This is a genomic window from Embleya sp. NPDC127516, assembly GCF_044765325.1.
Classification (GTDB): Bacteria; Actinomycetota; Actinomycetes; order Streptomycetales; family Streptomycetaceae; genus Embleya.
The window spans coordinates 1-57671 of record NZ_JBIWJT010000042.1 but is presented as its reverse complement, the minus strand read 5'-3'; the positions used below and the strand labels follow the sequence as shown (position 1 = coordinate 57671).

Below are 57671 nucleotides of genomic sequence, written 5' to 3'. Positions count from 1 at the left end.
TCCAGCGGATCGCCCGACACCACCGGGCCGCGCCCGCCCGCGTCGAACCGGTACCCGGGATACCCGCCGAAGAGTTCGTCGGCCCCCTCGCCGGTCAGGATCGCCTTGACGCCGTGTTCTCGCGCGAGCGCCGACAGGACCAGCGAGCAGGTGTTGTAGGTCTCCTTCACCGGGCACTCGGCATGGCGCACCATGCGCTGGAGTTCGGCGAGGGTGTCCTGCTCCGTGAAGACCGCCTCGTGGTGCACGGACCCCACCTTGGTCGCCATCAGGCGCTGATACCCGGACTCGTCGATGGCCGCGTCGGGGAAGGTAATGGAGAAGGAGTGGGCGGGGGGTCCCGATTGCGACGCCAGCGCGCCGATCAGTGAGGAGTCGAGACCGCCGCTGAGATAGAAACCGACCTCGACGTCGGCTCGCATCCGGAGCCGAACGGCCCGGGTGAGCAGTTCACGCAGGTGTTCCGGATAGAACTCGTCGGGCCGGTGCGCGACGTCGTCGCGGGGGTAGTCCAGGGCCCAGTAGCACCGGTCGGTGACGACACCGTCCCGCACGATCAGGTAGTGGCCGTTGCGCACGCTCTCGATGCCGCGGAACATGGTGCGCGGACTCACCAGCCCGGGGAAGGTGAGGACCTGGTCCAGACCGGTGAGGTCCACGTCGCGCGGTACGCCGGGGTGTTCCAGGATCGACTTGATCTCCGATCCGAAGACGAAGTGCCCGCCGGTGTCCGTGTAGTACAGAGGAGCGATCCCGGCGTGGTCGCGCGCGAGGAAGAGCTGTCGCCTGCGCCGGTCGTGGATCGCGAACGCGAACTGGCCGTTGAGTCGCGCCAACAGCTCGGGCCCCTCGTCCTCGTAGAGGTGCAGGATCACCTCGACGTCGCAGGACGACCCGAATCGGTGGCCCCGGGCGAGCAACAGGGCGCGCAGCTCGACGTGGTTGAAGATCTCGCCGTTGCACACCATCGTGACGCTGCCGTCCTCGTTGGACATCGGCTGCCCGCCGCCGGCGAGGTCGACCAGACTCAGCCGGCGGCAGGCCAGCGCCACGCCGTCCCGGATCAGGGTGCCCGCCGCGTCCGGTCCGCGGTGCGTCAACGTATCGCTCATCCGCTCCAGTACCTCGGCCGTCGTCGGTCGAGCGTTGTGCAGGACCATGGACCCGGTGATGCCGCACATGTCAGCTCCGCTCCTTGATCGCCGGCGACAGGGGCATCGTCGATCGCAACGCCCGGGCGAGGACCGGTCCGATCACGCGCAGCGCCGCGGGGCGCATCATCCGCAGGTGCTCGCTGTCCACCGGCACCACCGCGATGTCCCCGCCGATGCAGGACCGCCACCGTTGCCCGGCCTGCGTTCCTCGGCCGCCGGGCGCGGCCTCGAAGAGCAGCAGCGAGCCGTCGAAGAACTCCGGGACGATCCCCGGATCCTGCAGGAGGCGGATGTTGTTGTCGGTGGCCCGCAGCAGCGCGGCCACCGACTCTTCGTCCAGGGCCGCCATCGCCTCCCCGCCGTCGAAGGCCACCAGCCGGACGTCGGAGGGCTCTTCGGTTTCGCGATCGGTATGGGCGCCCGCCGGCCAGGCGTCGATGGCGGCGAGCAGAGCGACCGCATGCCCCGACGCGCGCAGTCGGACCGCGACGGCATGGGCCGCGGCTCCGCCGAAGGACCAACCGGCAAGCAGATACGGCCCGTTCGGTTGGATGTCGACGATCCGCGAGCAGTAGTCCCCGACGAGCTCGGGGAAACTGCCGGCCAGGGCGGTGGAGCCGTCGAGGCCGCGCGCCTGGAGGGCGTACACCGGGTGTCGGGCCGGAATGTACGGCAGCAGGCCCGCGTAACTCCAGCCCAGGCCACTCCCCGGATGGATGCACCACAGCGGCCGACCCGTTCCGCCGCGTAGGCGGATCAGCGGGCCGAGCAGATCCGCCGTCGCGGGATGGTCCCGGAGCAGCTGCGCCACGGTGGGTCGCACGAACAACTGCTTCAGGGTCAGTTCCAGCCCCAGGGCCTCCTTGGCCCGGGTGAGCAACCGCGGCATGAGCAGCGAGTGCCCGCCCAACTCGAAGAATCCGTCGTCGATGCCGACCGTGTCGACGCCGATCACCTCGGCGAACACCTGGCACAGCGACGCCTCCGCGGGGGTACGCGGCGCCCGCCGGTCACCGACCGGTGCGTCGGTCTCCGGCAGCGGAAGAGCGGCGCGGTCGAGCTTGCCGTGTGGCGTGACCGGCAGTTGGGCAAGGACCACGACGGCCGAGGGGACCATCGGCGCGGGCAGTGCGTCGGCGAGGGCCGCCCGGACGGCTGCCGGGCTCACGCTCGCGACCGGACCGGTCGGTACGACATACCCGATCAGGCGTCTGTCGTCGGAAGAACGCTCGTGGACCACGACCGCGCACCGGGAGATCCCGGGCAGGGCCAGCAGCGCGGCCTCCACTTCGCCCGGCTCGATGCGGTGGCCGCGCAATTTGATCTGGTGGTCCGCCCGCCCGACGTAGTCGAGTTCGCCGTCGGAGCGCAGGCGGGCCAGATCACCGGTGCGATACATCCGGGTACCGGCCCGGCCGAACGGATCCGCCACGAATCGCTCGGCCGTCAGCGCGAACCGGCCCAGATAGCCTCGCGCGAGGGCCGGACCCGCCACGTACAGTTCGCCCGCGACGCCGCTGGGCACCGGGCGCAGCCGCTCGTCCAGGACGTACATGCTCAGGCCGTCGTGGGGGCGGCCGATGGGAACCGGTCCGGGCGGTGTGGGCTCGCCCGGGTCAAGCCGGAACCGGGCACAGTCCACGGTCGCCTCGGTGGGGCCGTAGAGGTTGTGGACCACGACGTCCGGGTGTTGCTCCCGCCACCTGGCCAGCGACTCCCCGCGCAACGCCTCACCGCCGATCAGCAGGCATCGGGTCGGCGACGGATCCACCGGCATCGCCGCCATCAGGTCGAGATGGCTCGGCGTGACGTCCAAGAGGGAAGGGCGGCGCGGGCCGGTGCGGGGCCCGGCCAACTCGTCCAACCGCACGTGCCCGCCGCTCACCAGCGGGGTGTACAGGGCAGCCACCGTCAGGTCGAAGGACAGCGAGGTATGGACCAGGCTCGACCCGGCCGCGCTCGGATACGCCGCCCGTGCCTGTTCCACATAGGCGGCCAGGGAACGGTGTTCCACCACCACGCCCTTGGGGCGGCCGGTGGAACCGGAGGTGTAGATCACATAGGCGGCGTTCGCCTCGTGCGGCACACCGGCCCGCGCACTGCGGGTCGGTCCCGCTTCGGGCGGCACATCCGCCGCCTCGTGCTGCCAGGCGGCGATGTCCAGAACGGGGACGGTGCCCGCACCGGCCGGGCCGGCCGCGCTCCCCGTGGTGATGAGCAGCGTGGGTGCCGAGTCCGTGAGCATGAAGGCGATCCGGGCGGCCGGGTAAACCGGGTCCACCGGCAGGTACGCGGCGCCGGCCTTGAGCACGCCGAGCATGGCGACGACCGCGTCGATGGAGCGCGGCAGCAGCAGCGCCACGATGTCCTCGGCGCCGATACCCCGGCCGGTGAGCCATCGGGCCAGCCGGTCGGCCCGCGCGTTCAGTGCCCGGTAGGTCGTCCGTGCCTGCCCGGCAATCAGTGCCGTCGCCTCCGGAGTACGCGCCACCTGCGCCTCGAAGAGCCCGGGGAGCAACTGCTCCCGGGTTCGAGCCGGGGCCGGGCGGCACGCGCCGAGCAGGGCGCCGCGCTCACCGGGCCGGAGAATCTCCACGTCGCCGATGCAGCGGTCCGGGTCCGCAGCCATGGCCGCGAGCACCGACTCCAGCCGTTCGACCATGCGTTCGGCGGTGATCGAGTCGAACAGATCGCGGGCGAACTCCAGGCCGCCTTCCAGGCCGTCGGGGCTGCCGTCGTGGGTTAGTCGCTCCCGGAGGTGGAGTGACAGGTCGACTTTCGAGTCCGGGTTGTCGATCGGTTCCTCGGTGGCCGGCAGGCCCGGGAGGTACGGGAGGTTCGTGGTGCGGTCCTCCAGGACGAGCATGACCTGGAACAGCGGGTTCCACGCCGCCGAACGGGAGGGGGCGAGCACGTCGACGAGCCGTTCGAACGGCACGTCCTGACGTGCGTACGCCGCCAGGTCCGTCTCCCGTACGCGGGCCAGGAGTTGCCGGAACGACGGATTGCCGCCGGTGTCGGTGCGCAGCACCAGGGTGTTGACGCACATCCCCACCAGTTCGTCCATCGCCTCGTCGGACCGGCCGGCGACGGCCGAGCCGATGGGGATGTCGGTGCCGGCGCCCAGCCGGGTCAACAGGGCGGCGAGCCCTGCCTGCAACACCATGAAGAGACTGACCCGCTCCTGTCTGGCCAGCTCGATCAGGGCCAGGTGTGTTCGCGGTGCGATCAGCATCGGGATCGTCTCGCCGCGATGGGAGGCCGCAGCCGGCCGAGGCCGGTCCACGGGCAGCGAGAGATATTCCGGGATCCCGGCCAAGGCGGCGCGCCAGTAGGCCAGTTGCTCGCTGATCAGACTGTTCGGATCAGCCTCGTCGCCGAGCAGTTCACGCTGCCACAGGGTGTAGTCGATGTACTGGACCGGCAGCGGATCCCAGCCCGGCGCCCGCCCCGCGCACCGCGCCCCGTAGGCGGTCGCCAGGTCGCGCAGGAGTGGTTCTCGCGACCAGCCGTCCGCCGCTATGTGGTGCAGGAGGATCAGCAGGACGTGCTCGTCCGGTCCGAGCGAGAGCAGGGTGAACCGCACGGGCGCTTCGGTGGTGAGGTCGAAGACGTGTGCTCCCGCGGCTCGAAGGACCGCGGGCAGTTCCGGCGGCCGAATTCGTTCGACCGCCAGGACGGGCCAGGCCGCGGGGTCCTCCAGGACCACTTGGCGGGGGGCGCCGTCGGACTCGGGAAAGACCGTGCGCAGGCTTTCGTGTCTGGCCAGGACATCGGTGAACGCGGCCCGCAGCGCCGCCACGTCCGGCTCCCCGACGAGTCGGTACACCAACGGGATGCGGTAGCCCGTCCCGTCGTCCAGCTTGTTGAGGAACCAGATCCGGTGTTGCGCGTACGACAGCGGAATCATCAGCGGTACCCCAGGTGGGTGCGGTCCGAGTGGATCACGAGCCCTCGCTCCGTTCTTCGGCCGCGGGCCCCGGGCGGGGCATCCGCCGCAACGCCGGCCGGCGCGAACGTTTCGTGCCCTTGATCCGGGCGGCCAGCGCCGCCGGCGTCGGCGCCTCGAACACCGCGCCCACCTCGACGTCGATGCCCAGCACGGTCCTGATCCGGCTCGTCAGTCGGGTGGCAAGGAGCGAATGACCGCCGAAGTCGAAGAAGGAGTCGTCCGGTCCGACCCGCTCCAGGCGCAGTACGTCCGCGAACAGCGCACACAGGGCCTCCTCTTCCGGCGTAGCCGGTGCCCGGGTCGAGGCGAACTGCGCGAAGTCCGGGACGGGCAGCGCCCGGCGATGGACCTTGCCGCTCACGGTCAGGGGCAGGTCGGCCAGGATCAGCACCGCGGTGGGCACCAGGAAGTCCGGCACCGACTCGGCCACGAAGCCGCGCAGCGCGACCGGGTCCGGACGGGTGTTCGCGGCGGGCACGACGTAGGCGACCAGCCGCTTCTCTCCCGCCTGGTCCTCGCGCACGACGACCGCGACCCGGTCGACGTCCGGGTGCCGGCCGAGCACCGCTTCCACCTCTCCGGGCTCGATCCGAAACCCGCGCACCTTGACCTGATCGTCGACGCGGCCCACATAGTCCAGCCGACCGTCGCCGGACCAGCGCACCAGGTCGCCGGTGCGGTACATGCGCTCGCCGGGGCCGTCGAAGGGGTTCGGCACGAACCGGTCGGCGGTCAGGCCGGGACGATTCCAGTACCCGCGGGCCAGGGCCGCGCCGGCGATGTACAACTCGCCGGTCACCCCCGGCGGAACCGGCCGCAGGGTCGGATCCAGCACGTACATCCGGGTGTTCCAGATCGGCGTTCCCAACGGCGCGGTCGAGGACTCCCAGTGCGTCAGGTCCGCCGGCAGCGAGAAGGCGGTCACCAGATGCGTCTCGGTGGGGCCGTAGAGATTGTGCAGCCGCACCTTCGGCCGCGCGGACAGGAACTCTCGGACCCCGGGGGTCAGGCGCAGCACCTCGCCGCCCTGTCCGATGTCGCGCAGTGCCGGCAGCGCCAACCCCTGGGCCAGGGCCGCCTCGCACACCGCCTCCACCATCACGTTCGGCGCGCAGAACTGCTCCACCTCGTGCTTGTCCAGCCATCTGGTGAACGCCGCCGGGTCGCGCCGGACCTCGTCGTCGGGGACGACCAGGTGCCTGCCGGAGGTGAGGGTCTCGATGATCTCCCAGGCCGAGACGTCGAAGCTGATCGCCGCGAACTGCGCCACCGGGCCGCCGATGCCCGTCCGCCCCCGCCGGACCCACCGGGCGTGCGCCTGCACCAGGTTCACCATCGCACCCGTACCCATGGTGACGCCCTTGGGCCTGCCGGTCGAGCCGGACGTGTGGATCACATACGCCGGGTGCAGCGCCGACAACGGCCCGGTCCGTTCGTCGTCGCGCAGGTCGTCGGCCGGCTCGGCGGCCGCCGCGGCGCCGGTCCGCGGCTCGTCCAGGAGCAGGCGCGGGACGCCGGGCGGCAGTTCCGCACTCGTGCGCACGGTGGTCAGCAGCAGGTCCGGCCGGACGTCGTCGAGGAGGAAGGCGATCCGCTCGGGCGGATACCGCGGATCCAGCGGCAGGTACGCCGCACCCGCCTTGAGCACCGCCCACACCGCCGCCACCAGGTCGAGCGAGCGTGGCACGGCCAGGGCGACCACGGATTCGGGCCCCACCCCGGCGGCCACCAGCAGCCTCGCCAGCCGGTTCACCCGGGCGTTGAACTCGCGGTATGTCATGCTCCCGTCGGGCGCGGTGACCGCTGTGCGCTCGGGGCCCTGTTCGACCCGGGACTCGAACAGGGCCGGCAGCGTGGTCGCGACGACCGGGTGATCCGTGTCGTTCCAGTCCCGCACCACCCGCTCGCGCTCGCCGGGCGCCCACAGTTCGAACGCGCCGATCCGGCGGGTGGGCTCGCTCACCACCTGTGCGAGCAGGCACCGCAGCCGGTCCGCGATGGACAACGCCGTACTCCGGTCGAACAGGTCGGTGCCGAAGAGCAGGGCGCCGCTCAGTCCGGTGGGGCCCTGCGACCCGGCGGACTCGTCGTCGAACTCCACCACCAGGTCGAACGGGGACATGCCGGTCCACACCGACTCGGGGTGCACCTCGATGCCGGGCAGCACCAGTTCGCCCGCGCGAGTGTTACGCAGCACGAGCGCTACCTGGAACAGGGGATGCCGGGCCAGGGAACGCTCCACCGCCAGGTCGCCGACCAGCAGTTCGAAGGGGACGTCCTGGTGGGCGTAGGCGTCCAGGCAGGTTTCCCGCACCCGGGCGAGCAACTCGGTGAAGGTCGGATCTCCCGACAGGTCCGTACGCACCACGAGGGTGTTGGTGAAGAACCCCACCAGATCCTCCAGCGCGTCGTCCAGACGTCCGGCCACCGGCGCACCGATGGGGACGTCGTCGCCGGCTCCGAGCTTGGACAGCAGCACGGCCAGCACGGCCTGGAGCACCATGAACGTGCTCGCGTCGTGTGCCCGGGCGAGGTTCACCAGCCCCAGGTGCACGTAGGCCGGGATCTCCAGCGGAACCGAGTCGCCCGCGTAGGAGGGCAGGGCGGGCCTGGGCCGGTCGGACGGGAGGCTGATCTCCTGCGGCAGGTCGGCCAGGGCCCGCCGCCAGTAGGCCAGTTGTTTGGCGTGGACACTGTCCGGATCCGCCGCCGAGCCGAGGCGGTTGCGCTGCCACAGGGTGTAGTCGGCGTACTGGACCGGGAGCGGCGCCCAGCCGGGGTCCCGTCCGGCGGCGCGTTCGGTGTATGCCCGGCTCAGATCGGCCAACAGCGGACGCAACGACCACGCGTCGCCGGCGATGTGGTGCATCACCAGCAGCAGGACGTGTTCACTGGGCGACAGGGCGACCAACCGCGCGCGCAGCGGGATCTCCGACTCCAGGTCGAACGCCCGCCGGGTGGCCCGGGCCAGGTCCTGTGCCAGGTCGGCCGGGTCGATCGGCACCACGGGCAAGTCGAGGTCAACCGAGTCGGCGCAGAGCACGTGCTGATACGGGTGGCCGTCGTCGGCCGGGAACACGGTGCGCAGTACCTCGTGCCGGCCCACCAGGTCGCGCAGCGCGGCGCGCAGGGCGGCGGCGTCCAAGGCACCGAGCAGACGCAGCCCCATGCCCTCGTTGTACGTGGCGACCGGCCCCTGGAATTGTCGAAGGAACCACAGTCGGGACTGGGCGAACGACAGCGGGATCCGGTCGGGCCGCACCGCCGGGACCAGTGCGGGCCGGGCCGGGCCGGTCGTGCCGAGCCGGGCGGCCAATGCCGCGACGGTCGGTGCCTCGTACACGGTCCGAATGCCCGTCTCCCGGCCGAGCACGGTCCGGATCCGGGTGAGCAGGCGCGTCGCGGACAGGGAGTGGCCGCCCAGCGCGAAGAAGCTGTCGTCGACGCCGACCGAGGTCAGGCCCAACACCTCGGCGAAGATCGCGCACAGCGCCTTCTCCGCGGGTGTGCCGGGCTCGCGTCCGCCGCTCGGGGCCTGGCGGGAAGGTGCGGGCAGGGCGCGCTCGTCCACCTTCCCCGCGGTGGTCAACGGCAGCGCGTCCAGCACGACGAAGGCGGCGGGCACCATGTAGTCGGGCAGGAAGCCGGCCACCTGCGCACGGATCGCGGCGATGTCCGGCCGCGCTCCCGCTGCGGGCACCAGGTAGCCGACCAGGCGCTTGTCGGTGCCGGGGTCCTCGCGCACCACGGCGAGCGCGGCGGCGACGCCGGCGCACCGGGCCAGGGCGGTCTGCACCTCGCCCGGCTCGATCCGGAAGCCGCGGATCTTGACCTGGCGGTCGGCCCGCCCGACGAAGTCCAGATCGCCGTCCGACGTCCAGCGCACCAAGTCCCCGGTACGGTACATCCGCGATCCGGGTGCACCGAAGGGGTTCGGGAGGAAGCGCTCGGCGGTGAGGCCGGGGCGCCGCAGATAGCCCCGGGCCAGGCCGGGTCCGGCGACGTAGAGCTCGCCGACGGCGCCCGGGGGCAGCAGGTGCAGACCGGCGTCCAGCACGTACGCCGTGGCGTGGGCGACCGGTGGGCCGATGGGCGGCGATCGGCCGTCGGAGGGCGCGACACACAGTTTCTGCGCGGCGTCGACGGTGGTCTCGGTGGGTCCGTATCCGTTCCAGAACTTGCGTCCGTCCGCGGCCCACTGGTCCACGAGCGTTGCCGGCACGCGCTCGCCACCGGCGGACACCGTGCGCAGCGCGGGCAGTTCGTCGGGCCGCAGCAGATGCATCAGGGCCGGGGACAGGTGCGCGACGGTGACTCGGTGGGCGGCCAGCAGCCGTTGCAGGGCTTCGGCGTCGAGCCGTTGGTCGTCGTCGGCCAGCACGATCCGCGCCCCGGCGGCCAGGGAGACCCACAGTTCGAGCATGGAACCGTCGAAGGTGAAGGCGTACGCCGCCAGGACACGGTCCTGTTCGCCCACGCCGTACGCCTGGACGGCGTGCGCCACGTACCGGGCGATCGACCGGTGTTCGATCACCACCCCCTTGGGACGTCCGGTCGACCCCGAGGTGTAGATCACGTACGCCGGATGCGTCGGGAGGAGGTCGGGCGCGGGTGCCTCGCGTGACTCGGCGAGGGGCGTTTGGTCGGCGGCGCCGGTGACCTCGTCCACCACCAGACACCGTGGCCCGGTCCAGTCGGGTGGAAGTCCCCGCGCCAGGTCCGCCGTCGTCACCACCAGTGCCGGTCGCGCGTCGTCGAGCATGTACGCGATGCGCTCCGGCGGGTACCCGGGATCGATCGGCACGTAGGCGCCTCCGGCGGTGAGGGTGGCCAGGAAGGCCACCACGCCCGCCGGGGAGCGGGGCAGCAGTACGGCCACGAACCGCTCGGGCCCGACGTCCCGCTCGGTGAGCACGCGGGCCAACCGCCCCGCGCGGGCCCGGAGTTCGGCATACGTCAAGGAGGTGTCCCGGTACACCAGCGCGGTCCGCTCCGGGGTGCGCAGGGCCTGCTCGGCGAGCAGCTCGGACAGGGTGCGCGGGGGGAGTGGTGCGGACGGCGGGTTCCACCGGGTCAGGAGCAGCCGCCGAACGGCGGCCGGCAGCACCTCGATTCGGCCCACCGGGGTGTTGCCCGGCGTGTCGACGACGCGCTCGAGCGCTTCGTCGAGCAGGCGCGCGCAGCCGGCGTGCGTGCGCTCGTCGAACCGGTCGGGGTCGGTGTCGACGGCCAGTTGCAGGCTGCCGTCGCGCGAGATGTCCCACAGGTTCAGGGAGATCTCCTCGAAGGGCCCGGTGGCGAGGTTGTGGGCGACGAATGGCCGGCCGGCGAGGGTGACTCGATAGTCGAACGGCATGACGTTCAGGGAGACCGCCCAGGGCACCTCCCCCGGGGCGAGGCGGAGGTCGTGGCGGATGTCCTCGTAGCGGTATCGCTGGTGGCGCATCGCCTCCAGGACCTGGACAAGGCTTCGGTCGAACAGGTCCGCCAAGGTCGTCTCGGGACGCACCGACAGGCGGATGGGGACCACGTTGGCCACGACTCCGGGGATCGTCTGCTCGATGCCGGGGCCGCGGCCGGGTACGGCGAAGCCGATGACCACGTCCGTCTCGCCCGTGGCCCGGGCGGCGAAGAGCGCGGTGGCCGCGACCGCGAGGCCGGCCAGGTTGGTTCCGAAGCCGCGGCAGGCGGACCGGAGTCGGTCGGCCGCCGCGGGGTCCAGGTTCCTCGTCTCGCGCCGGCGCGCGCGGGCCGGTCCTTGCACCGCCCCGCCGGCCAGGGACACCGGGCGGGGCCGGTCGGCCAGCAGGTCGAGCCAGTACCGGCGGTCCTCGTCGAACGCGGGGGAGGCGCGGTACGCCGCATCGGCGTCGACGAGGGCCTGCACGGACTCGAAGGGTTCGCCGTCGGCCGAGCCGCCCTCGAACAGGGCGGTGTAGAGCTCGGCGACGCGGGCGACCACCAGGGGAAAGCCGAATCCGTCGTTCACGATGTGGTGGCAGCCTTGGTACCAGTGGAAACGCCGATCGTGCAGCTTGAAGAGCGCGAACGTGACGAGCGGCCCGCGTTCGAGGTCGCGCGGGTGGGCCAGATCGGCACTCATCCACTCCAGAGCGGACCGGTGCGGGTCCCGGTCCGCGCTCACGTCGACGACGTGCAGGCGATGTTCGAGGTCCGGGTCGACCTCCTGGCGGAGCCCGTCCTCGTCCTCGAAGAATCTCAGCCGCAGGGTCTCCGCCTCGGAAACGGTCTGCCGCAATGCCTCCTCGAACAGGCCGATGTCGAGGGAGCCGTCGATGTCGAGATACTCGCCCTCGTTGAGGATCGGGCTCTCGGGGTCGAATCGATGGGCGTACCACAGGCCCCGCTGCCCTGCCATGAGCTCGATACGTCCGGCGCTGCGGTCCGACATCTCACACTCCAGATCGAGACGGCGCTTGGCGAGGTGCTCCCTGCGGCGGGTCAGCCGGGGTGGTCGAGATAGGAGTCGAGTCCGCCGCTGCGTCGCACGTCGAGGGTGGCGCAGTGGAAGGAGCCACCGAAACTGTTGAAGTTGCGGAAGCTGCACGGGATGGGGGTGAAGCCCCACTCCTTCATCGCGGAGATCATCGGCTCGTCGCCGCGCTCGACCACGACGCGGTTCTCGTCCAGCATCAGGACGTTCATGTTGATCCACTTGCTGGTCAGGTAGAGCGGGTGACTGTCGGGAATCACCGGCCGGGGGGCGCGCATCACGTCCCAGCCCTTGAAGATCGCGGGTACCTTCGACACCCGCTCGGGGTGCACGAGCAGCTTCCCGGGAGCCAGCGGGGCCAGCGTGGCGTCGATGTGCATGGGGTGCGTGTCGTCGAACTCGAGGACGTGGATCCGGTATCGATCACCGAGATGGCGGCGCAGCCAGTCTATGCCGAACTCGTTCGTGACGTTGCTCTTCTGCGCGACGATGTCGCGCCCGAGCCGCAGGAAGTCGGCCGCGTCGAAGGTCGGCTCGAATTCGGTCACGATCAGCCGGGTCGGCATCCCCTCGGCCGGCTCGGTCCAGGTCAAGTCGTATTGTTCGTCGGTGAGTTCGGGCTTGGGTCCGGCGCTCCACCGGGCGCCGGACCGGAAGTACTCCTTCAGGAGCGGCCGGTAGGCGAGGGTCTCGTAGTACCGGGAGCGCCAGGCCATCGGGCACTCGATGACGTCCTCGCCCACCACCAGGAGGCAGTCCCGCGGCATGGCCGCGTACAGACCGGTGCTGGTCCAGTCGCGCGTGGCGTAGGGCGTGCGCTGCGCGACCGGCTCGGGGCGTCGGACCGTTACCCCCTCGGCTTCGAGGATGTGCACGAACTCGTCGAGTTCCTTGCGGGCCGCGGTGATCAGCTCGGCGGGAAACGGTTGCCCGCCGCGGCGGCGGAAGGTCTCGTGCTGGTGCGCCGGAATGACCGGTTCCAGTGACGCGTGCCACGGGGGAAACGTGGCGTCGTCAACTATGCCGACAATCACTTCTTCGAGTGGATCCCACTCGGTATATGACGAGACGGAAGAATTTCCTGATAAGGGCATGTCTGCTGACGAATCGGACAACGTGAACTCCAGTCACTCTGCCGCATTCCGGTCCGACGGTCGCGCCAACCCCTATCCAGGGCGGCCGCACGGCAGGCGGGGTGACATGAATTCAAGCCGCCGTCCCGGCGTGCCGAGTGGTCGGCGGCCCTGGTCGTCCAGGTGGGTCATGGTGAACCTGCCGTCGGTGCGGCCGCCCTGTCAACACGGCGCCGATGTGACGCACATCACTTGCGTTATCCGATCGTGATCATGGATATTAAATGTCGCCTGTCGTAAATTTTTGTTTCTCACCATTTTGCGTGAGAGGGGTGGATGTGACGCCGGGGGACAGCGAAAGAGCGATAACCCACATATACAATTCTGCGGTGGCGGCTTCGGCCATCGGTGCCGCCTGGGAACTCGGTATGTTTGACGAGTTACACACGCAGGGAATGCTCGACGTGCAGAGTTTCGCGGCCGAACGGGGACTCGACACCGTTTCCGTTCTCGGCCTCTTTCGGGCACTCTCGGCGGTCGAGATCGTCGAGCGCGAAGATTTCAAGATATTACCGGGCGTCCACTTCTCCGAGGCATACCGAAACAAATCGTTCTTTCACTGGCTCACCAGGGGGAGTGCCGATCTGTTCCGGCGGGCGCCCGAGGTCGTGTGTACCGAGAACCGGGTGGGAAATTTCTGCCCGCGCGACAGCGCCGCCATCGCCTTCGCGTGCCGGGAGATCAGCGAGTTCTGCTACGACCCCTGGTTCTGGCAGACGGTGCAGGGCCTGGACTTCGACTTTCACGTCGTCGCCGACCTGGGCTGCGGCAGCGGCGAGCGGCTCATGCAACTCCTCGGCCGCCATCCGGGTACCCGGGCCGTGGGCATCGACATCGCCCAGCCGGCCGTACGGATGGCAACCGCCGCAGCGGCCGCGGCGGGCCTTGCCGATCGGATGACATTCGTGCAGGCCGACGTGCTGACGATGGCCCCGGTTCCGGCGTTCGAAGAAGTCGAACTCCTGACCTGTTTCATGATGGGGCACGACTTCTGGCCCCGGCAACGGTGCATCGAAAACCTTCGGCGGCTGCGCACCCTGTTCCCGCGGGCGCGCAGATTCCTGCTGGGTGACGCCACCCGCAGCGAGGGAGTCGCCGACCGTGACCTGCCGATCTTCGCGCTGGGATTCGAGGTCGCGCACGACATGATGGGCACCTTCATTCCGACCGTGCGCGACTGGGAATCGGTTTTCGAGGAAGGCGGTTGGCGACTCAGGAGCAAAAATTCGATCGACATCGCCGTCGGCGAGGTCATCTTCGAACTCGAAAAGCTCTGAGCCACGCAGGATGTCGGAACCGGGGCCGACGCAGGCCGCCGGCCACCGGAGAGGATTCGTATGCCCGATCTCGAATCGGTGCCCGTTCTGCACCACATCGCGGTGCAGACGGACAACCTCGACAACTCGATTTCATGGTACGAGGACTTCTTCGGCGGCCGGCTGACCTGGGCGACGGACATATTCTCGGACCTGACCGTATCCCGCCTGCCCGGCATCGTGCGGATGGCCGAACTGGCCGTCGGGGCCGCGCACTTCCATCTCTTCGAACGCGGCACTCCCGCCGAGCGTCGGGCCGCGCCGGACGCACCTCGTTTCCAACACGTGTGCCTGGGCGTCGAAACGCCCGCCGAACTGCGTACCTGGCGCAGCCGTTGGTTGGAACTCTCCGGTTCGCACCGCTACGCGTTCGTCGACCCGGAGCAACCCACCGAGATCGTGACCGACGCGCAGGGCACCCAAAGTTTCTACTGTCTCGACGTGAACGGCCTGGAATTCGAGTTCACCTGCATCGGGGGAGCAGTGGGGGAGAACGCATGAAGCGCCCGTCGGCCGTCGCCGCACTCTCCCTGCCCGGCACCCACGGCTGGGACTTCGGCGACTACCCCTACGGCCTGGAACCGCTGACGATGCCGGCGCCGAACAGCGCCGCACCCGACGGCGGCAGTCGCGACGAAGCCGACCTCGACGACGCGTGCCTGGGCTTTCTGGCCCGGGCCAAGGAGGGCTTCGGGATCACCCCACCCGTCGACGACAGCCGCCTGGGGCAACTGTTCTGGTTTCGCTGGATCATCGGCCATCACGTCTCCTTCGTGATCTGGCGCCTGCTGGCGGACGAACTGTCGCGACTGTCCTCGAACCCGAAGGACCGCGAGGCCGCCTCGGTCGCCGTGACGGAATACGTGCGGGCGTACTGCGGGATGTTGCTGTACACGGGCTCGTGCAACAGCGCCATCTACAACGCGGACATCCGACCGAGCATGCATCGGCTGCACAGCACCTTCAGCGGTACCTGGGCGCCGGACTACCCGCCGGTACGAAGCCTGTTCCGAGGCCGGAAACTGCCACCCGTGGTCGACTCCGAGCGGGAACGGCTGGTCCGACAAGTCGAGTTGAGTCACCGCATCCACCTGGGGGTCGCGGCCAAGCTGGTGGAAGGCGGCAGGTCGCTGCTCCAGCAGTCGGTCGCGCAACGCGACGCCAACCAGCCCCGCATGTGGGAGGGGATCTTCGACTGCTACTTCCTGACCCTGCGGGCGCCGACCACGCGGCAGGAGATCCTGGCGCAATTGCTGCGGCGCAACAAGGCCATCGTGATCGACCTCGCCACGAACGGCCTGTACCCGGGGTCGCCCGAGAGCCGAGACGAGACATTGGCGGAGATGCGACACCCCGACATCGTGGAGTGCGAGGAGGATCTGACCCCCTCGCTCTTTCGCGTCGCCGGTCTGGCCGCCGGCTTCTCGGCGGCCCGGGTGGCCAAGGAGATGACCGCCTCGTGAGCACCATGCGGCACGGGGTGATCCTGCTGCCCGAGCAGCGCTGGTCGCACGCGCGGCGACTGTGGACGCACGCCGAGGAACTCGGCTTCGACCACGCGTGGACCTACGACCATCTGATGTGGCGATGGTTCCGCGAAAAACCCTGGTTCGGCGCCGTCCCCACGCTGGCGGCCGCGGCCGAGGCCACCTCCCGGATCGCACTCGGGACGATGGTCGCCGGCGCGTCCTACCGGCACCCGGTGACCTTCGCCAAGGAATTGATGACCCTCGACGACATCTCGGACGGCCGGCTGATCTGCGGCCTCGGCGCCGGCGCCGGTGGCCACGACGACCGGGTGCTGGGCCACACACCCCCGTCCCCGGCCGAACGCCACGACCGTTTCGCGGAGTTCGTCGAAATGACCGACCTGCTGCTGCGCCGACGGGTGACCGACCACCGGGGTGCCTGGTTCGAAGCCCACGGCGCCTTCATGGTGCCGGGCTGCGTCCAGCGCCCGCGCCTGCCCCTGGCCATCGCCGCGACCGGCCCCCGAGGCATCCGGCTGGCGGCTCGCCACGCCGACATCTGGGTGACGGCCGGCGACCCCGGCTGGGGTGAACCAAGCAGCTACGCACCGGCGATCGCGAACCTTCGCGCACAGGCGCAAGCCCTCGACGCGGCGTGCGCGGACATCGGCCGCGACCCCTCGACGGTGCGCCGCCTGGTCGTCACCGGCGCGATGATCACCGGCGTGATCGATTCGGTCGACGCCTATGATGACGCCTGCGGGCTGTTCGCGGACATCGGTTTCACCGACCTGGTCGTCCATTGGCCCCGAGCCGACTTCCCCTACCAGGGCAGCCCCGAGGTCGTGGAGCGGATCGCCGGCAAGCTCTTCACGTCGACGGGCACACGATGATCGGCTACGAGCTCGTCAACATGTTCACCGACCGTCCCTTCACGGGCAGCGCGCTGGCCGTGGTCCCCGACGCGACGGGACTCTCGTCCGCCGTGATGCAGTGCGTCGCGGCTGAACTCGGCGCCGCGGAAACCGCCTTCGTCCTCCCCGCGACCTCGCCCCACGCGTCGTACCGGGTACGCGTCTTCGGTCCGGACGCCGAATCACCGCACGGCGCGCATTCCGGCGTGGGGACCGCCGCCACGCTGGCTCGGTTGGGCCGCGTTCCCACCGGCCACCTGGTGCAGGAATGTGGCACCGGACGCCAGGTGCTCGCGGCGCGGGCCGACCGCGCCACCCTGCACGCGACCGGGCCGGTGCGCGGCGAGCCGCTGGATCGGCAACCACTGCTCGACGCGGTGGGGCTGACCGAGGCCGACCTCGCCGATGCGGACGGCGACGGCGGGCCGCGACTGGCGGGCTTCGGCGGGGGCTTCGCGGTGCTCCCGGTCCGCGCCGGCGCGATCGCCCGGGCCCGACCCGACTTCGCGCACATGCGCGACGTCGCGCTGCCGGCTCTGTGCCTGTTCACCTGGGACCCGGCCGATCGCCTCGCCCGGGCCCGGCTGTTCGCCCCCGGCTTCGGCATCCCCGAAGACCCCGCCTGCGGACCGGTGGCCATGGCCCTGGGCGGGTGGCTGATCGTCGCCGGCCGACTGCCCGCCACGAACGGCGAGCACGGATACACGGTCCGCCAGGGAGCCGAGGCGGGCCGCCCCGCACTGCTCGAGTGCACGGTGACGGTCGAGAACGGCCTCGTGGTGCGAGGCAGCGTGACCGGCCGGGTGACACCGGTCGCCTCCGGGCACCTCGCGGACCCCGTCGAATCCCCTTGACCGACCCCTCGGAAGGACGTCTCGTGCTGCATCGTCCGGAACTGCACGGCACCGCGTGCGCGGTCTCCTCCACGCACTGGCTCGCTTCGGCGGCGGGCATGGCGATGTTCGACCGCGGCGGGAACGCGTTCGACGCCGCCACCGCCGCGGCCCTGGTCATCCAGGTGGTGGAGCCGCATCTCAACGGCCCCGGCGGAGACGTCCCGATCATGGTGTACGACGCGGCGACCGGGTCCACCCGGATCGTCTGCGGACAGGGTCCGATGCCGCGGCAGGCGACGCCGGAGGCGTTTCGCCGGCGTGGGCTGGCGGTGATACCCGGCTCCGGACTGCTGGCGGCCACCGTGCCCGGGGCCTTCGGCGCCTGGATGCGCCTGCTGCGCGACTTCGGCCGGCTGACGGTACAGGACGTGCTGGAGCCCGCGATCGGCTACGCCGAGGACGGATATCCGCTGCTGCCCAAAACCGCCGCGATGATCGAGGTGATGGCGCCGCTCTTCCGCGACGAGTGGACCGAGTCCGGCCGTACCTATCTGCACCACGGCGCGGCTCCCGCGCCCGGCGCCCGGATGCGCAATCCGGCGCTGGCCCGGACGTATCGCCGTATCCTCGCCGAGGCCACGGCGGGCGGACGAACGCGCGAGGCACAGGCGGACGCCGCGATCTCGGCCTTCTACGAGGGATTCGTCGCCGAGGCCGTCGACCGGTTCATGGCGACCGAGGAGCCGATCGACTCCACCGGCCGGCACAACGGCGGCTTGCTCACCGGTGACGACCTGGCCGGCTGGCGGGTACCCGTCGAGGCCACCGTGACCCTCGACTACCGCGGTCACAGCGTGCACAAGGCGGGTCCCTGGTCCCAAGGCCCGGTCTTCCTCCAGCAACTGGCCCTGCTGGAGGGCTTCGACATGAACGCGATGGACTTCGGGAGCGCGGACCACGTGCACACCGTGATCGAGTCCGCCAAGTTGGCCTTCGCGGACCGGGAGGCGTGGTACGGCGACCCGGAGCACGCCGACGTGCCGCTGGCCGGCCTCCTCGACCCCGTCTACGCGGCGGCCCGCCGGACCCTGATCGGATCCGAGGCGTCCGATGTCCTGCGCCCCGGCTCCCCCGACGGTCGGAAACCGTGGATTCCCCCGGTGCTGGACGTGTCCGCCTCCTCCGGCGACCCGGACTGGCTGCGGCAGTTGGCCGACGGCATCCCGACCGTCCTGCAGCGGACGGCGGCGAAGGGCGACACGTGCTGCGTGAGTGCGACCGATCGCGACGGCAACATGGTGGTCGCCACCCCCAGTGGCGGGTGGCTCAAGAGCTCCCCGGTGGTCCCCGGTCTCGGATTTCCGCTCGGCACCCGAGGCCAGATGGCCTGGTTGGACGAGGGGCACAACAACTCCGTCGCTCCCGGCAAACGGCCCCGTACGACGCTCAGTCCCACCTTGGTGCTCCGGGACGGCGCGCCCTACCTGGCCTTCGGTACGCCCGGGGGTGACCAACAGGACCAGTGGACCCTGAACTTCTTCGTCAACCACGTCGACTTCGGCATGAGCCCCCAGCAGGCCGTGGAAGCGGCGACCTTCCACACCGATCACGTACCGAGCTCGTTCACGCCCCGTCGGGCGCGGCCGCTGGCCGCGGTCGTGGAGCAGGACGGGTTCGATCCGGCCGTCCTGACCGAGCTTCGCCGGCGCGGCCACGAGGTGCAGACGGTCGCGCCGATGACCCTGGGCAAGGTGTGTGCCACGGGCCCGGACTCGCACGGCGGCGTGCTGGCGGCGGCGAGTCCGCGTGGGCAACAGGCGTACGCGGTCGTTCGGTGACCGTGGCCGGGCGCCGTGGGAGTCGCGCCCGGACTTGCGGAAAGCGGTGCCCGGTCACCGGGGGAGCGTCGGATCGTCGACCGGATCCGGATCCGGATCGGGATCGGGATCGGGATCCGGTTCGGCTGCGCCGTCGAGTCCGGCGGGTCGGCTTCGAACCGCCTCGAGACTCGCCAACCTGGGGACCACGACGAGGGACGCGAGCAGGACGACACCGCCGAGAATGGCGGGGGTGCGCACGGAGAACGCGGAACCGAGCCAGCCGCTGAGCCCGGCGCCGACCAAGATCCCCAGACGGCTCAGCAACAGGTAGCAGCTGTTGACCCGACCGAGAAGCCGACGCGGTACGACCCGTTGCCTGAGGGAGACCACCTGCACGTTCCAGGTCACCACACCGAAACTGGCCACGGCGTACAGGACGGCCGCCAAGGCCACGGAGGAGCCGACCCCCAGACCCAGCAGTGAGGCTCCCATCAGGAAGAAGGACAGACCGATTCTGGCCGTCAGGCCGAGGCGGTTGCGCAGCCGGCCCGAGGTGACGCCGGCCAACGTTCCGCCGACGGCACCCGAGGCCAACACCATGCCGTACGCCACGGGCGACGCCCCCAGGGTCTTCGTCAACAGCAGCACCAGCATGGTGACCGCCAGATAGAAGGCCATCGACGCCACCGCGGCCACGATGGCCAGCAGCCGGATCCCGCGGTGCGTCCAGGTCCAGCGAACGCCCTCGCGGATGTCCGCCGCCACCGGGCGACGAGGTGACGGCGTGCTCGCGCTCGACCGACCCAACGCGGCCACCAGGGCGGCGGCCAGGACGAAGGAGAGGCCGTCCACGGCGAACGGGTACCCCGCGCCGACGACGAACAGGGCGGAGCCCAGCAGCGGGCCGACGAAGTGTCCGCCGACGATGAGACCGCCCTCCAGACGACCGTTGGCGGCCTCGAGTTGCTCGGGCCGCACCACTTCCGGCAGGGCGGACGTGGACGCGTTGACGAAGACCGTCTCGCCGCATCCGAGCACGAAGGCCAGCAGGGCCGGCACCACCAACGGCGGGCTCGCGACGAGCACCCACGCGGCGAAGCCCAGGACCACCACGGCGCGCACCAGGTCGACCTGCCACATCAGGCGCCGCCGGTCGAACCGGTCGGCCAGGACACCCCCCACCAAGGACATCATCAGCCAGGGCAGCGTTCCGGCCACCGTCACCAACGCCACGGCGTTCGGGGACGACGACACCGTGGCGGCCAACAAGGGCAGGGCCGCGTCCCGCATGCCGTCACCCACGGCGGAGACCGACGAGGCCGACCACAGCAGCGTGAACTTCCTGCCCAGCCTCGACGCCGGAAGCCCCTGCGATGCCGCCGATTTCGCCGTAGTCACCGCCCCAGTCTGGCAGCCGGCCGGCCCCGACGAACGGGAGACGAGAGGGATGGCGCCGACAGGCACCAACACGTTGACGGCGCATTCGACCCGTCCGCCCGATTCGTGGTGAACACCCGGATTCGGGTGAAGACGTTGCCCGCGTCGGCAACCGTCGAGCAGTCCGCGGGTACCGAACTCCGCGGCGACCCGCTCCGGCCCGACCGACGATCACGACCCGCAACGGCCACCAGCCGCACCCGGACCCAAGCGTCGGCGCCGATGCATGATCGGCACCGGCGCGAGTAGCCGCACCCGCCAGGTGGCTCAGGGCCTCCGTGACGAGTTCGGAACCGCCTCAGCCCGCATGGTTCGCCGGCGAACTCGCTCGTCCACACCCCCATCGAGGACCTGACGAACGACGAAGTGTGGATCCGTTTGATGCAGTTCCATGGCGACCTGAACCAGTACGCCCTGATATGCGAACTCCTCGGTGTGGAACCCAAACACGCGACCTCTCAGCGACGCCGAGGACTGTTCGCCGACCTGCACGCGGTTCTCCTCGAACGACGGTTCGACAGCGAGGCCGACGCACTCGAATTCGCTCTCGAACGAGATCGCGCCCGAACAGCACACCACGCACCCGACGCAACACCACCGACAGACCCCGAGGCCGACCACGGCCCCGCGGCTGAAGCAACGATGTGACCCGACTCCGGTCGACCTTCGTCAGAACGGAGTTGCCCGTATCCGGCAACTCCGAAGACCTTGTGTCGATCCAGGGGTGCCGTCGATGGTGACGGAGCCCGTGAGTGCCGCGCCCAGGGCGTCGACGGGTTCGAGCGGGGCCAGGAGGGGGTGGGCGGCACGCTGGATGGAGGCGTCGTCGACGAGGATCCAGGTGTCGCGCAGCCGCACGAGGGGGCGGGCGGCCACGGCGAGGGCGTCCATCTCGGCGTCGGTCAATGCCTGTGCTGCCACGGGTCCCACTGGCGACGACGATCCAACACCGCGCACGCGTCAGCCACTACAAACGACGAGGTCACAGCCCGTGAGCTGTGACCTCATCACGCCAACTGCGTTTGCGGTACTAGGACTTGGTGTCCGAGTCGGCCTTGCCGCCCTGGTTCAGCATGCCACCGAGAGCGCTGAGGTTGCCGGCGCCACCGGCGCCACCGGTCACCAGGGGTGCCGCCTTGCCGGCGGCGTCGACCGCGATCTGCGCCATCTTCTGCATGTGTTCGGTGGCGGTCTTCAGGGCTTCCTGGGCGCGTTCGCCGGCGGCCTTGTCGTTGCCGGCGGCGGCTTCGATGCCCTTGGTGAGGACCTGGCTCATGGTGTTGAGGCCGCTCATGTCGCGGAACAGGTTCGCGGTGGTGATGGCCTGAGCCGCCTGCAGGGCGACCGGGTCGGGCATCGCCGCGAGCGGCGTGAACTTCGCCTGGGAGGCGCCCATGCCGGCCGCCGCGGTGTCGGGGTCCTTCGCTCGCGTCCCGGTGGAGACCGGCGCGATGTCGGCCGGGGTGATCTGGATGGGCGAGTCCTTCCAGTTCCAGAAGCGGGTGAGGTCGATCTTCTCGGCCGAGTTGGCCCGGCCGAGTACGGCCTCGGCGAAGACGCCCTTGGTGGCGATGGCGATGGTGTTGGTCACCGGTGCCCCGAAGGTGTTGTCGCCGGGCTGGCGGGCCTTGGTCCAGTCCTGTCGTTCCTGTTCGCTGCCGAAGTTCCATCGGAAGCCGAGGTAGTTGCCGGTGGCGGCGATCGGCTTCGGGTCCAGCAGCGTGCCGAGCAGGACCGGCGCGGCGTTCGAACCCGCCGGGGTGTACGAGTAGTTGGCGAGGATGCGGCTGAGTGTCAGTTCGTCGGCGTTGGCCCACACGGCCTGGCTGTAGTGGCGGCGGTTGTCGTTCAGGTGGTCCAGGACCGCCTGCGGTACGTTGCCGCCGCGCACGTGGAAACCGAGCGACGCGAGGTAGGTGCGGGTGCCGGACTTCACCGTGGAGCCGAACAGCCCGCAGATGGCCGCGCCGCCGGCGTCCTCGGTCAGGTCCGGCGCGACGGTGGTGGTCGCGGCGATCCCGAAGTTGACCACGCCCGAGGTCATCGTCAGGCGCAGCCCGGCGAGGCTGCCGCGGGCGGCCGTCCCGGACCAGGCGTCGACGGAGAGCAGCTTGTCGGCACTCGCGAAGGTGTGGGACGCGTGCTGCTGTATGCCGGAGCCGCCGGTGTCGCCGCAGCGGAAGGTGTGGCCCGGGAAGACCACCTGAACGCTGCGGATTCCGAACTCGTCGTACCAGACGTCGATCTTGGACGCGTAGGGGGAGTCGGCCTTCGAGGGGACGTCGAAGGGTATCGGCGTCTCTCGTGCCGTGGTGATGATCCGGAGAAGGGCCCCGTTGCCCAGAAGCACCCAGTGGTCCCCGTTGACGGATGAGACGACGTCCGCCAGCCCAGTAAGCTGGGCAATGATGTTGTTCTTGGGAGGGGTCCAGGTCGTCGCACCGGTCTCCACCGCAACGGGCTTGCCGTCGGCCGTGATGCCCCAGAGCGTGCCGTCCGGGCCGGCGGACAGGCGTTTCACGTTCGGCGCCGGGGTCCGCTCCGTCCAGCCGGTGCCGCTGCGTTCGAAGGTCCGGCCGTCCCGGCAGTACCAGAGCTTGTCCCGGCCGACGACGGCGATGTCGTCGGCCTGGACGCCCAGGTTGTGGATTGTGCCGTCCGGGGAGCGCCGGCCGAGTGAGTTGTCCCCTCCGACGACGTAGAGCGTGCCGTCCTGGCCGCATGCGAGGGACAGGGCCCGCCAGTTGTGCGGGTGGCTGCGCCAGGTGGTCCCGTCGAAGTGCATGAGCATGTTGTCGGTCCTGAGCGCCCAGACGGTGTCCTTGCCCGGTGCGATGCGGGCCAGGTCACCGTCCAGTCCGGTGGTGGGCAGCGGGTTCCACTGCCGGCCCACCGGATCGAACCGGACCGGGCTGCCGTCGTACCTTCGCACCCCGTACACGCCCATGGACGAAGCGGCGACATCGACCAGCTCCACCCCCTCGAAAACCTGGGGGGTCAACGGCGTCTCCGGGGCCGTGCACGCGTCGAGCTTGCGTACGGCGGTGTCGAACGGGTTCGCGGCCCGGATTTTCGCGGCCCAGTCGACCGGCGCCACCGACGCGAGCACCTCCTTGTACCGTTGCAGGCTGGTGTAGTTGAAGTTGAGTTCCTGCAGCGGGATGAACAGGCAGCGTTCCAGCTTGGTCGGCTTGGTCGTCACGTTGTAGACCTGAACGACCTCGTAGTACTGCACCGACATCGCGTGCATGTGGTTGTAGTTGGTGACGACCCGGGTGAGGACCTGCTCCTTCTCCAACTGCGTCGTCTCGCGCACGACCGTCATGTTCCGGCTGCGGGCCGAGGTCGCCAGCTGCTGGGTCCTCGCGCTGATGCGCTGCGTCGCCTCCTCCGCGACCGACTTCACGCCGGTCGAGCGCGACACCGCGGTCGCGAAGCCCGAGTTCGACGACTCGCCCCAGTTGCCGCCGCCCCCGATGCCGAAGATCGAAACGCCGACGCTGCCGCCGGAGCTGGAGGACTTGCTGGAGTGGGATGCCTGGGAGGTGCCGAATTGCTCCTCGCGGGCGATCGCGTTCGCGACCTCGCTGATCGACCGGTTCTGGTCGGTGGTGCCGGACAGGTTTTCGGCCTCGGAAGCCGCCTCGGTGCCGGTGGCCTTGGTGGTGCGCTGCCAGTCCACGACCGCGACCTTGGTGCTCTCGCCGGGCGCGAGCGCGAGGCTGTGCAGCAGCCGGCCGAGCGTGACGCCCTGGGCCGACCAGCTCTGCTCCGTCGTGACGATCATGCCCTCGGCCGGGCGGTCGTAGAACGGCAGGTTCTCCTCGCCGAGGTCGATGGCGCCGGTCAGCTTGCGCGCCGGCTTGGCTCCGGGGATGTCGGTGAGTACCACCGAGCGGTATCGGACGATCTCCACCGGGTAGTTGCCGGTGGTCGGAAGCAGGTCCTTGGGCGTCGGACCGTCGAGCATCGCCTTGTCCACTTCGAACTTGGGCGAAGTACTCGCCGGCGCCGGCGCGTTCGCCGGGGTAGTCGCCGGCGTGGTGGCGGGTGTTCCGGAGCTCGGGGTGGTCATCACGATTCCCGTCTGCGAAGAAAACGAGGGAGGCCGACACGGCCGCCAAGACTTGGAGCGCCTGATCCCCGGGCGAACGACGCCTTGCGGATCGCTCGAAAACTACACAGCCCGATCACAGAAGCGGCACTCGTTGTTCGAACTTGGCCGGAATCGGTGCCCCGCTTGGCGGCCCTCCCGCAGCGACCCTCGCAGGAAGATGTTCGCCTGCGTGCCTGGCAGAGCGGATCACCTTGAAGACCGGCACCGGCCTCCCACGGATTGACGCTCTGACCGCCATCCGGGAAGCAGCCGTGTCGTATCGCCAGGTTGCTTCCTCGTGCTCGAAGCCCTGAAGCAGCGGCCAGGCTTGCCCGCCGCCCCGCCGGCCGCCAAGGGGAGCCTGAACCGTCCACCGGCACTCCCAGAGCCGCCGCGTTCGCGGACTCGGCGCTCGACAACCCGTGCGCCTTCCGCAGCGATCTCCGCCACAACGCCGCCGACGAAAAGGCCGAAACCGATTCCGACTCCGTGCGGATCACCGAGGACGGGAGCCGGTCGCTGCGACGGATCGCCCGTCGGCGCGCGGTAAGCGGCCCACGCGCGGGACCATGGCGCCGGTCTGCGCGCGGTGATGTCCTCCCCGTACCGGGCCTCGGCCCTCGCGAACTCGGTGAGCCCGATCGGGCACGCCGTGCCACGCCGGCAGCCGCGTCGCCCACGCCTGCGCCGCGGCCGGCGCCTGCCCACCGGTGGGGACCAGACGCACGACCGCCGGCGCCGGATCCAACCACACAGGCCCCCGCACCGCCCACGCCCAGTCCACGAGTACAGCCCTGTCGGGCTCCTCGAGGACGTTGGCGGGATTGAAGCCCGCAGGACACAACGTCGACCTACCGGCGCCTCGCCCAGTCCCGCCCTCCGCACAGCCGAACGGAGAACAGATCTGCGGGCGCGGTGAGTGCGCCCGGAGTTCCGGCGGGCCCGGGTCGGGCAACCCGCCTTCGGCTGGTCAGGTGGCCCGGATGGATCCGCGGCGGGGTGGTGCTGTGACCTGGAATGTTCGCCGTGTTGCCTGATCATGCGGCGAGCACGGGTCGCTCGCCTCAGCGGACGGACGCCCGCGCCCTCGCCTCCGCGGTGCCGGCCCGGGCCGTCAACGACGGGTTGGTCGTCCCGGGGCCGATTCCGAGACCCCTATAGCGCTCCCTCGGGAAACTCCGGCGCCTGGTCGCCACCGGCGAGTACCGACCGTCGGAGGCCGGGACATCCCGACGGCCCGGCGGGAAGCGGGAAGGGACTTTGGATGTCACGGGTTGCGAACGTGGTCGTCACTGCCTGGGCATGTGGGCGGCGGTCACATGAGAGAAGGAGCGCTTTCATCTCGGCGTTGTTTCGGCGTGGTGGAGTGGACGCGCGGGGAATGCGTTCCTGCGTGCGCCGACGACGATCGCGAGAGTCGGTAGCAAGAGTGCGATGGCGGCCCAGGTGAGGTAGTGCGCTCCGGGTCCGCCGAGCAGGAGTGCACCGAGGATGCCGCTGCCGGCAATGCCGATGTTCCAGCCGGTCACGAGCAGGGATTGGGCCACGTCCCCGGCCGCATCGGCTGCTTCGGCGACAGCCGTCTGGAGCAGGGTCGCCGTGCCGCCGAACGCGAGCCCCCACACGGCGGTGCCGACGAAGACCGGTACGGGGGAGCCGGTGAAGACTCCCAGGAGCAGAGCCGCCGTGGCGAAGAGGGCGCAACTGGTGATCATGAGGATGCGCAGGTGCCGGTCGATGAGTACGCCGGTGATCCAGATACTCGCCAACGACAGCACTCCGAAGGTGAGGAGGACGGCGTCGACCCGGTCGGCCATGCCGAGCGAGTCGAGGAAGGGCGCGATGTAGGTGTAGAGGGTGTTGTGCGCGAGTACGAAGGTCACTGTCACGAGGAGTATGGGGGCGACACCGGGGATGCGCAGGGTTCGGGCGAGGGGGAGCCGGGATCCCTTGGGTCGTCCCGGGAAGTTGGGAACGGCAGCGATGATCCAGACGATCAGTGCCAGAGTGGCTGCGGTCGTGAGTCCGAAGGCGAAACGCCAGCCGACGACTTTCGCGAGGAATGCGGCGGCGGGTACGCCGACCGAGAGGGCGACGGGAGTGCCTGCCATCGCGATTGCCATGGCCCTGCCGCGGTGTTGCGGGGCGACCATGCGACGGGCGTACCCGGCGAGCAGGGCCCAGAGCAGTCCCGCGACGACGCCTCCGATGAACCGGGACGCAAGCGTGAGGGGGAAGTTGTGCGAGAGGGCCGTGATCGTGTTGGTCACGGCGAGTCCCGACACCGCGGACAGCAGCAGGTGTCGGCGTGGCCATCCGATGGTCGCTCGCGTCAGGGGGAGGGCCGACAGCAGCGCCCCCAGGGCGAAGGCCGTGACCGTCTGACCGGCTGCCGACTCGCTCACTCCCAGGTCGTGGCTCATCGCGGGCAGTACTCCGGCGGGCATCGTCTCGGTCAGGAGGGTGATCAGTCCCGCGGTGCCCAGTGCCAACAGTCCCGCGAGGGGAAACCGTGTGACAGGGGCGGCCATCGAGGTGGTGCGATCCGTTCTTGGCATGGCCATACGATCAATGGATGACATCAATGTCAGGGTCAAGTCGAAGACTTGCGCCGTTCGAGGGGGAGGTTCGCACGTGAGGATCGGTGAGCTGGCGAAGCGCACGGACACGCCGGTGCGTATGTTGCGCTACTACGAGGCGCGGAATCTGATCGTGTCGGAGCGTCTGCACAACGGATACCGGGATTACGACGACTACGTGGTCGATCGGGTCCGCCAGATCAGGGGTTTGCTCGATGTCGGCCTGCCGACGAGGATCATCAGGCAGATCCTGCCGTGCCTGGACAGCCCGATGACGATTCACATGCCCTATCTGACGCCGGACATGGTTGCCACCCTCGAGCAGGTACGCGATCGCATGGCCGAGAAGATCGAGTGCCTCACGAAGAACCACACGGCCATCGGCGACTATCTGCGCGCAGCCGGTCTCGATGCCGAAGCAAGCTGACGGCAGGCCTCGGACAACAGGCTGGGCACGACGAAATCTCCGTCGTCCGACCGGAAGGGGTGCCATGCCGTACGTCGAGGCTCCGGTTCGTCGCGAACAGCGGGTCGCGGCCGCACGCAACGCGCCGGCCCGTGGCGGAGTGGTGCGGACGGCCCTGCGTGCCGTCGCCGCCCGACGATCTTTCCGTCGTAGACGGTCAGTGTCTCGCCCTCGTCGAAGCCGGGGAACGACCCCTGTGGCGCAGCTCGTCGATCATTGCGAGCACCACGTCCTGCGTGGGTCCGACCCACTGCCCGCCCATGTCCACCGGGCCCGCTACTCGGCAGGTCGAAGTGCTCCCGCTCGCGCGTTGCGAGGGCCGGGGATTCCCGGCTGTGCGCCGCACTCCCGGGGCGGGCAGGCGTCGCCTTGGGCAGCCGGAGCGCGGCATTCGTGTGGGTGCGGGCCTTGTCGGTGATGGAAATCGGGTCGGATCGGCATCACGTCGATGTCTCGCGTTTGGCGTGGTTGGCTGGACGCGCGCCGTGCCGCGGCGTGGCGCCGGCCGCATGGTGAGGCGTGGTCGGCGGCGGCGCGGACGGCGCCCGGGGCGGGCGGGGACCGAAGGGCCCTGTCCCGGGAGGGGTCAGAAGCGCTTGACGAAACTCATCGAGCGGTCGGTGACGGTGAAGCCGAAGCTCCGGTAGAGGCCGAGGGCGCCGGTGGGGCTGTCGGCGTCGACTTCGAGTACGGCGTGGCGCAGGCCGTCGGCTCGCATCGCCCGCAGGACGTGGGCGAGCAGGGTGCGGGCAAGTCCTTGTCCTCGTGCCTCCCGTCGTGTGCCGACGGTGGTGACGTAGCCGAACGGGCCGCCGCGCAGCGGCCATTCGTCGCGCTCCACGTCGACGAAGACGAAGCCGAGGACGTGTTCGTCGTCGTGCGTGTGCGGGGCGACGGCAAGGAGGGACAGGTCCGGGCGCGATGCCGCCAGTCGGTCGGCGGAGGCCCAGTCGGCGGCGGTGATCGGTTGGCTGCCCCAGTGGTCGCGGAAGGCATCGTTCCTGGCGGACCTGGCCCTTTCCTGCCACTGCGGCCCGTAGGGCACGAGCCGCACTCCCGGGGTGGTCGGTGGCTCGGCGACCGGGGTGTCGAGGTCGAGTTCCAGTTCCAGCCACCATCGGGCCCGTTCGTAACCGTGGTCCTCGAGGAGTCGGATCGCGGGGATGGCGTGTTCGTGGGCGCTCGAGGCGAGCCAGCCGGGCAGAGCGGCGTCGCTGGCCGCGAGATGCTGGAGCCCGCGGGCCTCCTGCCACGCCAGCAGCGCGCTGCCGATGCCTTCACGGCGGCGGTCCGGGGCGACGGTGCCGTCGAGTTCGACGCTGACGATCGTCTCCTGACTCTCCGGGGCGGCTGCCGAACCGTAGGCGACGGCCCGCCCTGCGGAGTCGACGGCGACGACCGCGTCGCGTTCGAGGTCGAAGGTCTCGCTCGCGAATTCCTCCTCGAGCTCGTCTCTCGTCTCCAGGTAGCGGGGGTGGTCGATCGTTCCGGCGGCGCGCTTGAGGTCGAGTATCAGGTCGATGTCGGCGGCCGTTGCAGGTCGCCAGGTGAGGCCGTCGCCTGCCTTGGGCAGGTCGACGGTCGGCGGAGCGGTCACCCGGTCGCGCAATGCTCGGAGTTGGGGGCTGTGATCTGCTGTCCCGGTCACGGGGTCCTACCTTTCAAGGGTGATCGTTCCGGTCGTTCGTGGCGATCCCGGCCCAATGGCCTGGCCGACCAAGGGTGTATGCACCGAAACCAGGAGGAGACCTCAGTGCGGCGATCTTCCCGAAACCCGCCTCCCCCTCTGATCGATCGGGTGTGTCGATTCCGGGTGCCGTCGTGCACGTGGCTCCGTCCGGAGTAGCCGCGGCAGCGGGCAACGGCGCAGAAAGCGGTATCGGGTTCTCCTGCCTTGGCGTGACGTGGCCGAGAAACGCGCTTCCTCATCCCTCGCCGCGTGCGGTCCTCGAAAGACCCTCACGTTCGATGTGACGTCTCGAACTCTCCATCGGCGCACGGCGATCGGTAGTGACCGAGAGGGACGCACGTGCGACCGGCCTCCGCTCGTGCCGAGGGGGATGTGCCGGCCCGCGCCGCGCGCGGTCTGTCCGCGGCGGGGCGGGCCGGCACGGCCGGGTCAGTGCATCGCGGGCGCGACCGGGCCTCGGGAGGGATCGCGTCGGCCGAGGCCCGCGGCGGAGAGGGCGGCTCCGGCCAGGCACGCGACCGCGGCGATGATCGCCGCGGTGTGTACGCCGTTCATGAACGCCTGGCCGCTGCCCTCGATGATCTGGGCACGCAACTGGGCGGGCATGTCGGGGGAGACGGGTGCGACGCCCATCGCCACCGCGTCCTCGGCGGCGCGCGTGCCCTCGGCGGTCGGCGCCGGGACCCCGGCGGAGACGAATTCGTCGACCATCGTCGAGCCGGCGCGACTGCCGATGACGGACATCAGCACGGACGTGCCCAGGGCGCCGCCGATCTGCAGGGCGGTGGCCTGCAGGCCACCGGCCACGCCGCCGTCCTGGACGGGTGCGTTGCCCACGATCGCGTCCGAGGACGCCGCCATGACCATGCCGGTACCGAGGCCGAGCGCGACGAACGGCGGCCACATCACCGTGTACGAGGAGTCGATGTCCCACGCGAGCATGCCCAGTGCGGCCGCGGCCTGGAGGAGCATGCCGATCGGCATGCTCACCCGCGCGCCGAGGCGTTCGGTGATCGCCGCGCCGAGCGGGGCGGACACGACCGAGGCGAGACTGAGCGGCAGGGTCCGCACGCCGGCTTCCACCGGAGTGAAGCCGCGCACGTTCTGCAGATACAGCATGACGAAGAAGATCACGCCGAGCAGGACGAAGAAGTTCACGGCGGTGACGATCGTGCCGACGGTCAGTGCCCGGCTGCGGAACAGTCGCATCGGCAGCAGTGGGTGCGCGATGCGCGTCTCGTACCAGCCGAACACGATCAACACGGTGATCCCCGCCGCGATCACGCCGATGGTGGAGGTCTCGCCCCAGCCCCATGCCTCGCCCTTGACGACGCCGAAGACGAGCAGCAGCAGTCCGAGCGCGAGGATCAGTACGCCGGGGATGTCGAACCGGTGGTGCCCGGTGGAGTTCTTGCTCTGCGGCAGCACCGCGAGGCTGAAGGCGAGGGCGATCACGCCGATCGGGGCGTTGATGTAGAACACCGACTCCCAGTTGACGTGTTCGACGAGCAGTCCGCCCACGATCGGGCCGATCGCCGTGGACACGGACGAGACCATCGCCCAGACGCCCACCGCCATTCCGAACTTCTTCGGGGGGAAGACCGCGCGCAACAGGCCTAGCGTGTTGGGCATCAGCAGGGCGCCGAAGAACCCCTGCACCGCGCGGAAGGCGATCACGCCTTCGATCGAGCCGGCCAGTCCGATGGCCACCGATGCGAGGGTGAAGCCGGTCACGCCGATCAGGTAGAACGTCCGGCGGCCGAAGCGGTCGCCGAGCTTGCCGCCGAGGATCAGTGCGGCGGCCAGGGCCAGCAGGTAGGAGTTGGTGACCCATTGCAGGTCGGCGGTCGAGGCGTGCAGATCGCGGCCGATCTCCGGGTTGGCGATCGCCACGACCGAGCTGTCCAGGCCGACCATGAACAGGCCGAAGGCCACGGCTATCAATGTCAGCCACGGGTTGGCGCGCGGGCCGCCTGTGGTCGGCGCCGGGCTGGGGGAGGGCGCGACGGAGCGCCCCACGTCGGTTGAAGACATGCGAAGGGGAGACTTCCTGATCGGGTGGGACGTGTGCGCCGATCAGGCCAAGCACACGTCGGAAGATCACATCGGGAAAAGGGGGGTGCGTCGGCGTGCGCGATGACACGCGGTGCGCCGTGGCACGGAACAGCGGTCCTGCGGCCGGGGGACCGACGACCCCGGAGACTCCGGACGTCGGCTCGAGACGGCCGTGGTTCAGGTGGTGCCGGGCTGGACCTGTCGGGTGAGTTCGGCCAGCGCGCCGACCGCGGATCCCAGGGCGGCGACCTCGCCGTCGGTCATCGTGCGCAGCGCGCCCACGACGTAGTCGATCACGAGTGCGTCCACGTCCGCGGAACGACGACGGGCCTGCGCCGTCAGGCGCAGGCGCACCACACGCTTGTCGCCGGGATCGACGTGCCGCTCCATCATGCCCTCGTCGACGAGTTTCGTGACGAGGGCGCTCACGTTGTTGGCCTTCATCAGCAGGGCCTCGGCCGCCTCACGGACCGTGATGCCCTCGCGTTCGCCGACCACCCGCAGCAGTGCCAGGTGCGCCTCCGGCGGCTTGGGCCGGCCGAGATCCGCCACCAGCCTTCGCTCCACGGTCCGATGCAGCACCGGCAGGATCGCAGCCAGGCCGGCTGCGATGCGCCGACGCTCCTCGGTCGCGGGATCCGTCGAAGACACACCGTGACCCTAGGTCACCGAAATGGCTATGTCAACGTAGGTATTTCTGTATAGCCATGTGCTCGGCCGGCCGAACGATCCCGGTTGACCGCACTCGCCGGTGGATGCCTAGAATATTGATTCTAGAGTCTCCGTTCTAGGGCTGTGCCGAGATGGAGTCAGGACATGGACATGGATATGACGGACCGAGCGGCGGCGAAGGCCGGACTCGGGTCAGGCGCGGAACCGGCTCCGTCGGTGTTGTGGAAGGCGTTTCGGGTACTGGGGGTGTTCAGTCACAGCCGCCGCGTACTGACGCTCGCGCAGATCGTGCGCCGCAGCGGGCTGCCCAAGTCCACCGCGCACCGCGTGCTGACGATGCTCCTCGAGGTCGGCGCGGTCGAACAGCACAGCGACGGATACCGGATGGGGCTGCGGATGTTCTCGTTCGGCACCCTCCCGCCCGAGGTCGCGCTGCGGGACGCGGCCCTGGTGCACCTGGAGGAACTCCACCGTGTCACCGGACAGACGTTGCACCTTGCGATCCTGCGCGACGGCGACGCCGTCTACCTGGAGAAACTCCGCAGCCGCCGACACGACCGATCCCCTGCCCTGGTCGGCGGCCGACTCCCGGCCCACTGCACCGCGATCGGCAAGGCCATGCTCGCCTACTCGACCGAACACTCCGTCGCCGAGGTACTGGCCGCGCCGCTGGAACGCCGCACCACCCACTCGCTGACCTCGCCCGCGCTCATCCGCCGACACCTGACCGCGATCCGGACCGACGGATACGCCGTCGATCGCGAGGAGGCCGTCGAGGGAATGGCCTGCGTCGCGGTCCCGGTGCTGTCCGGCGGCCGGCCCTTGGCGGCGGTGTCGGTCGGCTTCGCGGCGGCGGCCGGCAGCGGCGCCGTACTGGTGGACCCGCTACGCCGCACGGCCGCGGCGATCTCCCGCTCGCTGCTGACCGGCTCGGCCGGCCGGCTGATCGCGACCGGTGGGTAGGGTGGCGGCCATGGACAGGACCAGCGCGAACCGGGACCGGATCCTGGACGCGGCCGAGCGTCTGTTCAGCACCCGAGGCTACGCGGACGTCACCGTCAGCCAGGTCTGCCAGGCATCCGGCTTCCCGGTGGGCTCGATCTACCACCACTTCACCAACAAGTACGGCCTGCTCGCCGCAGTGTTCGAACGCTCCTCCGGGCTGTTCTTCGCATCGCTGCCGGCCGTGGACGACCTGCCCGGCGACCCGCTCGACCGACTCGGCGCCTTCTACGACGCGGCCGCGCACGTGATCGGCGACCGGGTGCTGTTCATGCGGCTGATGTTCCTGCTGCAACTCCAAGAGGACAAGGACGGGACCATCGCGCCGCTGGTCCGCGAGGCCCGCCGCCGGGTCCGGACCGAGCTGATCGCGGTGATCGAGCCGGTCGCGCGCAGCTGCGGCGTCCCCGAACCGGAGGAACTCGCCCTGGAACTGGCGGAGTTGACCATGTCGTTCACCGCCGGCCTGGTGGTCTTCACCGACGCCGAGGCGGTCGGAATCCCCGCCGGTATCCGCCGGCTGCGCCAACTGGTCCTGGCCACCATCAGGGAGGCCGCAGGCCGGGAGGGCACCGCCCGGGAGAACGACACCCGAGAAGGCGCCGCGGCAGGATCACCAACCCCGCACCGACGCTAGCCCCGCCTCGGCGGCCCGCCGCGGGGAAGGCCGAAGCGGGCCAGGAACACCACGGTCAGCGCCACGACCACGCCCGATCCGGACAGTACGACGATCGCCCCCTCGCGCGGCGGCCCACCGTTCGCGGTGAACGCGGCCAGGACCGCCGCAACGAAACTGCTCGCGGTCGCGCCGCCGATCCAACGGGTCAACGCGTTCGCGCTGTTGGCCATGCCGATCCGGGAAGCGGGCACGAACTCGGCCAACAGCGACGGGATCGCGGCGTACCCCAGACTCACCATCACCCCGATCGCAAAACTCGCCACCACCACCTGATACGGCCGATCGTGCGCCACGGTCAGCACACCGAACCCGCCCACTCCCGCGAGTCCGGCCCCAACGAGGGTGAAGCGGGCGCCGAAACGCACGACCGACCGGCCGCCGAGCGGCGCGGCGATCATCGACGCGATCGTCATCGGCAACAGATACACCACCGAGGCGGTCAGCGCCGACGCGCCGAAGCCGTACCCCGCGGCTTCGGGACGTCCACGCACCAGTTGGGTCAGCGCCAGCACCGCCAGGTACATCACCGCCCCGACCAGCGCCGACAACACGTTCGCCACCACGATCGGCCGACGCCGCAACAGGTCGATCGCCAACAGCGGATCGCGGCGACCGCGCTCGACCCGAACGAAGATCCCCAGGACGACCGCCGCCGCGACCGACATGGCGAGAACGGCCGGAGACGTCCATCCCCAACTGCCGCCCTGCGACAGCGGCAACATCACCAGGACCAATCCCGTCCCCAACACGGCGGCACCCGCGACATCCACCCGCCCGCCCGCCTCGACCCCCGATCCGCGCGGCACGAACAGGACGACCAGGAGCACCGAGCACACCGCCACCGCGGCGCAGCCCCAGAACAACACCCGGTACCCCGGATACGCCCGATTCAACAGGCCGGCGGCCACCGGGCCCAATCCCCCGCCCACCGCCAGGGTCCCCGACACCAACGCCACCGCCGAGGCGAGCCGGTCGCCACCCATCTCGCGATACAACACCGTGACCGCCAGCGGGAACACCGCCCCCGCAGTGCCCTGGAGAGCACGCCCGAGCAGGAACAGCGGAAACGAGGGGGCGAGCGCGGACAGAACGGTGCCCACGGCGAGCACCGACAGGCAACACACCAGTACGCCTCGGCCGGCTCGCAGGTCGGCGATCCGCCCGAACACCGGGACGGTGACCGCCGAGGTGAGCAGCCCCGCCGTCACCGCCCAGTTCGCGGCACCGGGCGAGACACTCAGCTCCCGGGCGATGTCCGGAAGCACGGGAACCACGACAGCCGGTACCGCGCCCGCCACCACCCCGGCGAAGCACAACGCGAACAGCAGCGGGCCGGAACGGGCGGACGGCGGATCCTGAAGGCTTGGCATGGCCGCACCGTGCCATCGGCCGGCGCGCCGACGGGCGATCCGTTCCGCCCGCCGGGACGACCCAACGCCGACCCCACCGGCCGTACAGCCGCGCCGCCCCGGTGTCCCGGCCACCGGAACGATCCTGCCCGGGCGCGCGCCGCGCGACCGAGACTCGCAGGCGTGGATGCGATCGCCACCACACCCCGCCCGCCACGGCGCGACCGAGCGGCCCATCGCCGACCTCCCGGCGCAGGCATGCAAGACCGGACGTCGTCCCGCGCGAGGGCATCCACGCGACATCCAGGCGACCCACCCGACAGGAGCCCAACACATGAGCAACACGATCGTCACGTCCGATGTGACGGTGGGAGAGCACACCCTCCGGGTCAACCGCGCCGGCCAGGGCAGCGCCGAGACGATCCTCTTCCTGCACGGCTCGGGTCCAGGCGCCACCGGCATGTCGAACTTCGCCGGCACCATCGAGGCCCTGTCCGACACCTACGACTGCCTGGTCGTGGACCAGGTCGGGTGGGGCGACTCCAGCCACCCCGAGAACACCCCGCCCGGCTCCCGCCTGCGGCAGAACGTCGCGGCCTGCCTCGGCCTGCTCGACGAACTGGGCCTGGAGCGGGTCCACCTCGTCGGCAACTCGCTGGGCGGCGCACTCGCGCTGCACCTGTTGGTCCGCGCTCCCGAACGGTTCGGCAAGGCGGTGCTGATGGGCGCCGCCGGCGCGGGCAACGCGACCACACCGCAGCCGGCCATCATGCGGCTGATCACCTTCTACGACGACCCCACCGCGCGGTCGATGGCCGAGTTGATCTCGTTCATGCTGTACGACCCCAAGCTGTTCGGCGACCGGCTCGACGCCATCGCCGAGGAGCGCCTGGCGGTGGCGATCCGCCCCGAGGTGGAACGTTCGCACCGGCAGACCTTCGCCATGGCACCGGGCGCCGGTCCCGGGCTGCCCGAGATCGCACTGAAGCGGATCCCCAACGACGTGCTGCTGGTGCACGGTCGCGAGGACGTGATGGTCCCGCCGGAGGGCAGCGAGTGGTTCGCCCGCCGGATCCCCAACGCCCGCCTGTACCTGGTCCCGCACTGCGGCCACTGGGCGCAGATCGAACAGGCCGACCGGTTCCAGGCCGTCACCCGCGCGTTCCTCGCCGGCGCACTGTAAGCCCCGAGCGGCGCCGGTGCGCCGCTGACCCACCCGCAAGCGTCCCACCGCCCCCCTCCTCCGCACCGCCATCCCCCGAACAAGGGAGCAGGACCAGACCATGAGCATCGTGAGCGCCCTGGGCTACGTCGTCGTACGAGGCCCATTGGAGGAATGGCGACGGTTCGGCCCCGAGATCCTCGGATTGCAGCCCGCCCCCTCGGCCGACCCGGACACCCTCCTGTTCAAGACCGACAGCCGTTCCTGGCGGCTGGCGATCGAGGCGGGCGAGCCCGCCGGCCCGCAATCCCTGGTCGCCCTCGGCCTCGAGGTCAGGTCGGCCGAGCAACTCGAAGCCCTCGCCGACACGCTGCGCTCGCGGGGCATCGAGGTGCACGAGGACCCGGACCTGGCCGAACGCCGCCGGGTCCGCGCCCTGATCGCGTTCCGTGACGCGACCGGCAACACCGTCGAGGCGTACTGGGGCCCGACCGTCGACAAATCCGGCTTCGCCTCGCCGCGCGGCGTCACCTTCGTCGCCGGCGAGACGGCGGCCGGCGAGATCGGGATCGGCCACACCTTCCTGCTGGCCGACGACGTCGCGCAGGCCGCCGCCTTCTACACCGAGCACCTCGGCTTCAAGCTCTCCGACACGATCGCGTTCGGCCCGCAGTCCGCCCACTTCCTGCACTGCAACCCCCGGCACCACTCGATCGCCTTCGCCGCGCTCCCGGGCGCACCGGCCTCGGGCCTGGGCCACCTGATGCTCGAAGTCGACACCCTGGAAGCCGTCGGCCGTGCCCTGGACGCCGTCCAGGAACAGGAACTCCCCATCCCGCTGTCCATCGGCGAACACAGCAACGACCGGATGACCTCCTTCTACGTCCGCACCCCCTCCGGCTTCGACATCGAATACGGCTACAACGGCCGGGTCATCGACGACCGGGACTGGACCGTCAGCCACTACGAGTCGCCCAGCACCTGGGGCCACCGCTTCGCCACCCCGCCCGGCCCCGGAACCGACTGACCGAGAAAGGCCCGTCATGTTCGACGTCACCGAACTGGTCCAGCCCGACCATGGGCTGATCAACCCCAGCATCTACACCGACCCCGAGGTCTACCAGGCCGAACTGGAACGGGTCTTCGCCCGCAGTTGGCTCTTCCTCGCGCACGACACCCAACTTGCCAGGCCGGGCAGCTTCGTGCAGACCTACATGGCCGAGGACCCGGTCCTGGTGGTCCGCCAACGCGACGGCTCCGTCAAGGCCTTCCTCAACCAGTGTCGGCATCGGGGCATGCGCATCTGCCGCGCCGACGAGGGCGTCGCCCGCGCGTTCACCTGCACCTATCACGGCTGGGGCTACAACCTGGCCGGCGAACTGGTCAACGTGCCCATGCAGGACCGCGCCTACCACGACGAGATCGACAAGTCCAAGTGGGGCCCCACGCAGGTGCCGCGCCTGCACAACCACAAGGGCTTCATCTTCGGCACCTGGGACGAGAGCGCACCCTCCTTCGAGGACTATCTCGGCGACATGCTCTGGTACTTCGACGCCCTCGCCGACCGCTACGACGCGGGCCTGACCCTGGTACCCGGCGCCACCAAATGGGTCATCGACTGCAACTGGAAGTTCGCCGCCGAGCAGTTCGCCAGCGACATGTACCACGTGCCGTCCTCGCACGCCTCCGCCCTCGTAGCCCTGATCGAAGACCCCGCCGTGCTCGCCGAGTTCCAGCAACAGAGCGCCGCCGCACCCGGCCGACAGTACGCCGGCAACGGCCACGGCTCCGGCTTCGGACTGCGCCCCGACCTGGTACCCACCCAGGCCGGACCCGACTTCGACGCCTGGGTCGTGGCCAACCGCGAACAGATCTACCGCCGCATCGGCGAACAGCGCGCGCTCGCCGTCAACGGCCACAACACCGTCTTCCCCAACTTCTCCTGGCTGACCATCAACAACACCATGCGGGTCTGGCACCCGCGCGGACCCGGCCAGATCGAGGTCTGGTCCTGGACCTACCTGCCCAAGGACGCCGACGAGCGGGCCAAGCAGGCGGTCCGCACCAGCACCATCCGCACCTTCAGCGCCGCCGGCGTCTTCGAGACCGACGACGGCGAGAACTGGACCGAGATCCAGCAGGTCCTGCGCGGCCACCAGGCCCGCAAGACCACCTTCAACGCGCAGATGGGCCTGGGCCACGAACGCCACGGCACCGACGGTATGCCCGGCCGGGTCACCGACGACATGTACACCGAGATGGCCGCCCGCGGCATGTACCGGCGCTGGGCCGACCTGATGTCCGGCCTGAGCTGGCCGGAGATCACCGAGCGGGACAAGGCCCGACACCAGCGGGACCAGGAGGCGCACCTCGCATGAGCAACACCGCCACCCCACCACAACGACGCAGCGTCGACCTCGAGACCCGGTACGACATCGAGCGCTTCCTCTACCTGGAGGCCGAACTCCTTGACGACCAGCGGTTCGACGACTGGCTGGATCTCTTCGACGACGACATCCACTACTGGCTGCCGACCCGGACCACCCGAACCGTCCGCGAACGCGACCTGGAGGTCGCCGGTCCGGACGGCGCGGCCTTCTTCGACGACGACAAGGCATTCCTGACCGGCCGGGTACGCCGATTGGCCTCCGGCCGCTCGTGGTCGGAGGAACCCCCCTCCCGGACCCGCCGGCTGATCACCAACATCCGGCCCACCCTGCTGGACACCGGCGAGTTCGAGGTCCGGGCCAACTTCCACGTCCTGCGCAGCCGGGCCGAACGCCATCACGACACCTTCTTCGGCGAACGCACCGACCTGTTGCGCCGCGTCCCGCAGGAGCCGGGATTCCACATCGCCCGACGCCGGATCGTGCTGGACACCACCACGCTTCTGGCCCCGAGCATCAGCATCTTCCTGTGAGCGGACTCTTCCTATGAGCGAATACATCCGGGAGCCGTGGATCCGAGCCGGTCGGGTCGACGAGATCCCCGAGGACCAGGCCCTGCGGCTGGAGACCACCCCGCCGGTGTCGGTGTTCCGGTCCGGCGGCGAGTTCTTCTGTGTCGACGACACCTGCACCCACGAGGACTTCTCCCTCGCGGACGGCTGGGTGGAGGACGGCGCGGTGGAATGCCCGCTGCACCTGGCCAAGTTCTGCCTGCGCACCGGCGCGGCGCTCGCCGCACCGGCGTACCGGCCGCTGGCCACGCACGAGGTGCGGGTCGACGGGACGGAGGTGTATGTGCGCATCGCCCGGGGCGAGGACACCTTGAGCGAGCGCCGATGCCCGGGCACGATCGGCACCGATGCCGGCGGTTCGCACCCGGTCGGCGTGGACACGGGCGGTCGGGACGCGGAAGGGGCCGGCCATGGGGTGGCTTGAGGGTTCGTCCATCCTGGTCACCGGCGGCGGATCCGGCGTCGGCCGGGCCGTCGTCGAGCGCTTCGTCACCGAGGGCGCGCGCGTGGTCGTGCTGGATCGGTCCGCCGAGCGGTTGGCCGACCTCACCACCACATTGGGCGATTCGATCCGTACCGTGGTCGGCGACGTGACCCGCTACGAGTCTCACGAGCGCGCGTGCGCGTGCGCCGAGGAAGCATTCGGCGGCCTGGACACCCTCGTCGGCAACGCCGGACTGTGGGACTTCGCCCGATCGTTGACCGACACGCCCGCCGACGTCCTGGCCGCCGGCTTCGACGAGTTGTTCGCGGTCAACGTCAAGGGCTACCTGCTGGGCGCGAAGGCCGCGGTGCCCCTGCTGCGCCGCTCGCGCGGCAGTATCGTGTTCACCCTGTCCAACGCCTCGTTCTACCCCGGACCCGGGGGCGGGCCCGTGTACACCGCGGCCAAGCACGCGGGGCTGGGACTGGTGCGCCAGCTCGCCTACGAACTGGCTCCGGACATCCGGGTGAACGCGGTCGCCCCGGGCCCGATGGCGACCGGCCTCAGCGGTCCGAAGGCGATGGGACTGGCGGACACCACGATCGCCCGGGAGATTCCCATCGACCGCATCGTGACCGAACAGTCCGCGCTCGGCGTCGCGGTACGCGCCGAGGACGGCGTCGGACCGTACGTGTTGCTTGCCGCGCGGGAGTCGGCGACCACGACCGGAGCCGTGATCGACATCAGCACCACCGGCATCCCGCGCCGGCACAGGTAGCCCGGAGCGCAGGCCGGGCGAACCGCCGCGGATGAAGGAAACCGAACACGTCGACCAGCGTGCCGAACCGGCACGCTGGTCGACGCACGTGCGCGGTCGGTCGGCCCGGGGTCGGCCCTGCGCGGGCGGCGACGTGGGCGCCCGGGTTCCCCTGCGGGACGGAGCAGACCACGCCCGGGAATGGTGCTTCACGATCCGTGTGTCGTCGGATGCCGCAGCCTGTCGGCCACACCGGCTCGACTCGGGGCCCGCGCCGGCCACGCCGGGACGCCCGGTACGGCGCGCCACGGAGCGCGTGGCCACACCGATACGTCGCAGGCCGCGCAAGCGAAGGCCGCCCGCCCGCGATGGCAGTCGCGGGCGGGCGGCCTTCGGTGTGTGGGAGGACGCGTGGATCGATCGGGTCGGCACGGCCCTCGGTTGGGTGCCGGCGGCTACACGGTCGTGGCCGAGCGGGCGTCGACCAGGTCGAGGGCGACGTCGACGATCAGATCCTCCTGGCCGCCGACCAGGCCGCGCCGGCCTACTTCGACCAGCACGTCCCGGGTGTCCAGGCCGTAGCGGGCGGCGGCACGTTCGGCATGGTGCAGGAACGAGGAGTACACGCCCGCGTAGCCCAGGGTGAGGGTCTCCCGGTCCACCCGCACCGGTCGTTCCTGCAACGGGCGCACCAGATCGTCGGCCGCGTCCATCAGCGCGAACAGGTCGCAGCCGTGCGACCAGCCGTGCAGGTCGGCGACCGCCGCGAACGCCTCGATCGGGCAGTTGCCCGCGCCTGCTCCCTGTCCGGCGAGCGAGGCGTCCACCCGGGTGACTCCGGCCTCGACGGCCACGACCGAATTGGCCACCGCCAGGGCCAGGTTGTGGTGGGCGTGGATGCCGATCGCGGTCGTGTCGTGCAACACGTCGCGGTAGGCGCGGACCCGGTCCCGGACGCCGTCCATGGTGAGCCGCCCGCCGGAGTCCACGACGTACACGCAGTGCGCTCCGTAGGACTCCATCAGCTTGGCCTGACCGGCCAGCCGGTCCGGCTCGGCAAGGTGCGACATCATCAGGAACCCCGAGACGTCCATGCCCAGTTCGCGGGCGAGTGCGATGTGCTGGGCGGCGATGTCGGCCTCGGTGCAGTGGGTGGCCACGCGCACCGAGCGGATGCCCAGCGCGTGCGCGCGGCGCAGATCGTCGGCGGTGCCGATGCCGGGCAGGATGAGTGTGGCGGGCGTGGCCGAGCGGAGTTCGGCGACGGCCGCGGCGATCCACTCGTCGTCGGAGTGGGCGCCGAACCCGTAGGTGAAGCTGGATCCGGCCAGGCCGTCGCCGTGCGCGATCTCGACCGAGTCGACGCCGGCGGCGTCCAGCGCGCGGGCGATGGCACGGACGGTGTCCAGCCGGTAGCGGTGGCCGACGGCGTGCATGCCGTCCCGCAGGGTGACGTCCTGGATGTACAGGCGGGGGGTCATACGACAGGCCCTTCGAAGGCGAGGACGCCGACGCGTTCGGCGACCCGGAGCGCGGCGGAGGTCATGATGTCGAGGTTTCCGGCGTACGCCGGCAGGTAGTGGCCCGCACCCTCGACCTCGAGCAGGGCGGTGACCTTCCAGCGGGCCCGGTCCGCCTCGTCGGGCCGCAGCCGGCCCCGCAGGTCCGCGTCCACCGGGTCGATCTGCACGGGATGGCGCAACCGATAGCCGGGTACGTACGCGGCCACGTCGGCGACCATCCTGGTCACCGACTCGGCGATCTCGGCCGGATCGCCGTCCTCGGTCAGGCAGATCACCGTGTCCCGCATGATCAGCGGCGGCTCGGCGGGGTTCAGCACGATGATGGCCTTGCCGCGCCGGGCGCCGCCGACCCGTTCGATGGCCCGCGAGGTCGTCTCGGTGAACTCGTCGATGTTGGCGCGGGTGCCGGGGCCGGCCGATCGGGAGGAGATCGAGGCGACGATCTCGCCGTAGATCACCGGGGCCCGGCGGGCGACGGCGGCGACGATGGGCACGGTGGCCTGGCCACCGCAGGTCACCATGTTCACGTTCGGCGACGCGAGGTGTGCGTCCAGGTTGACTGCCGGGATCACGAACGGCCCGATCGCGGCGGGCGTCAGGTCGATCACGCGCTTGCCGTGCGCGCGCAGGAGCGCGTCGTGGTGGTGGTGCGCGCGGGCGGAGGTTGCGTCGAAGACCACCGCGATCTCGTCGAAGTCGGGCAGCGCCAGCAGCCCGTCGACGCCGTCGGGGGTGGTGGGCACGCCCAGTCGGCGGGCTCGGGCCAGGCCGTCGGAGTCGGGGTCGATGCCGACCATGGCGCCCATGGTCAGGACGGACGAGGTGCGCAGCACCTTGATCATCAGGTCGGTGCCGATGTTGCCCGATCCGATGATCGCCACCTTCACCGGCGGGGCAGAGGGCCCTTCCCCGGCCGTCGTCGTTGTCGCAGCTGCTGCCTTGCCGGAGTTCGTCACGAGGTCACTTCCCGGTCCGTATGCCGACCGACCCGAGGCCGGTGATGTGCGCGGTGAGGTGGTCGTCGGCGCCCAGGGCGGTCATCCGGCCCAGGGCGCCGGTGAGCACGATGTCGCCCGCGCTCAGCGGTGTGCCCAGCGCGCCGAGGGTGTCCGCCAGCCAGACGGCGGCGTTGAGCGGGTGGCCCAGGCAGTCGGTCCCGGTACCCCAGGAGACCGCCTCGCCGCCGCGGGTCAGCGTCATCACGCATCCGGCCAGATCCACCGCGGCGGGTGAGACCGGGACGGTGCCCAGGACGAACGCCGCGGAGGAGCCGTTGTCGGCGATCGTGTCCACCAGTGCGATGTCCCAGTCGGCGATGCGGCTGTCCACGATCTCCAGCGCGGGCAGCACGAACGCGGTGGCCCGCAGTACGTCGGCGATCGTGTGCCGGCCCAGGTCCAGATCGCGCTCCAGGACCAGGGCGACCTCGGCCTCGGCGCGCGGCCGGATCAGGCCGGTGAACGGCAGCTCGGCACCGTCGACGTAGGCCATGTCGGCGAAGAGGGTGCCGAAGTCGGGTTGGTCGACTCCGAGTTGCCGCTGTACGGCGGCGGAGGTCAGGCCGATCTTGTAGCCGACCGGGCGGCGGCCTTCGGCGATCCATCGTGCGACGTTGTGGCGTTGCACGGCGTAGCCGCCGGCGGCCGGATCGGTGTCCGGGAGTTCGGTGCGGATCGGCGGAATGGCCCTCCCGGCACGGTCGGCCTCGTACAGGAGGTCCGCGACGCGGGCGATCCGCGGGTCGCTGGGGTGCTCGGTCACGACGCCTCCTTGCCGCTCGCGCTGCCCGAGCGCGGCGATCGGGTCTCGGGGTGGGATCGCAGCCGAGCCGCCAACGGGCCCGGTGCCGCAGAGGGTCTGGCCAGGGCCCGCAGGTCGGTCGTGGGGGAGGCCAGCGCGGCCGCCTGCACCGGCACGCGGCGCTCGATGAGCGTGCGCGCTGCGCGCAGTTCACGCGCACGGTCCAGGCCGGCGGCGGCGACCGGGACGCCGTCGCGGGTCCAGAACCCGAGGAAACCGCCGTCCGCCGGCTCGCCCGTCTCGGCCGGGTCCACCGGGTCCACCGCGTTCGCGGCCTCGGTGCGCAGGACGAACTCGTCGCCGGGGGCCGGGCGTCCGTACATCTGCAGGGTCCGGCCGTACTGCTCGGAGTAGAAGTAGGGCAGTGCGGTGTGGCTCTCCAGGACACCCGCGAGCACGGCGCCGGCGACCGCGCCCTGCTGCACGGCGTTGTCCCAGTGTTCGATCCGACCCCGGGTGGGCAGGTGCGGATGCGGCTGATTGGTGGCGTCGCCGGCGGCGAGGATCCACGGCACGCTGGTGTGGCAGTGCCGATCGACGACGATGCCGTTGTCGCACAACACCCCGGCCGCCTCGGCGAGCGCGGTGTCGGGTCGTACCCCGACGCCGACCACCACGGTCGCGGCGGGCAACAACTGTCCGCCGGTGAGGTTAACCCCGGTGACATGGGTCTCGCCGGTGAACGCGGTCACCGACGCCCCGGTCCGCAGCCGCACCCCGGCCCGCTCGTGCAGCGCGCTCACCCGCGCGGCCAACACCGGGCCGAGCGGCCCCTCCAGCGGCCGGGCGCCCGTCTCGACCACGGTGACGTCCAGGCCGGCCTCGCGCGCGACCGCCGCGACCTCCAGACCGATGAAGCCGCCGCCCACCACGACCACCGGCCCGCCCGCGCGCAGGCGGGCGGCGAGCGCTCGGGCGTCGCGGACATCGCGCAGGGTCAGCACGCCGGGTAGTTCGGCGCCGGGCACCGGCAGGGTGCGCGGGAGCACGCCGGTGGCGAGCAGGACCCGATCGGCGTACAGCGTCTGCCCGTCGTCCAGCTCGACGGCCCGGCGTTCGGGGTGCAGAGCCAGGACGCGGGTGGCCGTCAGCAGGGTGATGCGGTGCTCGGAGTACGCCTGCCGAGGCAGGATCGCATGCAGGAAGGTGTGCTCGCCGCCGGCCAATGCCTTGGACAGCGGCGGTCGCTCGTAAGGGAGTTCGCCGCCTGCCTCGATGACGGTGACGCGTCCGGCGAAGCCGTGCCGGCGTAGCGCGAGAGCGGCGGAGATACCGGCCGCGCTCCCTCCGACGATGACATGGTGAAGCGTCTCGTCGCCCATGTGTGACTCCGTTCTCTCCGCACCCCACGGGACGGAGGCCGCAAGGCTACGAACGGACCGGCGCGCGCACCGTCGACCGTTCCGGCGACCGGGACACGGCCTCGGGCCGGCGCAGCGGCCCATCAACCGTTGCGATTCCCCGGCCGGCAGGCTCGGTGGCGACGACCGATCGCCGGGGACGACGAGGGATTGGCCTCCGCAGGAGCGGACGCCCCCGCCGACCGGACGGGTGCGGACGCTCACGATCGGTCCGCGGGAGCAGGATCGCTTTTCCGGGCGCGTGTCCGGGTCGGGAGGTCATCCCGTGGTGTGGTTCCGGCGTACCCAACCGTGCCCTTGGCGGGAGCGGAGGAGGTTGTCGTGACGGCTACGGCGTTGGCGCCGACGATCACCCAGATGGCTGCCCACGCGGCCGCATCGAGGTGCTGGTGGAGGACGACGAGACCCACCAGTGCGGCGAAGACCGGGTTGACGCTCATGAACACCCCGAAGGAGTGCGCCGGGACTCGCCGGAGAGCAAGCAGATCGGCGAGGAACGGCACCGCGGAGGACAGGACTCCGGCGGCCAGCGCGCCGGCGAGGGCGGCCGGGGTGGGCGGACGCTGCCAGAGCACCAGGGCTCCGACGGGGACGTAGAGCGCGCCGGAGACGGCCGCAGCGGCGGCCGAGCCCTCCAGACCGGGCAGGTGTCGGCCGACGGCGCGGTTGAGCAGGATGTAGCAACCCCAGCACGCCGCGGCCAGCAGTGCCAGGCCGACGCCCGGGTAGTCGGTCGAAGGAGAGGGGCGGGCGAGCACGACGACCGCGGCGGCGGCGGCCGACGCGCACAGGGCATCGATCCGGCGTCGAGAACCGGCCAGCGCCACCGTCAGAGGGCCGAGGAACTCCAACGTGACGGCCAGTCCGAGCCCGATGCGATCGATGGCCGTGTACAGGGACAGGTTCATCACGGCGAATACCAGCGCCAACCCCAGCACCGGCCGCCATTGCGCTGCGGACCGGCCGCACCGCCACCGAGCACCGCTACGGCGCGGACTTCATCGACGACGCCCTCGACGCCGACACCACCCTCGTCGGTGAAGTCCTCACCCCGGGCACCGACTTCGAGTACGTCTTCGACCTCGGCGACAATTGGCGGCACGAGTGCACGGTGGCCACCGAACCCGTGGACCTGGAAAGGAATGTGGGGATCGTCCCGGACCGACCGCTCCCCTAGTTCGGATGGGGCTCGATCCCGGACCCCTACGGCCGGTTGTGGGACGGCGACGACGGCGAGACACCCGTGCCCGACCCGCCGAAGTCGCCCTGGCCCTGGGCCAACGTCCCCGAGCCCGTCCTGGCCACCCTCCACAGCCCCGGCCAATACACCTACCTTCGTGACCTCGACCCCGAACCCGATCCCGACCCGCACTCGTAAGGCTCCAGCGCGCCGAAGGGGCGCGGAACCAGCCTCACCCCCGCCCCTCAAACGACGAACCTCTTCCCCTTGTCACAGGTGCGGAGTACCGTTCCCGGTCCGTTGATCTTGGGAGGTACCCGACATGTGGGTGATCCGAGAATTCACCAACGACGAAGGCGTCACCTGCCAGGCGGTGATGACCGAAGAGGCCGCGGCCCGACCCGACGAGGAACACTGCGCGATGTACCTCCGTCTCCTCGCCACCCACCGCCCACCCGACCCCGCGATGGAACCCATCAACCGCACCCTCAACACCAACCTGAACGCCTTCGCCCTCGAACGCCTCGAAGGCCTCCACACCCCCGGCCATCACGTCGGTCTGAACGACCTCGCGCCCGGCCTGCCGCGCCCGGACCTGGACCCGCAGTTGATGGCGACCATGGACCGCCTGTTCGACCGGCAGATCGAGGTCATCGCCGACCGGATCCGACGGGGCGAGGCGTGACGAATCGTCCATGGGTCGCCGGCCTTCCCCTTCATCCGTCGCGGGGCACAGCCCGCACAGCCGCCGACAGCGAATGTATGGACCCCGCGAACGGCACCCACCCACCGTGCCGGCAACCTGGAGCCGGGCGCGGGAACTTCACCCCGAGAAACGGACGCGCCCTCAAAGAACGACTTCGCCGCCGGCCCGGATCGTACATCCGGCCGAGACGGGCGAATCCCCCACAACGAGATCACGCGTGTGCGCCGCCGAACGTGAACCGATCCCGGTCACCGACCCGGCAGCGTGCGGCACGGACGTCCCGATCGAGGAAGATGCGATCGGGGCGCCCACCTCGCTCGCGAACCCACCCCCCGACGCCCGAACTCACGTCCACCTCATGCCGAGCGCGGTGAGCGCCTCGAGCCGCTCGGGCGGGTATGTGGCCCGCCGTTGCCGGGCGTTGGCGAGGGCGACGCCGAGCTTGACCTGGTGTGTTCGCCGCCGTGTTCGACCGCTTCGAAGTGCTTGCGTGGCACCGTCAGGTGCCCCTCCCGCTCCCGGAACGCCGTCGCCGCGGCGAGGGTGAGCGTCCACCGGTCCGCTCTCACCGCCGACGCCGGCGCAGCGGGCTGGGCGTCCTGCTCGGTGAGGTCGACGCCGACCTCGGCCAATGCCGCCCGCTGCGCCGGCGTCAGACTCCCCGCGCCGCGTCGTTGCCGGCGGAGCCAGGCTCCGACGTCCTCGCCGGAAGGGTCCGGATGTCACCGAGGCGGACGCCCGGAGCGCGGTGTCGGAGGTACTCCTGGCCCTTGAAGTGATCGACACGCGGTTCGACAGCCGGCGGCTCACGCTGGCCGACAGCGTGGCGGACAACGCCTCCTGCGCGCGCGTGGTCACAGGGGTGACGATCCCGCTCCGTTCCGGCCGACGAGGAACTGGTCGTCAGCATCGACGGCACGACGGAAGCCACGGGGAAGGGCCGAGCCGTGCTGGGGAATCCTCTCCGTCCGCTCGTCTGGCTCGCCAGGCGGCTGAACAGCCTCGGCGCGCGGGGCCTGCGGGCGGGGGGTCTGGTACTGGCCGCGGCGGTACACGCCGACCTTCCCCTTCGCGCGGGAACGACGGTACGGGCCGCCTCGGCGAACCTGCCTGCTGTGGACCTCAAAGTCGTCGGAGTCCTGTTCGCCCTCGACACAGTGCCCTCGGCCCCGGGCATGACCCACGACGAAGGAGCGGCCGTGCCGGACGGAAGAACGAGTGTGGCGGGCCGCCGGCCTGTCGATGACGGCGGTCCTGTTCGGCGCCCGCGCCGGACTCACGATCATGCCACTGATGCTTTATCACCAACTGCAACCGATCGTCTGTTCCGTACTGTCCGGCCGCTGGGCACGACGTCCGGACGGCGTCCGCGGCCTTGGTCACGTACCGGTCCCGTCGGGACCTTCCGCCACCGAAGCGAGCGCGCGTCCCACCGGGAACACCGATCGTGCCCGAGCCGGCGACCTCGCGGGCGAGTACCCCTGAACTGTGTCCCAAGGCGCGCCGACACGCGAAGCCCGGGCGTGTCGTTTCGGGAATCCGTGGCCGCAGCCCCTGCCCGTCTTGTGGCGTCGACTCTCCCGGCCCCGCCGGGGTGGCCGTCGGGAGTGCGGCCGGGCTGGACGGACGTCTTGGCCTCTCCAGGAGGCAGGACCACGGGAGGAGGTGCGGGCGCCTTCGCGGTGTGCTCCAAGGTGGGACGGCAAGCCTCCCCGAAGGGGTCCGGCGCATCGACGCGCCCCCGCCGCGGCCTTGATGATCGGCCGGATCAACACCGCCGGGCAGGCGGATTACCCGGCCGTGCTCGCCTCGCAGGACCGGATGCACCAGGAAGCGCTGTCCCGCTGCGTCCCGACCGCCCTGCGCGGTGACTGTTCGCCTGCGCGGTGACTGTTCGACAGCGCCGGAATACGGCGGTCGACGGCATCGGCCGCAATGGGGGACGGGGCCGGGCCTCGATCTACCGGGTGCTCCGTTGCGGGCCGGTGCACAGCGCCCAGATAACGGCGAAATCGATGGCGATCACCACGATCGACCACAGTGGGTAGTGGGGAAGCCACGTGAAGTTGGCGATCACGCTCAGCCCAGCCAGGATCACACCGATGATGCGGGCCCAGACGGCGCCGAAGAGCAGGGCGATGCCGGCCAGGCCGATGACGATTCCCAGGAGCAGGTGGATCCAGCCCCAGCCGGTGGTGTTGAATTCGAAGGAATAATTACGCGTTGCGACGATGACGTCGTCCTTCGCGATGGCGGCGATTCCCTGGAAGACCGCCAGCGCTCCGCCGATCATCATCATCACCGAGGCGAACGCGGTCCAACCCGATGGGGAACCGTTTTCGGTGGTTCGGCCGGCGTCTGTCTGCGCATGCGAAGTCATCGTGGGCCTCCTCGGCGAGGCGGTGGTGCGGGGTCCCCTGCTCCCACAGTGGCCCCTGCGGCAGCGCCTCGCGAGTGCGGCCGGCCCGGCGCATCGTCGCCGCGACGCCGTGCGGGTGGACTCCCGGGCGTCGAAGCGCCCGCCGCAGACACGGCAGGTTGTGCAGCGGGGGAGCGGGCATCGAGGCGCGCGAGTGCGCTGGACAACCAGACCATTCACCCAGCCCATGCCGTTCCTCGGCGACCTCGCCCACGGCGCCGGCGTTCACCAGGAACCGCAGCACCGCGTCGAAGCCGGCCCGACCCCCGCAGCGGCACCGCACGCGGCCACCGCCACCACTGCCCGACGCTTCCACCTCTCCGACCGCGGTCGCATCGCCGACGGCCTGCGCGCCGACGTGCTCCTGGCCGACGGCGCCCCCACCACCATCACCGACACCCTCAACACCCGCGCCGTGTGGGCCGCGGAACCCGTATGGCCGCCTGAGAGCCCACCGGATCGAGGGTCGGGCCCGAAGGCCCGGCCGTGCCCGTTCCTCTCTTCCTTCACACAGCGAGGCGACCGAGCCATGCCCGCCCACCGCATCGACGTCCACGCCTACCGCTTCGGCGGCGCGGTCGCCGCCCCGGCGGGGAAACAACCCGCGCCCGGCGCCCGTGCGCCCCGGAGTGCCGAGGCCACGCTGGAAGCCATGGAGCACCCCGACACCGCCATCCGGATCCTGTCGGTCTCCATCACCCCCACTCCGCGGACGGCGGCAACGCCCGGGCCCGGCGCGGCGCCCCAAGGCCGCCAAGCCGGCCGGGAACGAGCGGCTTCGCGAGTACGTGCGGGACCGACTCTCGGGCCGGGTCCACCGGCCCGACGAAACACCGGGCCGGGGCCGGGGAGGGCACGGTGGAAGGGCCGCAACAAGCTGCACCGGCAGGGCCGTAGGTGGGTGACGGCCTGGAGCATGGAGCAGATCGCCCACCGGCTCGAGGTCGACTTCCCCGAGGACGAGTCCGTGCGCATGTCGCACGAAGCGATCCATCAGGCGCTGTTCGTCGAGGGGCGCGGAGCACTGCGGTGCGAGCTGGTCGCCTCTCTGCGCACCGGTCGGGCGCTTCGCGTTCCGCGAGCCCGTTCCCGACGACGCCCCGCGGGGCACGTCACCTCCGACGTGATGATCGGCGAGCGGCCCGCCGAGGCCGACGACCGGGCGGTTCCGGGCCATGGGGAGGGCGACCTGATCATCGGCACGGGCCGGTCCGCGATCGGCACGCTCGCGGAACGCACGACGCGGTTCATGGTGCTGCTGCACCTGCCACGCATGGAGGGCTACGGCGTCCAACCGCGGGTGAACAACGGCCCGGCGCCGGCCGGCTGTGGCGCCGAGGCGATGAAGGATGCGATTGCAGCCAGGCTCATCGAGCTGCCCGCGGCACTACGCCGATCGCTGACCTGGGACCGCGGCAAGGAACTCGCCCGAGACACGCTACTCCGTTGTGAGACAAACTGTTGGCCTACTTTGCCGACCCGCACAGCCCGTGGCAGCGCGGCACGAACGAGGACACCAACGGACTGCTGCGTCAGCACTTTCCCCAGGCACTGATCTGTCCCGCTGGAACGTCGACGAGCTCGAGGCCGTCACCGCCGCACTCAACGGCCGTCCCCGCAAGACACTCAACTGGCGAACTCCCGCCGAGGCCCTCAACGATCATCTACGCTCACTGCAAGCAAGCGGTGTTGCAACGACCCCTTGAACCCAAGCAGTACACGCGACCAAACTGACAACGTGTCCTCTGCGGGCGGGAGTTGCCGCCTCGATGGGTTCGGTGGGCGACTCCTACGACCACGCCCTCGTGCGCCCCGCCTCGTCCGGGTTCGAGTTCACCGACCCGGAGCAGGTGATGCCGCCGAGAAGGTGTTCCCGGACAAGCAGTCCAGCGGTGATCTCATGATCGCGAGTATCCAGGTGTGGGAGGCGGACCAGAGCGGTTCGCGCTGGTGCGACGCCCTGGAACGAGCCCTGAACTCAACGATCGCGGTGATCGACAGGGTCATGGGCAACTCGCTCGGGATCGCCACCGGCCCCGCCCTCATGCCGGTGACGATCGCGTCCGAGATCGCCAGGTTCCTCGTCTCGCTGATGGACGTCCTGCGCAGGCTTCACGTAGTCCTTGCGGTGGGCAGGATCGAGCGCAGGCCGTGGCGGTCGCGGACGCCGACCTTCCGGTAGGCGCGGCCCAGCGTGTTGTCGACGGTGCGAATCGACAGCCCGCACGTCGCGGCGATTTCCCTGCTGGTGTGACCCTGCGCGGCCAGGAGGGCGATCTGATGCTCGCGGACGCTGAGGCTCGCGGCGGTGGACAGGGTCGCCAATGCCGGCGTCGCCGCGTCCTCGCACTCTGCGACCAGGAGAAATGCCCGCGATTCGGCGCGTCGAGCCGCCGCTTCCGCGCGTGCGTCGTGCGCGTGTCGGCGGAATCGGGCGGACCGGGCCAGGCACTCGGCCGCGAGCAATACCGCGCCATGGGCGGCCCACTGGTCCGCCACGGCGCTCAGCGCGTGCGGGTCGGCAGTGGCGACCGCGCGGGCATGGGCGGCGCGAGCCGCGGCGTGCGGGCCTTGGACCACGTCGGCCGACGCGATCACGCGGATCGCCGCTGCCCGGTCGCCCCAGCGGACCAGGTCGTGTTCGAGGGTGAGGGCCGCGCTCGGATCGCCACGGTCGCGCGCCGAGGCGGCGCCGGCGCGCAGGACCGCGTGAGCCTCGTCCGCGTACCCGCGGCAGTGCAGCGCCCAGGCGTACGCGCGCCTGGTGTCCCACCCGCACAGCGCGCTTTCGCCGTCGGCGACGGTCAGAGCGAGCTCGTCCGCCTCCGCTCCGGTCTGGCCGGCTTGGGCCCGGGCCAGGACCAGGCCGGCGAGCGCGCGCTGCTCGGCGAATCGGTGGCCCTGCACATGGGCCTGGGCGCGGGCCTCTGCGAAGAGTGTGGCGGCCAGCCGTAGGCGCCCGCGATCCAGCGCGATCCGGCCGTGTACCCAGCCGAACCACACGACCAGCGCCGGGACCGGTGCGCGCAGCAATTCGTCCAAGCCCTCGATGAGTACCCGTTCGGCCTCGTCGAGGCGCCCGGCCTCCAAGAGCGCCCAGGCAACCAGGTACGAGCTACGGGCGGGATAGAAGACCTCGGTACGGTCGGTGAGTTCGCGGTGCGCGGCGTACGCGGCGCGGGCCGTGCGAATCGCGTCCTCCGGCCGCGCGCGGGCGAGTTCGACGCGCAGGCGGGCTTGGAGATGCAGGACCAAGTCCGGCCCCGGCCGATCGTCGGCGCCGAGGCCGGGGCCGGCGTCGAGTTCGTCGCCGGCCCGCGCGACTTGCCCCGTCGCGCCGAGGATGGTCGCGGTCCACGCGGACAGCGCCGGGGAGGGACCGGCCCGACGAGCGGTCTCGCGCAGTACGGCCAGCGCGCGGGGCAGGTCACCGGGCCCATAGAAGTGGTGCACGGCCAGGGCCAGTCCGGCCGGATGGGCGTCGGCGCCCCGGGCCGCGGCGAAGGTCTGTTCCAGGACCGCGATGCCCTCGGCGAACTCGCCCCGCTGTCCCAGCGCTTCGCCCAGCATCACCCCGGCCCGCACGTTGGGTCCATGCCGCAGGGCGGCTCGGGCCAATCGGCACATGGTCTCCACGTCGCCGGCGCCCAGAGCCTCGGCGGCGCCGCGGACCAGAAGTTCGCTGTCGGCGGTGCCGGTGGCGGCCAACTCCCAACAGGCGAGGGTCAGGGCGTCGCCGGTGCGATGCGCCCCGTGCGCCCGTAGCCGCGCGGCCTGCCCCAACAGGATGGCGCGGGCGCGCAGTCGGCCCACGCCGGCCCGCAGGACGGGCGCGTGGGCCGGCTGGGCGAGCGCGAGGCGTTCCCGACGGTCGTCGCGGCGCAGACCCACCAGGTGCGCCGCCTCCAGGTCGGCCAGCGCGTCGGCCGGGGTCTCCGGCGGCAGGTCGCACAGCGCGATCGGGCCGCACAGCGCGAGGAGTTCGAGGACGGCCCGCCGGTCGGGGGACAGCAGGTCGATCCGTTCGTCGAACGAGACGCCCTCCAGCGAGTCGGCCAAGGGCCGCTTCAGGCACCAGATGCCGTGGGCCGGGCCCAGCCGATCCTCCGCGATCGCGGCGCGCAGCGCCTCGCGGAGGTGGAGCGGGTTGCCCTGGCCAGACGTCCACAGCGCGCGGACGGCGACCGTGGTGATGGGCGCGCCCAGGGCGGCGCGGAGCAGGGCGCCGGCCTGCCCGATGTCCAACGCGGGCAGTGCCACATGCCGCAACGCGCCGCGACGCCACAGCGAGCGCAACGGGTCGGGCCAATCGGCGCCGTCGGGCAGCGTGGCCAGTAGGAAGATCACGTCTTCGGCCAGCAACAGCGCGAGCAGCGCGGACGAGGAGGCGTCGAGCAGGTGGACATCGTCGATCGCGACCACCGGCCGGCCCGCTCCGGCCGCCCGGCGCGCGGCCAGTTCGTCGCGCACCTGCCGGAAGAACGCCGCGGGCTCCTCCGGGCGCGCGCCGTGGGGCAGCAACGGGGTCAGCGCCGACAACGCCACCGACGCCGAAGCTCGGGTGGCCCGCACCCGTACGATGTGCCGACGCCGAGAGGCAGCCCCCGCCCCCGCCCTTGGCGGGCGGACGTCTGCCGGATCACCGCCACGGGCGGACCGACCGAGGAATTCCTCGACGAGACGGCTCTTGCCGATCCCACCCGCCCCCGTGATCACGGTGCCGATGCAGGTGGACGCGCGTAACGCGCGGTCCAGCTCGCCCAGTTCCACATCGCGGCCCACGAACGGCAGGCACGCGTCTCCCGGAGCGATGTCCATCGTGACCCCCGTCGTATAGGCCCCCCGGCCACGGCCCGCGAGACGGACACGCTCTCGGCAGCATGCCGGCCCCGGCTCGCTGCCGCACGAATTCGCGCCCATGGGGACCGCGTTCGTTCGACGGGTCGGCGGCTTCATGGAGTATGCGTCGCGGCGAAATGGAGTAGCGGACCACTCTGTGTGCGGCGGGGCGGCCCGGTTGACAGTAGCCGTGCCGAGGACCGGTCGACCAAGTGCCTTCCGAGGTCACGGCATTCCATACCGCTCGTCGGGCCGATCCGCTCGGCGCGACGTCATCGAAGAGGACACAGATGTGAACGCGAGACGACTTACCCGCCGGTTGGCGCCTTTGGCGTTGATCACGGTGGTCGCGGCCGGCACCCTCACGGTCGGCACCGCCGTCGCGGAACGCTGCCAGGACTGCGAGCCGGGCGGCGGCGGGGGCGGCGGTGGTGCCGGATCGACCGGACCCACCCGCCACGTCCGGCTGACCGGCTCCGTCGCGACGACCGACGCGGAGGGCATATTCGGCGACAACAAGCACTGCACCGACGCCTTCGCGTACGAACTGGCCGCGCCGATCGGCCAGTGGACGGTGAGCCGACGGGACAGCTTCTGCGGCGGCGAAGTGCGGTTGGAGACGTATGTGGACGTCTTTCCGGCGGCCGACGGAACGATGCAGGCGGTAGTGCGCCTCAAGCTGTTCGAGGGGACGAACTACCAAACGCAGGACCTGGACGGCGAGGCGAGCAAGATCCTGCCGACCATCGCGGTGGGCGGGTCCGGTGGGGCGAACGTCTACGTGCACAGCGGCGAGGGTGCCGCCGACGACGGCAGGTCGGACATCACCATCGAGAACTTCTGAGCGGGACCCACCGAACGAGAGTACTTCCGAGCGGGACCCACCAAACCAGAGAACGGCTGAGCGAGACCCACCGAACGAGGGGGACGGAACCATGCGAGACAAGCTTTGGCGGCGGATGCGCAAGGCGGCTGTGCTCACGGCAAGCACGAGCCTGGCGATGGGCGCGCTGACGATCGGCTCCGCGTCGGCGGAGCGCTGCCAGGACTGCGAGCCGGGCGGCGGCGGGGGCGGCGGCACGGGAGGCGGCACGACCACGCCGGTAGTCTACCGGCATGTCGGCCTGGAGGGCTGGGTGAACCTGTACGACCACGAGGGCGGCAGCACCTACACGCGCTGCGAGGGCAGCGGCGGCGACTACTTTTGGTACGACCTGCAGGCGCCAGTCGGCCAGTGGACCGCCAGTCGACGGGACAGTTTCTGCGGCGGCGAAGTGCGCCTGGAAACCAGGATCGAGGTCAGGCCGAACGCTGACGGCACGCTGGACTACCGAGGCACCCAACTGCTCTACGAAGGCACCAGCACCACGACCAACGACCTCGACGGCAAAGCGGCGATCCCGCAAGCCGCTCCGGTGGGCGCGGGGGCAACCGCGGGCTTCGACGTCGCGGCCAAGAACGGCAACGAACAGGGGCATATCAACTTCGAGTTCGGCTCGACCGACGACGGCTTCCAGGTCTCTTTCAGCTGGGTGCACGACGAGGGAGACCCCACCGACTTCACGGTCTCCCGCTTCCGAGTCCACAACGTCTGACCGAGTGATCGGACGACCCGATCACCGGTTCGCCACCCCGGTGTTCGGGTCGCCTCGGTGTTCGGGCCACTTCCTGGTGCTGAGTTCCGCTTTGGGTGGACAGGTAGTGGTCGACAGTGCTGTTCTGCGTCCAGCGTGAAGCCCTCGTTGTCGAGGATTTGCAGAGGCTTGAGGTTTCCCCCGGATCATGGACACGGGGTTTCATGCGGCCAGTGACACCATATCCGTCTTGACTGTTTGTTCCTCGAAGGCGGCCGGGCTGACGTAGCCCAGGGTGCTGTGTCGTCTGCGGTGGCGTCCTTCTTCGACTTCAACGGCGGGGCTTCAACCTGGTCGGGGAACTGCTTGGCCAGTCCCCGGTACCCGGCATCGACCTTGGCCTTCACCTGGGGGAATTGCTCGAACAGGTCACAGATGCCCTCGGTCTTCAGCGCGGTCTGGTCGTGTTGTCGACCGGGCCGGAAGGCCCCGGTCCACAGGGTGCGGCCCTTCTCATCGCTGATGATGGTGGTTTTCTTGGTGTTCTGCCGCATCTTGCCTGAGACGAACTCTCTACTGCCTGGACTGTTCGCCCGAGGGCGGCGCACTCGGACCTCGGTGCCGTCGATCCGCAGTTCCACGCCGTGGGATGCGGCGTAGGCGAAGACATCGGCCAGGGTGCGGAGCCGCAGGTTGCGATGGCCTGGAACGGTGAAGGCACGGGCGGCGAGCAGAGGGCGGATCTCGTGCACTGCGCGGGTGACCGTGGAGCGGTCCACGCCGTAGACATGGGCGAGCGCGTCGTGCGGAAGTTGCAAGCGCAGGATGACCAGGGTGGCGATGACCCGGTCGGTGAAGACCAACTCGTGGTGTGGCCCTGCTCCCGCGGCCCGCCGGCGAGTACGCCAACGGCGCGTGTGCAATCGGGATTCCTGTTGTGCGGTCCAAGGCTCGGAAGTTTGGCGATGAGCTTGGCAGGCCGCCGACGCGGGATCCCGGTACAGACTCGATGCGACCAAGCCGCTCGGCCCATCCTGACGACACGGCGTCATTGTTCCATGCAGGTGACGGGACGATGCCGGCGGCACCCTCGGCCGCCCCACGGGTTGCGCCCGGGAAGGCCGGTTCACAGTGGGGCGTAGCACAGACCAGGACCGACCTCCGCCGGCGTTCGGAACGCCACTTCGCTGATCATCAAGTCCGTCAGGTGCGTTCCGACGCAGATCTGTGTGCCGCCAGGCGTCGTGAGCCGCACCCCACACATCGCGAAAGAGTCGGGGACTCCCTCCTCGGGATCGCGGCTGATCACCTCCACCGCTGCGACCGCCTCGGTCACCAGGCTTCGCAACGGATGGCTGGGGATCGGCTCGGCTATCGGCACCTGGATCGTCATGCCGGAGTACCGGCGGGAGTTGGCCAGGGTCTTTGTGACATCCGAAATGAACAGGACGTTGGCTTTGGACTCCTCGGTATCAATCAGCCACTGTTCACCATCGTGACCGGTCAAGAGCGCCGGCCCGTACCCAAGGCGTGGCTCGTCCTCGACGGGAACATCGAGAAGCCGCGTCACGGCTCGAAGGCGCTGCCCAAGGAGACAGCCGGCCAACCGATGGTTGTCGGGAAGGTAATGGTGAACGCTGCTCGGGACGATCCAGTCAGGGTGGAACCGGTGCGCCAAGGGACGATCCTCCAACTGTCGGACCTGTGAAGGTCATGCCCCTACCAACGCGACGGGAGCTCGGCATCAGACCACAGAGATCGCGAACGCCGCAATCGCGCACCAAGTCGTAAGCGCTCACCAGTCCCGGACCCCGAGGACGAGCCTGTTGGCCGTCCGTACCGACTTGTTGGCCGATCGCTTCCGCGATGCGTCGGCGACGCTGACCTGCCGCTC

The 57671-nt window shown here is 70.6% G+C and carries 42 protein-coding genes and 3 pseudogenes (1 of these 45 running past the window's edge); 23 read left to right on the top strand and 22 right to left on the bottom strand.

Annotation, left to right across the window (positions count from 1 at the left end):
- The 4 genes in view from asnB to ACIRL2_RS45605 are tightly spaced (at most 50 nt apart) and all read right to left on the bottom strand, a layout consistent with a single transcriptional unit that may run on beyond the window.
- Nucleotides 1-1181: the 5' portion of an asparagine synthase (glutamine-hydrolyzing) gene (gene asnB, locus ACIRL2_RS45620; RefSeq protein ID WP_402240717.1), read on the bottom strand. It extends 679 nt beyond the left edge of the window; only the first 1181 of its 1860 coding nucleotides appear in the window; its start codon is at nt 1179-1181; its stop codon lies beyond the left edge, outside the window.
- 1 nt (nt 1182) lies between these two features.
- The gene (locus ACIRL2_RS45615) at nt 1183-5064 is read right to left on the bottom strand and encodes an amino acid adenylation domain-containing protein (RefSeq protein WP_402240715.1); all 3882 of its coding nucleotides are present in this window, start codon (nt 5062-5064) and stop codon (nt 1183-1185) included.
- 34 nt (nt 5065-5098) lie between these two features.
- Nucleotides 5099-11518 (bottom strand): amino acid adenylation domain-containing protein, encoded by a 6420-nt coding sequence (locus ACIRL2_RS45610; protein WP_402240713.1) that lies wholly within the window; start codon nt 11516-11518, stop codon nt 5099-5101.
- Between the two features lie 50 nt (nt 11519-11568).
- Nucleotides 11569-12594 carry an amidinotransferase gene (locus ACIRL2_RS45605; RefSeq protein ID WP_402240711.1) on the bottom strand — a complete coding sequence of 342 codons (1026 nt, stop codon included), beginning with the start codon at nt 12592-12594 and terminating at the stop codon, nt 11569-11571.
- A gap of 428 nt (nt 12595-13022) precedes the next feature.
- Here ACIRL2_RS45605 and ACIRL2_RS45600 point away from each other — a divergent pair, with 428 nt between their 5' ends.
- The 6 genes from ACIRL2_RS45600 to ACIRL2_RS45575 are packed head-to-tail and all read left to right on the top strand — an operon-like array spanning nt 13023 to nt 19066.
- Complete coding sequence (locus ACIRL2_RS45600; RefSeq protein ID WP_402240708.1) at nt 13023-13970, top strand: class I SAM-dependent methyltransferase; 948 nt, start codon at nt 13023-13025, stop codon at nt 13968-13970.
- A 60-nt stretch (nt 13971-14030) separates the two neighbouring features.
- On the top strand, nt 14031-14510 hold the full coding sequence (locus ACIRL2_RS45595) for a VOC family protein (protein ID WP_402240705.1): 480 nt from the start codon (nt 14031-14033) through the stop codon (nt 14508-14510).
- A complete protein-coding gene (locus ACIRL2_RS45590) occupies nt 14507-15472 on the top strand; it encodes a hypothetical protein (RefSeq protein ID WP_402240703.1) in 966 nt (321 codons plus the stop codon). The genes ACIRL2_RS45595 and ACIRL2_RS45590 overlap by 4 nt, the downstream gene beginning before the upstream one ends.
- A gap of 5 nt (nt 15473-15477) precedes the next feature.
- On the top strand, nt 15478-16371 hold the full coding sequence (locus tag ACIRL2_RS45585) for an LLM class flavin-dependent oxidoreductase (RefSeq protein ID WP_402240751.1): 894 nt from the start codon (nt 15478-15480) through the stop codon (nt 16369-16371).
- Nucleotides 16368-17246 carry a PhzF family phenazine biosynthesis protein gene (locus ACIRL2_RS45580; protein ID WP_402240701.1) on the top strand — a complete coding sequence of 293 codons (879 nt, stop codon included), beginning with the start codon at nt 16368-16370 and terminating at the stop codon, nt 17244-17246. The genes ACIRL2_RS45585 and ACIRL2_RS45580 overlap by 4 nt, the downstream gene beginning before the upstream one ends.
- Nucleotides 17247-17269: 23 nt before the next feature.
- The gene (locus tag ACIRL2_RS45575) at nt 17270-19066 is read left to right on the top strand and encodes a gamma-glutamyltransferase family protein (RefSeq protein WP_402240699.1); all 1797 of its coding nucleotides are present in this window, start codon (nt 17270-17272) and stop codon (nt 19064-19066) included.
- A 54-nt stretch (nt 19067-19120) separates the two neighbouring features.
- Here the strand turns inward: ACIRL2_RS45575 and ACIRL2_RS45570 are convergent, their stop codons facing one another.
- The 4 genes from ACIRL2_RS45570 to ACIRL2_RS45555 all read right to left on the bottom strand — a co-directional run bounded on the left by ACIRL2_RS45570 (nt 19121) and on the right by ACIRL2_RS45555 (nt 27139).
- Nucleotides 19121-20446 carry an MFS transporter gene (locus ACIRL2_RS45570; RefSeq protein ID WP_402240697.1) on the bottom strand — a complete coding sequence of 442 codons (1326 nt, stop codon included), beginning with the start codon at nt 20444-20446 and terminating at the stop codon, nt 19121-19123.
- Between the two features lie 708 nt (nt 20447-21154).
- Nucleotides 21155-21406, bottom strand: a complete 252-nt coding sequence (locus ACIRL2_RS45565; protein WP_402240694.1) for an SNF2 helicase-associated domain-containing protein — start codon at nt 21404-21406, stop codon at nt 21155-21157.
- A gap of 109 nt (nt 21407-21515) precedes the next feature.
- Entirely contained in the window at nt 21516-24560 is a 3045-nt protein-coding gene (locus tag ACIRL2_RS45560) for a hypothetical protein (protein ID WP_402240691.1), read from the bottom strand.
- 1358 nt (nt 24561-25918) lie between these two features.
- Nucleotides 25919-27139, bottom strand: coding sequence for an MFS transporter (locus ACIRL2_RS45555; RefSeq protein ID WP_402240688.1), 1221 nt, complete (start codon nt 27137-27139; stop codon nt 25919-25921).
- A gap of 76 nt (nt 27140-27215) precedes the next feature.
- On the opposite strand from ACIRL2_RS45555, the gene ACIRL2_RS45550 reads away from it, so the two are divergent.
- A complete protein-coding gene (locus ACIRL2_RS45550) occupies nt 27216-27587 on the top strand; it encodes a MerR family transcriptional regulator (protein WP_402240685.1) in 372 nt (123 codons plus the stop codon).
- A 625-nt stretch (nt 27588-28212) separates the two neighbouring features.
- Here the strand turns inward: ACIRL2_RS45550 and ACIRL2_RS45545 are convergent.
- The 3 genes from ACIRL2_RS45545 to ACIRL2_RS45535 form a co-directional block, all read right to left on the bottom strand.
- Complete coding sequence (locus tag ACIRL2_RS45545) at nt 28213-29274, bottom strand: GNAT family N-acetyltransferase (RefSeq protein WP_402240682.1); 1062 nt, start codon at nt 29272-29274, stop codon at nt 28213-28215.
- A 471-nt stretch (nt 29275-29745) separates the two neighbouring features.
- Nucleotides 29746-31350, bottom strand: a complete 1605-nt coding sequence (locus ACIRL2_RS45540) for an MFS transporter (protein WP_402240679.1) — start codon at nt 31348-31350, stop codon at nt 29746-29748.
- Nucleotides 31351-31548: 198 nt separating this feature from the next.
- A complete protein-coding gene (locus tag ACIRL2_RS45535) occupies nt 31549-32022 on the bottom strand; it encodes a MarR family winged helix-turn-helix transcriptional regulator (RefSeq protein WP_402240677.1) in 474 nt (157 codons plus the stop codon).
- A 165-nt stretch (nt 32023-32187) separates the two neighbouring features.
- Here ACIRL2_RS45535 and ACIRL2_RS45530 point away from each other — a divergent pair, with 165 nt between their 5' ends.
- The gene (locus tag ACIRL2_RS45530; RefSeq protein ID WP_402240675.1) at nt 32188-33006 is read left to right on the top strand and encodes an IclR family transcriptional regulator; all 819 of its coding nucleotides are present in this window, start codon (nt 32188-32190) and stop codon (nt 33004-33006) included.
- Between the two features lie 10 nt (nt 33007-33016).
- Nucleotides 33017-33682 (top strand): TetR/AcrR family transcriptional regulator, encoded by a 666-nt coding sequence (locus ACIRL2_RS45525; protein ID WP_402240672.1) that lies wholly within the window; start codon nt 33017-33019, stop codon nt 33680-33682.
- Here the strand turns inward: ACIRL2_RS45525 and ACIRL2_RS45520 are convergent.
- Nucleotides 33679-35094, bottom strand: coding sequence for an MFS transporter (locus ACIRL2_RS45520; RefSeq protein ID WP_402240669.1), 1416 nt, complete (start codon nt 35092-35094; stop codon nt 33679-33681). The two genes, ACIRL2_RS45525 and ACIRL2_RS45520, sit on opposite strands and share 4 nt — an antisense overlap.
- 313 nt (nt 35095-35407) lie before the next feature.
- Here ACIRL2_RS45520 and ACIRL2_RS45515 point away from each other — a divergent pair, with 313 nt between their 5' ends.
- The 6 genes from ACIRL2_RS45515 to hcaB all read left to right on the top strand — a co-directional run bounded on the left by ACIRL2_RS45515 (nt 35408) and on the right by hcaB (nt 40396).
- Nucleotides 35408-36256 (top strand): alpha/beta fold hydrolase, encoded by an 849-nt coding sequence (locus ACIRL2_RS45515; protein WP_402240666.1) that lies wholly within the window; start codon nt 35408-35410, stop codon nt 36254-36256.
- Between the two features lie 100 nt (nt 36257-36356).
- Nucleotides 36357-37262: a VOC family protein gene (locus tag ACIRL2_RS45510; protein ID WP_402240664.1), complete on the top strand. Its 906-nt coding sequence runs from the start codon at nt 36357-36359 to the stop codon at nt 37260-37262.
- A 16-nt stretch (nt 37263-37278) separates the two neighbouring features.
- Complete coding sequence (locus ACIRL2_RS45505) at nt 37279-38613, top strand: aromatic ring-hydroxylating dioxygenase subunit alpha (RefSeq protein ID WP_402240662.1); 1335 nt, start codon at nt 37279-37281, stop codon at nt 38611-38613.
- Entirely contained in the window at nt 38610-39155 is a 546-nt protein-coding gene (locus ACIRL2_RS45500) for an aromatic-ring-hydroxylating dioxygenase subunit beta (protein WP_402240659.1), read from the top strand. The genes ACIRL2_RS45505 and ACIRL2_RS45500 overlap by 4 nt, the downstream gene beginning before the upstream one ends.
- 13 nt (nt 39156-39168) lie before the next feature.
- Nucleotides 39169-39618: a bifunctional 3-phenylpropionate/cinnamic acid dioxygenase ferredoxin subunit gene (locus ACIRL2_RS45495; RefSeq protein ID WP_402240656.1), complete on the top strand. Its 450-nt coding sequence runs from the start codon at nt 39169-39171 to the stop codon at nt 39616-39618.
- Nucleotides 39605-40396: a 3-(cis-5,6-dihydroxycyclohexa-1,3-dien-1-yl)propanoate dehydrogenase gene (hcaB, locus tag ACIRL2_RS45490; RefSeq protein ID WP_402240654.1), complete on the top strand. Its 792-nt coding sequence runs from the start codon at nt 39605-39607 to the stop codon at nt 40394-40396. Before ACIRL2_RS45495 ends, hcaB begins: the two co-directional genes overlap by 14 nt.
- A gap of 434 nt (nt 40397-40830) precedes the next feature.
- On the opposite strand, the gene dmpG is transcribed toward hcaB, so the two are convergent.
- The 6 genes and pseudogenes from dmpG to ACIRL2_RS45460 form a co-directional block, all read right to left on the bottom strand.
- Nucleotides 40831-41856 carry a 4-hydroxy-2-oxovalerate aldolase gene (dmpG, locus tag ACIRL2_RS45485; protein WP_402240652.1) on the bottom strand — a complete coding sequence of 342 codons (1026 nt, stop codon included), beginning with the start codon at nt 41854-41856 and terminating at the stop codon, nt 40831-40833.
- Nucleotides 41853-42785, bottom strand: coding sequence for an acetaldehyde dehydrogenase (acetylating) (locus ACIRL2_RS45480; protein WP_402240649.1), 933 nt, complete (start codon nt 42783-42785; stop codon nt 41853-41855). Before ACIRL2_RS45480 ends, dmpG begins: the two co-directional genes overlap by 4 nt.
- A gap of 73 nt (nt 42786-42858) precedes the next feature.
- On the bottom strand, nt 42859-43659 hold the full coding sequence (locus ACIRL2_RS45475) for a 2-keto-4-pentenoate hydratase (protein ID WP_402240647.1): 801 nt from the start codon (nt 43657-43659) through the stop codon (nt 42859-42861).
- Nucleotides 43656-45020, bottom strand: coding sequence for an NAD(P)/FAD-dependent oxidoreductase (locus ACIRL2_RS45470; RefSeq protein WP_402240644.1), 1365 nt, complete (start codon nt 45018-45020; stop codon nt 43656-43658). Before ACIRL2_RS45470 ends, ACIRL2_RS45475 begins: the two co-directional genes overlap by 4 nt.
- Nucleotides 45021-45259: 239 nt before the next feature.
- Nucleotides 45260-46018: pseudogene (locus ACIRL2_RS45465) on the bottom strand (EamA family transporter); the annotation flags it as partial.
- On the bottom strand, nt 45967-46161 hold the full coding sequence (locus ACIRL2_RS45460; protein WP_402240642.1) for a hypothetical protein: 195 nt from the start codon (nt 46159-46161) through the stop codon (nt 45967-45969). The pseudogene ACIRL2_RS45465 and the gene ACIRL2_RS45460, both read right to left, overlap by 52 nt.
- Before the next feature lie 141 nt (nt 46162-46302).
- On the opposite strand from ACIRL2_RS45460, the gene ACIRL2_RS45455 reads away from it, so the two are divergent.
- From ACIRL2_RS45455 to ACIRL2_RS45445, 3 genes are all read left to right on the top strand, one after another.
- A complete protein-coding gene (locus tag ACIRL2_RS45455) occupies nt 46303-46437 on the top strand; it encodes a hypothetical protein (protein WP_402240640.1) in 135 nt (44 codons plus the stop codon).
- 124 nt (nt 46438-46561) lie between these two features.
- Nucleotides 46562-46924, top strand: a complete 363-nt coding sequence (locus ACIRL2_RS45450) for a hypothetical protein (RefSeq protein WP_402240638.1) — start codon at nt 46562-46564, stop codon at nt 46922-46924.
- Nucleotides 46925-48187: 1263 nt separating this feature from the next.
- Nucleotides 48188-48430, top strand: coding sequence for a bile acid:sodium symporter (locus ACIRL2_RS45445; protein ID WP_402240750.1), 243 nt, complete (start codon nt 48188-48190; stop codon nt 48428-48430).
- A gap of 475 nt (nt 48431-48905) precedes the next feature.
- Here ACIRL2_RS45445 and ACIRL2_RS45440 read toward each other — a convergent pair whose 3' ends face one another.
- Nucleotides 48906-49325 carry a hypothetical protein gene (locus ACIRL2_RS45440; protein WP_402240636.1) on the bottom strand — a complete coding sequence of 140 codons (420 nt, stop codon included), beginning with the start codon at nt 49323-49325 and terminating at the stop codon, nt 48906-48908.
- Between the two features lie 229 nt (nt 49326-49554).
- On the opposite strand from ACIRL2_RS45440, the pseudogene ACIRL2_RS45435 reads away from it, so the two are divergent.
- The 3 genes and pseudogenes from ACIRL2_RS45435 to ACIRL2_RS45425 form a co-directional block, all read left to right on the top strand.
- Nucleotides 49555-49811 (top strand): annotated as a pseudogene (locus ACIRL2_RS45435) (amidohydrolase family protein); the annotation flags it as partial.
- Between the two features lie 287 nt (nt 49812-50098).
- Nucleotides 50099-51070 (top strand): annotated as a pseudogene (locus ACIRL2_RS45430) (IS30 family transposase); the annotation flags it as partial.
- A 194-nt stretch (nt 51071-51264) separates the two neighbouring features.
- Nucleotides 51265-51546 carry a hypothetical protein gene (locus ACIRL2_RS45425; RefSeq protein WP_402240634.1) on the top strand — a complete coding sequence of 94 codons (282 nt, stop codon included), beginning with the start codon at nt 51265-51267 and terminating at the stop codon, nt 51544-51546.
- On the opposite strand, the gene ACIRL2_RS45420 is transcribed toward ACIRL2_RS45425, so the two are convergent.
- On the bottom strand, nt 51477-54182 hold the full coding sequence (locus tag ACIRL2_RS45420; RefSeq protein WP_402240632.1) for an AAA family ATPase: 2706 nt from the start codon (nt 54180-54182) through the stop codon (nt 51477-51479). The two genes, ACIRL2_RS45425 and ACIRL2_RS45420, sit on opposite strands and share 70 nt — an antisense overlap.
- Before the next feature lie 313 nt (nt 54183-54495).
- Here ACIRL2_RS45420 and ACIRL2_RS45415 point away from each other — a divergent pair, with 313 nt between their 5' ends.
- Both ACIRL2_RS45415 and ACIRL2_RS45410 read left to right on the top strand, forming a co-directional pair.
- On the top strand, nt 54496-55047 hold the full coding sequence (locus tag ACIRL2_RS45415; protein WP_402240629.1) for a hypothetical protein: 552 nt from the start codon (nt 54496-54498) through the stop codon (nt 55045-55047).
- Nucleotides 55048-55138: 91 nt separating this feature from the next.
- A complete protein-coding gene (locus ACIRL2_RS45410; RefSeq protein ID WP_402240627.1) occupies nt 55139-55798 on the top strand; it encodes a hypothetical protein in 660 nt (219 codons plus the stop codon).
- Between the two features lie 185 nt (nt 55799-55983).
- Here ACIRL2_RS45410 and ACIRL2_RS45405 read toward each other — a convergent pair whose 3' ends face one another.
- Both ACIRL2_RS45405 and ACIRL2_RS45400 read right to left on the bottom strand, forming a co-directional pair.
- Nucleotides 55984-56640: a transposase family protein gene (locus tag ACIRL2_RS45405; protein WP_402240625.1), complete on the bottom strand. Its 657-nt coding sequence runs from the start codon at nt 56638-56640 to the stop codon at nt 55984-55986.
- Between the two features lie 263 nt (nt 56641-56903).
- On the bottom strand, nt 56904-57455 hold the full coding sequence (locus ACIRL2_RS45400) for a hypothetical protein (protein WP_402240622.1): 552 nt from the start codon (nt 57453-57455) through the stop codon (nt 56904-56906).
- Nucleotides 57456-57671 lie beyond the last annotated feature (216 nt).

What these genes read in the sequence shown, in the direction of transcription:
- ACIRL2_RS45470 (WP_402240644.1), bottom strand. Translation starts at nt 45,020, where the DNA reads ATGGGCGACGAGACGCTTCACCATGTCATCGTCGGAGGGAGCGCGGCC.
- ACIRL2_RS45510 (WP_402240664.1), top strand. Translation starts at nt 36,357, where the DNA reads ATGAGCATCGTGAGCGCCCTGGGCTACGTCGTCGTACGAGGCCCATTG.
- hcaB (WP_402240654.1), top strand. Translation starts at nt 39,605, where the DNA reads ATGGGGTGGCTTGAGGGTTCGTCCATCCTGGTCACCGGCGGCGGATCC.
- ACIRL2_RS45445 (WP_402240750.1), top strand. Translation starts at nt 48,188, where the DNA reads ATGACGGCGGTCCTGTTCGGCGCCCGCGCCGGACTCACGATCATGCCA.
- ACIRL2_RS45420 (WP_402240632.1), bottom strand. Translation starts at nt 54,182, where the DNA reads ATGGACATCGCTCCGGGAGACGCGTGCCTGCCGTTCGTGGGCCGCGAT.
- ACIRL2_RS45595 (WP_402240705.1), top strand. Translation starts at nt 14,031, where the DNA reads ATGCCCGATCTCGAATCGGTGCCCGTTCTGCACCACATCGCGGTGCAG.
- ACIRL2_RS45590 (WP_402240703.1), top strand. Translation starts at nt 14,507, where the DNA reads ATGAAGCGCCCGTCGGCCGTCGCCGCACTCTCCCTGCCCGGCACCCAC.
- ACIRL2_RS45530 (WP_402240675.1), top strand. Translation starts at nt 32,188, where the DNA reads ATGGACATGGATATGACGGACCGAGCGGCGGCGAAGGCCGGACTCGGG.
- ACIRL2_RS45450 (WP_402240638.1), top strand. Translation starts at nt 46,562, where the DNA reads ATGTGGGTGATCCGAGAATTCACCAACGACGAAGGCGTCACCTGCCAG.
- ACIRL2_RS45500 (WP_402240659.1), top strand. Translation starts at nt 38,610, where the DNA reads ATGAGCAACACCGCCACCCCACCACAACGACGCAGCGTCGACCTCGAG.
- ACIRL2_RS45615 (WP_402240715.1), bottom strand. Translation starts at nt 5,064, where the DNA reads ATGATTCCGCTGTCGTACGCGCAACACCGGATCTGGTTCCTCAACAAG.
- ACIRL2_RS45585 (WP_402240751.1), top strand. Translation starts at nt 15,478, where the DNA reads ATGCGGCACGGGGTGATCCTGCTGCCCGAGCAGCGCTGGTCGCACGCG.
- ACIRL2_RS45515 (WP_402240666.1), top strand. Translation starts at nt 35,408, where the DNA reads ATGAGCAACACGATCGTCACGTCCGATGTGACGGTGGGAGAGCACACC.
- ACIRL2_RS45560 (WP_402240691.1), bottom strand. Translation starts at nt 24,560, where the DNA reads ATGACCACCCCGAGCTCCGGAACACCCGCCACCACGCCGGCGACTACC.
- ACIRL2_RS45540 (WP_402240679.1), bottom strand. Translation starts at nt 31,350, where the DNA reads ATGTCTTCAACCGACGTGGGGCGCTCCGTCGCGCCCTCCCCCAGCCCG.
- ACIRL2_RS45525 (WP_402240672.1), top strand. Translation starts at nt 33,017, where the DNA reads ATGGACAGGACCAGCGCGAACCGGGACCGGATCCTGGACGCGGCCGAG.
- ACIRL2_RS45580 (WP_402240701.1), top strand. Translation starts at nt 16,368, where the DNA reads ATGATCGGCTACGAGCTCGTCAACATGTTCACCGACCGTCCCTTCACG.
- ACIRL2_RS45505 (WP_402240662.1), top strand. Translation starts at nt 37,279, where the DNA reads ATGTTCGACGTCACCGAACTGGTCCAGCCCGACCATGGGCTGATCAAC.
- ACIRL2_RS45555 (WP_402240688.1), bottom strand. Translation starts at nt 27,139, where the DNA reads ATGCCAAGAACGGATCGCACCACCTCGATGGCCGCCCCTGTCACACGG.
- ACIRL2_RS45440 (WP_402240636.1), bottom strand. Translation starts at nt 49,325, where the DNA reads ATGACTTCGCATGCGCAGACAGACGCCGGCCGAACCACCGAAAACGGT.
- ACIRL2_RS45495 (WP_402240656.1), top strand. Translation starts at nt 39,169, where the DNA reads ATGAGCGAATACATCCGGGAGCCGTGGATCCGAGCCGGTCGGGTCGAC.
- ACIRL2_RS45610 (WP_402240713.1), bottom strand. Translation starts at nt 11,518, where the DNA reads ATGTCGGACCGCAGCGCCGGACGTATCGAGCTCATGGCAGGGCAGCGG.
- ACIRL2_RS45520 (WP_402240669.1), bottom strand. Translation starts at nt 35,094, where the DNA reads ATGCCAAGCCTTCAGGATCCGCCGTCCGCCCGTTCCGGCCCGCTGCTG.
- ACIRL2_RS45410 (WP_402240627.1), top strand. Translation starts at nt 55,139, where the DNA reads ATGCGAGACAAGCTTTGGCGGCGGATGCGCAAGGCGGCTGTGCTCACG.
- dmpG (WP_402240652.1), bottom strand. Translation starts at nt 41,856, where the DNA reads ATGACCCCCCGCCTGTACATCCAGGACGTCACCCTGCGGGACGGCATG.
- ACIRL2_RS45425 (WP_402240634.1), top strand. Translation starts at nt 51,265, where the DNA reads ATGATCGCGAGTATCCAGGTGTGGGAGGCGGACCAGAGCGGTTCGCGC.